Source organism: Streptomyces tendae (genome assembly GCF_008632955.1).
Classification (GTDB): Bacteria; Actinomycetota; Actinomycetes; order Streptomycetales; family Streptomycetaceae; genus Streptomyces.
In genome coordinates this window covers 800,659-857,045 of record NZ_CP043959.1, presented here as the reverse complement: position 1 = coordinate 857,045, position 56,387 = coordinate 800,659, and the positions used below count along the sequence as shown (strand labels likewise).

52 protein-coding genes and 1 riboswitch (2 of these 53 only partly in view) are annotated in these 56,387 nt (G+C 73.6%); of the genes, 17 read left to right on the top strand and 35 right to left on the bottom strand.

Annotation, left to right across the window (positions count from 1 at the left end; translation table 11 throughout):
* A protein-coding gene (locus F3L20_RS04120; RefSeq protein WP_431193182.1) for a sensor histidine kinase crosses the window boundary here: on the top strand, positions 1 to 342 show its end. The gene continues 648 nt to the left of window position 1, outside the view; 342 of the gene's 990 nt are visible here — the last part of the coding sequence; the start codon falls outside the window, past its left edge; its stop codon occupies positions 340 to 342.
* Complete coding sequence (locus F3L20_RS04115; RefSeq protein WP_150152291.1) at positions 339 to 1,031, top strand: response regulator transcription factor; 693 nt, start codon at positions 339 to 341, stop codon at positions 1,029 to 1,031. The genes F3L20_RS04120 and F3L20_RS04115 overlap by 4 nt, the downstream gene beginning before the upstream one ends.
* Here the strand turns inward: F3L20_RS04115 and F3L20_RS04110 are convergent.
* Positions 974 to 2,197 (bottom strand): FAD-dependent monooxygenase, encoded by a 1,224-nt coding sequence (locus F3L20_RS04110; RefSeq protein WP_150152289.1) that lies wholly within the window; start codon positions 2,195 to 2,197, stop codon positions 974 to 976. The genes F3L20_RS04115 and F3L20_RS04110 overlap by 58 nt on opposite strands.
* Positions 2,194 to 3,636, bottom strand: coding sequence for an MFS transporter (locus F3L20_RS04105; RefSeq protein WP_150152287.1), 1,443 nt, complete (start codon positions 3,634 to 3,636; stop codon positions 2,194 to 2,196). The genes F3L20_RS04110 and F3L20_RS04105 overlap by 4 nt, the downstream gene beginning before the upstream one ends.
* Before the next feature lie 236 nt (positions 3,637 to 3,872).
* On the opposite strand from F3L20_RS04105, the gene F3L20_RS04100 reads away from it, so the two are divergent.
* Genes F3L20_RS04100 through F3L20_RS04090 form a run of 3 tightly spaced genes read left to right on the top strand, consistent with a single transcriptional unit; the run spans position 3,873 to position 5,664 of the window.
* On the top strand, positions 3,873 to 4,280 hold the full coding sequence (locus tag F3L20_RS04100; protein ID WP_150152285.1) for a hypothetical protein: 408 nt from the start codon (positions 3,873 to 3,875) through the stop codon (positions 4,278 to 4,280).
* The gene (locus tag F3L20_RS04095) at positions 4,277 to 4,780 is read left to right on the top strand and encodes a thiol-disulfide oxidoreductase DCC family protein (protein ID WP_150152283.1); all 504 of its coding nucleotides are present in this window, start codon (positions 4,277 to 4,279) and stop codon (positions 4,778 to 4,780) included. The genes F3L20_RS04100 and F3L20_RS04095 overlap by 4 nt, the downstream gene beginning before the upstream one ends.
* A gap of 53 nt (positions 4,781 to 4,833) precedes the next feature.
* Positions 4,834 to 5,664 carry a TetR/AcrR family transcriptional regulator gene (locus F3L20_RS04090; RefSeq protein ID WP_150152281.1) on the top strand — a complete coding sequence of 277 codons (831 nt, stop codon included), beginning with the start codon at positions 4,834 to 4,836 and terminating at the stop codon, positions 5,662 to 5,664.
* On the opposite strand, the gene F3L20_RS04085 is transcribed toward F3L20_RS04090, so the two are convergent.
* Positions 5,657 to 8,077: an MMPL family transporter gene (locus F3L20_RS04085; RefSeq protein WP_150157212.1), complete on the bottom strand. Its 2,421-nt coding sequence runs from the start codon at positions 8,075 to 8,077 to the stop codon at positions 5,657 to 5,659. The two genes, F3L20_RS04090 and F3L20_RS04085, sit on opposite strands and share 8 nt — an antisense overlap.
* 163 nt (positions 8,078 to 8,240) lie before the next feature.
* Here F3L20_RS04085 and F3L20_RS04080 point away from each other — a divergent pair, with 163 nt between their 5' ends.
* Positions 8,241 to 8,930 (top strand): response regulator transcription factor, encoded by a 690-nt coding sequence (locus tag F3L20_RS04080; protein WP_145830043.1) that lies wholly within the window; start codon positions 8,241 to 8,243, stop codon positions 8,928 to 8,930.
* A complete protein-coding gene (locus F3L20_RS04075; protein ID WP_206338858.1) occupies positions 8,927 to 10,426 on the top strand; it encodes a sensor histidine kinase in 1,500 nt (499 codons plus the stop codon). The genes F3L20_RS04080 and F3L20_RS04075 overlap by 4 nt, the downstream gene beginning before the upstream one ends.
* A 9-nt stretch (positions 10,427 to 10,435) precedes the next feature.
* Here F3L20_RS04075 and F3L20_RS04070 read toward each other — a convergent pair whose 3' ends face one another.
* Positions 10,436 to 11,809: a metallophosphoesterase gene (locus F3L20_RS04070; protein WP_150152279.1), complete on the bottom strand. Its 1,374-nt coding sequence runs from the start codon at positions 11,807 to 11,809 to the stop codon at positions 10,436 to 10,438.
* A 32-nt stretch (positions 11,810 to 11,841) separates the two neighbouring features.
* Positions 11,842 to 12,090, bottom strand: a complete 249-nt coding sequence (locus tag F3L20_RS04065; RefSeq protein WP_024883319.1) for an SCO4848 family membrane protein — start codon at positions 12,088 to 12,090, stop codon at positions 11,842 to 11,844.
* A gap of 91 nt (positions 12,091 to 12,181) precedes the next feature.
* Here F3L20_RS04065 and F3L20_RS04060 point away from each other — a divergent pair, with 91 nt between their 5' ends.
* A complete protein-coding gene (locus tag F3L20_RS04060; RefSeq protein ID WP_346768066.1) occupies positions 12,182 to 13,456 on the top strand; it encodes a D-alanyl-D-alanine carboxypeptidase family protein in 1,275 nt (424 codons plus the stop codon).
* On the opposite strand, the gene F3L20_RS04055 is transcribed toward F3L20_RS04060, so the two are convergent.
* From F3L20_RS04055 to F3L20_RS04040, 4 genes are read right to left on the bottom strand one after another with little or no spacing between them, the layout of a single operon-like run.
* On the bottom strand, positions 13,404 to 14,321 hold the full coding sequence (locus F3L20_RS04055) for a YihY/virulence factor BrkB family protein (protein WP_150152275.1): 918 nt from the start codon (positions 14,319 to 14,321) through the stop codon (positions 13,404 to 13,406). The genes F3L20_RS04060 and F3L20_RS04055 overlap by 53 nt on opposite strands.
* Positions 14,309 to 14,746 (bottom strand): GtrA family protein, encoded by a 438-nt coding sequence (locus tag F3L20_RS04050; RefSeq protein ID WP_167534458.1) that lies wholly within the window; start codon positions 14,744 to 14,746, stop codon positions 14,309 to 14,311. Before F3L20_RS04050 ends, F3L20_RS04055 begins: the two co-directional genes overlap by 13 nt.
* Positions 14,743 to 15,678, bottom strand: a complete 936-nt coding sequence (locus tag F3L20_RS04045; protein ID WP_150152273.1) for a decaprenyl-phosphate phosphoribosyltransferase — start codon at positions 15,676 to 15,678, stop codon at positions 14,743 to 14,745. The genes F3L20_RS04050 and F3L20_RS04045 overlap by 4 nt, the downstream gene beginning before the upstream one ends.
* A complete protein-coding gene (locus tag F3L20_RS04040; protein ID WP_150152271.1) occupies positions 15,675 to 16,208 on the bottom strand; it encodes a phosphatase PAP2 family protein in 534 nt (177 codons plus the stop codon). The genes F3L20_RS04045 and F3L20_RS04040 overlap by 4 nt, the downstream gene beginning before the upstream one ends.
* A 132-nt stretch (positions 16,209 to 16,340) precedes the next feature.
* On the opposite strand from F3L20_RS04040, the gene F3L20_RS04035 reads away from it, so the two are divergent.
* Both F3L20_RS04035 and F3L20_RS04030 read left to right on the top strand, forming a co-directional pair.
* Positions 16,341 to 17,684, top strand: a complete 1,344-nt coding sequence (locus F3L20_RS04035; protein WP_150152269.1) for an FAD-binding oxidoreductase — start codon at positions 16,341 to 16,343, stop codon at positions 17,682 to 17,684.
* A gap of 38 nt (positions 17,685 to 17,722) precedes the next feature.
* A complete protein-coding gene (locus F3L20_RS04030) occupies positions 17,723 to 18,478 on the top strand; it encodes a decaprenylphospho-beta-D-erythro-pentofuranosid-2-ulose 2-reductase (RefSeq protein ID WP_150152267.1) in 756 nt (251 codons plus the stop codon).
* A 40-nt stretch (positions 18,479 to 18,518) separates the two neighbouring features.
* Here F3L20_RS04030 and F3L20_RS04025 read toward each other — a convergent pair whose 3' ends face one another.
* Positions 18,519 to 19,097, bottom strand: coding sequence for a 2'-5' RNA ligase family protein (locus tag F3L20_RS04025; RefSeq protein WP_150152265.1), 579 nt, complete (start codon positions 19,095 to 19,097; stop codon positions 18,519 to 18,521).
* Between the two features lie 189 nt (positions 19,098 to 19,286).
* Complete coding sequence (gene trpS, locus F3L20_RS04020) at positions 19,287 to 20,300, bottom strand: tryptophan--tRNA ligase (protein WP_145830034.1); 1,014 nt, start codon at positions 20,298 to 20,300, stop codon at positions 19,287 to 19,289.
* A gap of 131 nt (positions 20,301 to 20,431) precedes the next feature.
* Here trpS and F3L20_RS04015 point away from each other — a divergent pair, with 131 nt between their 5' ends.
* From F3L20_RS04015 to F3L20_RS04005, 3 genes are all read left to right on the top strand, one after another.
* The gene (locus F3L20_RS04015) at positions 20,432 to 20,998 is read left to right on the top strand and encodes an RNA polymerase sigma factor (protein ID WP_150152263.1); all 567 of its coding nucleotides are present in this window, start codon (positions 20,432 to 20,434) and stop codon (positions 20,996 to 20,998) included.
* The gene (locus F3L20_RS04010) at positions 20,995 to 21,810 is read left to right on the top strand and encodes a hypothetical protein (RefSeq protein WP_150152261.1); all 816 of its coding nucleotides are present in this window, start codon (positions 20,995 to 20,997) and stop codon (positions 21,808 to 21,810) included. The genes F3L20_RS04015 and F3L20_RS04010 overlap by 4 nt, the downstream gene beginning before the upstream one ends.
* Before the next feature lie 271 nt (positions 21,811 to 22,081).
* Positions 22,082 to 22,810, top strand: a complete 729-nt coding sequence (locus tag F3L20_RS04005) for a hypothetical protein (protein WP_240810831.1) — start codon at positions 22,082 to 22,084, stop codon at positions 22,808 to 22,810.
* A gap of 21 nt (positions 22,811 to 22,831) precedes the next feature.
* Here the strand turns inward: F3L20_RS04005 and F3L20_RS04000 are convergent, their stop codons facing one another.
* The 4 genes from F3L20_RS04000 to F3L20_RS03985 all read right to left on the bottom strand — a co-directional run bounded on the left by F3L20_RS04000 (position 22,832) and on the right by F3L20_RS03985 (position 27,603).
* Positions 22,832 to 24,283, bottom strand: coding sequence for a glycine hydroxymethyltransferase (locus tag F3L20_RS04000; protein ID WP_150152259.1), 1,452 nt, complete (start codon positions 24,281 to 24,283; stop codon positions 22,832 to 22,834).
* A gap of 35 nt (positions 24,284 to 24,318) precedes the next feature.
* Positions 24,319 to 24,405: riboswitch (ZMP/ZTP riboswitch) on the bottom strand.
* A gap of 101 nt (positions 24,406 to 24,506) precedes the next feature.
* Positions 24,507 to 25,691, bottom strand: a complete 1,185-nt coding sequence (locus F3L20_RS03995) for a glutathionylspermidine synthase family protein (RefSeq protein ID WP_150152257.1) — start codon at positions 25,689 to 25,691, stop codon at positions 24,507 to 24,509.
* 6 nt (positions 25,692 to 25,697) lie between these two features.
* Positions 25,698 to 26,030, bottom strand: coding sequence for a hypothetical protein (locus tag F3L20_RS03990; RefSeq protein WP_150152255.1), 333 nt, complete (start codon positions 26,028 to 26,030; stop codon positions 25,698 to 25,700).
* A gap of 187 nt (positions 26,031 to 26,217) precedes the next feature.
* Positions 26,218 to 27,603 carry a PLP-dependent aminotransferase family protein gene (locus F3L20_RS03985; RefSeq protein WP_150152253.1) on the bottom strand — a complete coding sequence of 462 codons (1,386 nt, stop codon included), beginning with the start codon at positions 27,601 to 27,603 and terminating at the stop codon, positions 26,218 to 26,220.
* 47 nt (positions 27,604 to 27,650) lie between these two features.
* Between F3L20_RS03985 and F3L20_RS03980 the strand changes: the two genes are divergently transcribed.
* Positions 27,651 to 28,157: a carboxymuconolactone decarboxylase family protein gene (locus tag F3L20_RS03980; RefSeq protein ID WP_150152251.1), complete on the top strand. Its 507-nt coding sequence runs from the start codon at positions 27,651 to 27,653 to the stop codon at positions 28,155 to 28,157.
* A gap of 4 nt (positions 28,158 to 28,161) precedes the next feature.
* On the opposite strand, the gene F3L20_RS03975 is transcribed toward F3L20_RS03980, so the two are convergent.
* The 12 genes from F3L20_RS03975 to F3L20_RS03920 all read right to left on the bottom strand — a co-directional run bounded on the left by F3L20_RS03975 (position 28,162) and on the right by F3L20_RS03920 (position 43,226).
* A complete protein-coding gene (locus F3L20_RS03975; RefSeq protein ID WP_150152249.1) occupies positions 28,162 to 29,118 on the bottom strand; it encodes an ABC transporter substrate-binding protein in 957 nt (318 codons plus the stop codon).
* Between the two features lies 1 nt (position 29,119).
* Positions 29,120 to 31,069 carry an ABC transporter permease gene (locus F3L20_RS03970; RefSeq protein ID WP_150152247.1) on the bottom strand — a complete coding sequence of 650 codons (1,950 nt, stop codon included), beginning with the start codon at positions 31,067 to 31,069 and terminating at the stop codon, positions 29,120 to 29,122.
* The gene (locus tag F3L20_RS03965) at positions 31,069 to 32,259 is read right to left on the bottom strand and encodes a quaternary amine ABC transporter ATP-binding protein (protein WP_276615859.1); all 1,191 of its coding nucleotides are present in this window, start codon (positions 32,257 to 32,259) and stop codon (positions 31,069 to 31,071) included. The genes F3L20_RS03970 and F3L20_RS03965 overlap by 1 nt, the downstream gene beginning before the upstream one ends.
* Entirely contained in the window at positions 32,256 to 33,788 is a 1,533-nt protein-coding gene (locus F3L20_RS03960) for a GMC family oxidoreductase (protein ID WP_150152245.1), read from the bottom strand. The genes F3L20_RS03965 and F3L20_RS03960 overlap by 4 nt, the downstream gene beginning before the upstream one ends.
* A gap of 164 nt (positions 33,789 to 33,952) precedes the next feature.
* The gene (locus F3L20_RS03955) at positions 33,953 to 35,473 is read right to left on the bottom strand and encodes an aldehyde dehydrogenase family protein (RefSeq protein WP_150152243.1); all 1,521 of its coding nucleotides are present in this window, start codon (positions 35,471 to 35,473) and stop codon (positions 33,953 to 33,955) included.
* A gap of 245 nt (positions 35,474 to 35,718) precedes the next feature.
* Positions 35,719 to 36,681, bottom strand: a complete 963-nt coding sequence (locus F3L20_RS03950) for a hypothetical protein (RefSeq protein ID WP_150152241.1) — start codon at positions 36,679 to 36,681, stop codon at positions 35,719 to 35,721.
* A 10-nt stretch (positions 36,682 to 36,691) separates the two neighbouring features.
* On the bottom strand, positions 36,692 to 37,045 hold the full coding sequence (locus F3L20_RS03945) for a hypothetical protein (RefSeq protein WP_150152239.1): 354 nt from the start codon (positions 37,043 to 37,045) through the stop codon (positions 36,692 to 36,694).
* Positions 37,046 to 37,047: 2 nt separating this feature from the next.
* Positions 37,048 to 38,730: a hypothetical protein gene (locus tag F3L20_RS03940; protein ID WP_167534457.1), complete on the bottom strand. Its 1,683-nt coding sequence runs from the start codon at positions 38,728 to 38,730 to the stop codon at positions 37,048 to 37,050.
* A 180-nt stretch (positions 38,731 to 38,910) separates the two neighbouring features.
* Positions 38,911 to 39,900, bottom strand: coding sequence for a malate dehydrogenase (locus F3L20_RS03935; RefSeq protein WP_150152237.1), 990 nt, complete (start codon positions 39,898 to 39,900; stop codon positions 38,911 to 38,913).
* Between the two features lie 455 nt (positions 39,901 to 40,355).
* The gene (locus F3L20_RS03930) at positions 40,356 to 41,468 is read right to left on the bottom strand and encodes a helix-turn-helix domain-containing protein (protein WP_150152235.1); all 1,113 of its coding nucleotides are present in this window, start codon (positions 41,466 to 41,468) and stop codon (positions 40,356 to 40,358) included.
* Positions 41,469 to 41,875: 407 nt separating this feature from the next.
* Positions 41,876 to 42,382 (bottom strand): DUF3017 domain-containing protein, encoded by a 507-nt coding sequence (locus F3L20_RS03925; protein ID WP_150152233.1) that lies wholly within the window; start codon positions 42,380 to 42,382, stop codon positions 41,876 to 41,878.
* Positions 42,372 to 43,226 (bottom strand): bifunctional methylenetetrahydrofolate dehydrogenase/methenyltetrahydrofolate cyclohydrolase, encoded by an 855-nt coding sequence (locus tag F3L20_RS03920; RefSeq protein WP_150152231.1) that lies wholly within the window; start codon positions 43,224 to 43,226, stop codon positions 42,372 to 42,374. The genes F3L20_RS03925 and F3L20_RS03920 overlap by 11 nt, the downstream gene beginning before the upstream one ends.
* 294 nt (positions 43,227 to 43,520) lie before the next feature.
* Between F3L20_RS03920 and F3L20_RS03915 the strand changes: the two genes are divergently transcribed.
* Positions 43,521 to 44,096, top strand: a complete 576-nt coding sequence (locus F3L20_RS03915) for a proline-rich domain-containing protein (protein WP_150152229.1) — start codon at positions 43,521 to 43,523, stop codon at positions 44,094 to 44,096.
* A gap of 264 nt (positions 44,097 to 44,360) precedes the next feature.
* Here F3L20_RS03915 and purH read toward each other — a convergent pair whose 3' ends face one another.
* Together purH and purN are read right to left on the bottom strand one after the other, a co-directional pair.
* Complete coding sequence (gene purH, locus F3L20_RS03910; protein WP_150152227.1) at positions 44,361 to 45,947, bottom strand: bifunctional phosphoribosylaminoimidazolecarboxamide formyltransferase/IMP cyclohydrolase; 1,587 nt, start codon at positions 45,945 to 45,947, stop codon at positions 44,361 to 44,363.
* Positions 45,944 to 46,582, bottom strand: coding sequence for a phosphoribosylglycinamide formyltransferase (gene purN / locus F3L20_RS03905; RefSeq protein WP_150152225.1), 639 nt, complete (start codon positions 46,580 to 46,582; stop codon positions 45,944 to 45,946). Before purN ends, purH begins: the two co-directional genes overlap by 4 nt.
* Before the next feature lie 387 nt (positions 46,583 to 46,969).
* On the opposite strand from purN, the gene F3L20_RS03900 reads away from it, so the two are divergent.
* Positions 46,970 to 47,764, top strand: a complete 795-nt coding sequence (locus F3L20_RS03900) for a hypothetical protein (protein ID WP_150152223.1) — start codon at positions 46,970 to 46,972, stop codon at positions 47,762 to 47,764.
* 39 nt (positions 47,765 to 47,803) lie between these two features.
* On the opposite strand, the gene F3L20_RS03895 is transcribed toward F3L20_RS03900, so the two are convergent.
* Complete coding sequence (locus tag F3L20_RS03895) at positions 47,804 to 49,543, bottom strand: cell division protein PerM (RefSeq protein ID WP_150152221.1); 1,740 nt, start codon at positions 49,541 to 49,543, stop codon at positions 47,804 to 47,806.
* Between the two features lie 96 nt (positions 49,544 to 49,639).
* On the opposite strand from F3L20_RS03895, the gene F3L20_RS03890 reads away from it, so the two are divergent.
* Positions 49,640 to 50,899 (top strand): helix-turn-helix domain-containing protein, encoded by a 1,260-nt coding sequence (locus F3L20_RS03890; RefSeq protein ID WP_150152219.1) that lies wholly within the window; start codon positions 49,640 to 49,642, stop codon positions 50,897 to 50,899.
* 91 nt (positions 50,900 to 50,990) lie between these two features.
* On the opposite strand, the gene sucD is transcribed toward F3L20_RS03890, so the two are convergent.
* The 5 genes from sucD to F3L20_RS03865 all read right to left on the bottom strand — a co-directional run.
* On the bottom strand, positions 50,991 to 51,875 hold the full coding sequence (gene sucD, locus F3L20_RS03885) for a succinate--CoA ligase subunit alpha (protein WP_145830011.1): 885 nt from the start codon (positions 51,873 to 51,875) through the stop codon (positions 50,991 to 50,993).
* Between the two features lie 27 nt (positions 51,876 to 51,902).
* Positions 51,903 to 53,084, bottom strand: a complete 1,182-nt coding sequence (gene sucC / locus F3L20_RS03880; RefSeq protein ID WP_145830010.1) for an ADP-forming succinate--CoA ligase subunit beta — start codon at positions 53,082 to 53,084, stop codon at positions 51,903 to 51,905.
* Between the two features lie 562 nt (positions 53,085 to 53,646).
* Positions 53,647 to 54,309, bottom strand: a complete 663-nt coding sequence (locus F3L20_RS03875) for a hypothetical protein (protein WP_150152217.1) — start codon at positions 54,307 to 54,309, stop codon at positions 53,647 to 53,649.
* Positions 54,310 to 55,150: 841 nt separating this feature from the next.
* Positions 55,151 to 56,365, bottom strand: coding sequence for a VWA domain-containing protein (locus F3L20_RS03870; protein ID WP_150152215.1), 1,215 nt, complete (start codon positions 56,363 to 56,365; stop codon positions 55,151 to 55,153).
* On the bottom strand, positions 56,362 to 56,387 hold the end of the coding sequence (locus tag F3L20_RS03865) for a DUF5682 family protein (RefSeq protein ID WP_150152213.1). The gene runs 2,341 nt beyond the window's last position; only the last 26 of its 2,367 coding nucleotides appear in the window; its start codon lies off the right edge, out of view; its stop codon occupies positions 56,362 to 56,364. The genes F3L20_RS03870 and F3L20_RS03865 overlap by 4 nt, the downstream gene beginning before the upstream one ends.

Here is a 56,387-nt window from a genome sequence, read left to right as displayed (position 1 = left end):
ATCGTGCAGGAGGCGCTGACCAACGTGACCAAGCACGCGGCGGGCCGTGGCGCCCGGGTGGGGCTCGACTGGGGCGGCGGGCGGCTGACCGTCACCGTGTCCGACGACGGAGGCGCCCCGGGCGGGCCGCCCGCCCTGTCGGACCGGCCGCCCGGGTACGGGCTGATCGGCATGCGGGAGCGCGCCACCGCGGTGGGCGGGGAGCTGACGGCGGGCCCGCGCCCGGAAGGGGGCTTCCTGGTGACCGCCCGGCTGCCCCTGCCGTCCGTGCGTGAGGGCGCGGCCGACGGTGAGGGGACGGGGCGGATGCCCGAAGCCACGGACGAGGGACGGACCGCATGACGCTGAGGGTGCTGCTCGCCGACGACCAGGCGCTGCTGCGCGACGCGTTCCGGCTGCTGCTGGAGAGCACCGACGACATCACCGTGGTGGGCGAGGCCGGCGACGGCCGGGAGGCGGTGCGGCTGACCCGCGAACTGCGCCCGGACGTCGTGGTGATGGACATCCGCATGCCGGAGGCGGACGGCCTCGCCGCCACCACGGAGATCTGCGCCGACCCTGACCTGCGGACCACCCGCGTGCTGATCCTCACCACGTACGAGACGGACGAGAACGTGGCGCGGGCGCTGCGCGCGGGCGCCGCCGGCTTCGTGGGGAAGGGCATCGGCGCCCAGGACCTGGCGGACGCGGTGCGGACGGTCGCCGAGGGCGAGACGCTGCTGTCCCCGGCCGCCACCCGTTCCCTGGTCGCCCGCTTCCTGGCCGCGCCTGCCGGCACCCCTCCGCAGGACGCCGGCCGGCTGGACGTGCTCACCCCGCGCGAACGCGAAATGGTGGCGCTGGTGGCGACCGGCCTGTCCAACCAGGAGATCGCCGAGCGGATGGTCCTCAGCCCCTTCACCGTGCGCGCCCATGTGCAGCGCGCGATGACGAAGCTGGAGGCCCGCGACCGCGCGCAGCTCGTCGTCATCGCCTACCGGACCGGCCTGGCGCGGGTCACCCCGGAGGACGAGGCCGGACGCCTCTCGTAGTCCGGCAGGGTCAGGGCGGTGTGGGCCCGGCGGGGCCGCGCGGAGGGCAGCGCGTCGAGGGTGCGCAGCCGCGCGTCGCGCTGTTCCAGGGCGCGGGCCGTGATGGGGAAGAGCGTGGCGCCGCCCTCGTCGACCAGCGCCTGGTTGGCCGTCACGTAGGGGCGCATACGGTCCTCGTAGGCGGCGAAGGCCGCCGTGTGGTCGCGGTGGGCGGCCAGGGCGTGGGCGAGCACGTAGGCGCCTGACAGCCCGAGGCTGGTGCCCTGGCCGGTGAGGAAGGACGGGGCGTACGCGGCGTCGCCGACGAGGGCGGCGCGGCCGTGGGTCCAGCGGGGCATGCGGATCTGTCCGGCCGTGTCGAAGAACAGGTCGTCGGTGTCGCGCACGGCCGCCACCATGCGCGGGATCTCCCAGCCCTCCCCCGCGAACACCTCTGCCACCAGGGCGCGCCGGGCGTCCGGGTCGCGGAGGGCGTCGCGCGGGGGTTCCGGACGGTGGAACGTGAGAAAGCCGTGCACCTCGGGGCCGTCGCCGGTGGCGTAGAGGGCGGCGGCCTTGCCCGGGGTGTTCCACAGCACCAGTTCACGGTGCAGGTGCCCGGGGTTCGGCAGGGTGAAGAGGGCGAAGCAGTACCCGAGGTAGCGGTGGAAGCGGTCCTCGGGGCCGAACAGGGCGGCCCGGGTGGCCGAGTGGGTCCCGTCCGCGCCGATCACCAGGTCGTACGTGCCCTGCCGCCCGCTGCGGAAGGTGACGTCCACGCCGCGCTCGGCCGGGTCGAAGCGGGAGACGGAGTCGCCGAAGAGGAACTCCACGTCGTCGCGGACCAGTTCGTACAGGGCGTCGGCGAGGTCGCCGCGCCGTATCTCCAGGTCGCGGGGCTCGCCCTCGTCGGCGGTGGACCGGAGCGAGGCGACGGTGCGGCCGGCGGCGTCGAGGAAGGTGGCGCGCCGGGGGCCGATGTGCGCCTCGCGCAGCCGCGGCCACAGGCCCGTACGCCGGATCACTTCGGTCGCCGTGCCGCGGATGTCGACGGGGTAGCCGCCGCCGCGCAGGGCGTCGGCCTTCTCCACCACGGTGACCGCGAACCCCGCCCGGTGGAGCCAGTACGCGAGGGCGGGTCCGGAGACGCTGGCTCCGGAGATCAGGACGGTGCGCGGGCCGGTCATGAACGGGTTCCTTCCTTCACGGGGGTGTGAGCGGGCTCGACGGGGTGCGGGGGACGGGAGGCGCGCGTGGCGCGGACGAGGAGCAGGCCGAGCGCCGCCGTGACGCCGGTGACGGCGAAGCCGGTGGTGAAGGCCGCCTCGGCGGGCAGCCCCGTGTCGGCGTCGGTCCCGGCGGCGAGCAACGCGCCCGCGATCTGGGCGCCCACGACGACGCCGATCACCCTGGTGACCACGAGCAGGCTGGTCGCGATGCCGGTGTCCCCGGGGTCGACCGCGGTGGCGGTGCCGGCCAGCAGCGCGGTGGTGGCGATGCCCGCGGCGAACGCGGTCAGCGTCTTGGCGAGGGCGAGCTGCCAGGCGGAGTCGTGCTGGGCCGCCAGCGCGAACATGACGGCGGCGGTGGCCAGGGCGGCCACGGCGACCACGGCACGGGCGCCGAACCGGCGGGCGGCGACCCCGCCGACCGCGTCGCTCATGGCCCCGGCGATCGCGCCGGGCAGGAGGTAGAGGCCGATGTCCGTGGTGTCGGCGTCGAAGCCGTAGCCTTCGCCCGACACGGCGAGGAGCTGCGGCAGCAGCAGGGTGACCATGCCGAGGGTGACGGTGACGAGCAGGGTGAGCAGGCACGCCTGCCACATCGCGGGCCGGGCGAGCATGCGCAGGTCGACCATCGGGGAGACCGCCCGGCGCTCGACGCGCACCCAGGCAGTGGCGAGCACGGCCACCAGTACGAGCAACGCGCCCGCGGCGAGGGGCGGAAGACCGCCGCCGGTCAGCAGGACGAGGCCGAGCATGAAGGCGAGCAGGGTGGCGCTCAGCAGGACCACGCCGGGCCAGTCGATCCGCTCGTCACGCCGGACCGGTTCGTCGGACGGCATCAGCCGCGCCACGAGGACGGCCGCCACGACGACCACGAGGGTGGGCAGCACGAACATCCAGTGCCAGGACAGGTGCTCCGCGATCAGCCCGGCGCCGAGCATGCCGGCCATGCCGCCGCCGGTGAACAGGGCGACGACCACGCCGATCGCCGCCTGGGTGCGCCCGGCCGGCAGATGGACGCGGACCAGGATGAAGGACAGCGGCAGCACGCCGACCATGGCGCCCTGGAGGATCTGGCCGAGCAGCAGCATCGGCAGTCCGGGGGCCAGCCCGGCGAGCAGTCCGCCGGCCGCGACGACGGCCATCAGCCGCATCAGCACGCGTTTGCCGCCGTAGCGGTCGCCGAGTTTGCCGGCGACGGGGGTGAGGACCGCGCCGGTGACGAGCAGGGTGTTGGCGACCAGCGCGCCCTCGGACGGGCCGAGCCCCAGCTCGCGCTGCAGCAGCGGGAGCGCGGGCTCCACCACGGACTGCAGGGCGCCGAGGGCGAGCGCCAGCACCCCGAGGGCGGCGATCGCGGGCCGCCGTAAACGCGGCGGTGGGGTCGAGGTGTCGGACATGGACGTCCCGTTCTGTGGGGGCCGTTCGGACACCTCCCACGGTTCCGTCCAAAGGCCCCGCGGGCATCGTCGTCCGCCACCGTCCTCCTCCGGTGCGTACGCACCAGACGCCTCCGCTGCCTGGTGCCGCGGCACGACGCCGGCCGACGCCCCCCACAGCGGAGTTGAACATGTTCAAAAGATGGCGCTACAGTCACTCCGTCAGCGTTTTGAACGCGTTCAAGAAGGGGTGGGGCATGGACCGCACCGTCATCGCCTACGTCATCTACCTGGCCGTCAGCATCGGGCTGACCGTCTGGGTGGCCCGCACGCTCAGCAGGAACGGGCGGGTCTTCCTCGCCGACGTGCTGCACGGCAACGAGAAGCTCGCCGACGCCGTCAACCACCTCCTCGTCGTGGGCTTCTACCTGGTGAACCTCGGCTTCGTCGCCCTGTACCTGAGCGACGACGGCACGATCGCCGACACCCGCGGCATCTTCGAGGCGCTGTCCGCCAAGCTCGGCGTGGTGCTGCTGGTGCTGGGCGTGATGCACCTGGGCAACGTGTACGTGCTCAGCCGGATCCGGCGGCGCGGCGTGATGGAGCGGGAGCAGCTGCCGCCGGTGCCGCCGCAGGGCTGGACCGCCCCGGCGGCCGGGGCGTGAGCGGCGTGCCGGCCGCGCACGGGGACCGGGACGCGCGCCGCGTCCCGGTCCGCGGGCTCACCGTGCTGTACGACGCGGGATGCCCGCTGTGCTGCTTCGTCCGGGACTGGCTGGTCCGCCGGCCGCAGCTGGTCCCGCTGGAGCTGGTCCCCGCCGGATCGACGGCCGCACGGGACCGCTTCCCCCGCCTCGACCACTCCACCACCCGGGCCGAGATCACGGTCGTCGGGGACGCGGGGCAGGTGTACCGGGGGGCCTCCGCGTGGATCGTCACCCTGTGGGCGCTGCGCGACCACCGGCGCCTCGCACACCGGCTGAGCACCCCCGCCGGGCTGCGGCTCGCCAAGGGCGCGGTGCTGGCCGCCGCCCGGTGGCGCGGAGCGACGGCCTCGGCGGGTGCACGGACGTACCACCGGGGCGACGGGTGGGCGTACGACCCGCGCGACGGCTGGCACCACACCCCGGCCGGCTGCGACGCCGGCACCTGCGCCGCCCCGTAGGCCGTGCACACGGACGTCTACGACGCAGGTCGCTGGCGTTAGGCTCTGTTCCCGTGCCCGCGAAGAACGACGGCCCCGGCCCCGGTGCCCCCCTCACCAAGTCCGAGCAGACCCGCGCCCTGATCCTCGAGACGGCCATGCGGCTGTTCCAGGAGCGCGGGTACGACAAGACGACCATGCGGGCCATCGCCCAGGAGGCCGGGGTCTCCGTCGGCAACGCGTACTACTACTTCGCGGGCAAGGAACACCTGATCCAGGGGTTCTACGACCGGATCGCCGGCGAGCACCAGGCCGCGGTGCGGGAGATCCTGGCCCGGGAGACCGACCTGGAGGCCCGCCTCGCCGGGGTGCTGAAGGCGTGGCTGGACATCGCCACGCCGTACCACGAGTTCGCGGTGCAGTTCTTCAAGAACGCCGCCGACCCGGACAGCCCGCTCAGCCCCTTCTCGCCGGAGTCGGAGCACGCGCGCCAGGAGGCGATCAGCGTGCACCGGGCGGTGCTGGCCGGCACGAAGACCAAGGTCCCCGAGGAACTGCGGGACATCCTGCCCGAGTTGATGTGGCTGTCCCAGATGGGGCTGTGCCTGTACTGGATCTTCGACCGCACCGAGGGCCGTGAGCGCAGCTACCGGCTCGCCGAGCGGGGCGCCCGGCTCACCGCGCGGGGCGTGGCCCTGGCCCGGTTCCGGGTGCTGCGCCCGCTGGTGCGGGACGTGCACGAGCTGTTCACGGAGTTCCTGCCCGGGATGACCAGGGCGCTCCCCGACCCCGCCGGCCGCGAGAACACCGGCCGGCGGGGTGCGCGGGGCAAGGACGAGGAGGACGGGGACGGGGGGACCCAGGGGGCACCCGCCTCCGACGGGCGCCCCGACGACGTCAGTTGACGACGTCCACCCCGCCGGGCGTGAGCTCCACGTCGTGCACGTACGGCCCGTCCGCCACGGTCACGTGCGCCGCCCGCGAGCCGTACGGGGAGGCCGTGACCGCGAGCAGATAGGTACCGGGCGCCGGCACGGCCACGATGTACGCCCCGTCGGCCAGGGACACCACCCGGTCCAGCTGCCGGCCGCCGGGGGTGAGCAGCGTGACGGCCGCGCCCCGCACCGGCTCGCCCTCGGCGGTGCGGACGAAGCCGTGGACCACCGAGGCGGCCCCTTCGGGGGTGCCCTCCACCGGCGCCACGGCGGGCGCGTCCCCGTCCTCCTTCGGTTCGACCGCCAGGTGCGGCAGCCGCTTCTCCAGCCCGGCCGGCAGCCACCAGTTGGCACGGCCCAGCAGGTGCATCACGGCCGGGACCAGCGCGGTGCGCAGCACGAACGCGTCCAGCGCGACCGCGGCGGCCAGTCCCACGCCCGCCATGGCGGCGCCGTAGTCGCCGCTGAGCACGAAGGCGAGGAAGACGCAGACCATGATGAGGGCGGCGGAGTTGATGACCCGGCTGGTCTCCGCGAGGCCGACCCGCACCGCGCGGGCGTTGTCCCGGGTGTGCACCCACTCCTCGTGCATGCGGCTCACCAGGAACACCTGGTAGTCCATGGAGAGCCCGAACAGCAGCGAGAGCATGATGATCGGCAGGAAGGCCGCGATCGGGCCCTCCTTGCCGAGGCCCAGCACGTCGAGTCCGACGCCCCACTGGAACACCACCACCAGCACGCCGAAGGAGGCCGCCGCCGCGAGCAGGTTCATCACGGCGGCCGTCAGCGGCACCACCAGGGAGCGGAACGCCAGCAGCAGGAGCAGGAAGCCGAGGCCGATGATCGTGCCGACGAACAGCGGCAGCCGGTCGCCCGTCACCGCGGCGAAGTCCTTCGACACCGCCGTCACACCGCCGACGTGGGCCTCGACGCCCGCGGCGGGGATGACGTCCTCGCGCAGCGTGTCGATCAGCCGGTCGGTCTCCACGTCCTGCGGGGAGGTGTCGGGGACGACCTGGATGACGGTGACCCCGCCGGCGGGCGGGGCGGCCGCCACCTGGGCGACGCCCTCGGTGTCCTCGACGGCCCGCACCAGACCGGCCGGGGCCTCGCCGTCCACGACCACCTGGAGCGGTCCGTTGAATCCGGGCCCGAAGCCCTCGGCGAGCAGGTCGTAGGCCTGCCGGGTGGTCGTCGAGGCGTCGTCGTTGCCCTGGTCCACGGTGCCCAGGCGCAGCGACAGCAGCGGCACGGCCAGCGCCGCCATCAGGACGACCGCCAGCGCGGCCACGGCCCGCGGCCGGCGCTGCACGGTGGCCGACCAGCGGGCGGCGAGTCCGCCCACCCCCTCGCCGTGCGGGCCCGCGGCCTCCAGCCGGCGGCGCTGACGGCGGCTGAGCACCCGGTGCCCGAGCAGGCCGAGCAGCGCGGGCAGCAGCGTGACGGCGGCGAGCACGCTGAGGACGACCGTCAGCGAGGTGCCGATGACCACGCCGTCCAGGAAGCGCAGGTTCGTCACCAGCATCCCGGCGAGCGCGATGCACACCGTGCCGCCCGCGAACAGCACCGCCCGGCCGGAGGTGTTGAGCGCGGTGACCGCCGCCTCCTCCGGGTCCATGCCGCGCAGGATGCCGCGCCGGTGCCGGGTGACGATGAACAGGGCGTAGTCGATGCCGACGCCCAGGCCGATCAACGTGGCCAGCAGGGACGCCAGTTCGGGGACGTCGGTGACATGGCTGATCAGCTGGGTGCCGAACATGCCGGTGCCGACGCCGAACACGGCGACGACCAGGGGCAGCAGCATCGCGAACAGCGAGCCGAACGCGACGAACAGCACCACGGCGGCCGCGAGGATGCCGACCAGCTCGGCCGTGCCCGTCGGCGGTTCCTGGACCCGGGTGATGGCCTGGCCGCCCAGCTCCACCTGGAGCCCGTCGCCCGCCGCCTCCTGGGCCGTGTCGACGACGTCCTGCACCAGTGCCTTCGGCACCGCGTCCGCCTGCTCGGCGAACGTCACCTGCGCGTACGCGATCCGTCCGTCCTCGCTGATCTGCGCCGCGCCCTGCTCCCCGTAGGGCCCGGCGACCGCGCCGACGCCCTCCATGCGCCCGATCTCCGCGAGCGCCGCCTCCATCCGGGAGCGCACCGCCTCGTCGCGCACGGTGCCGTCGTCCACCTTCCACACCACGGTGTCGGTGTCCCCGGCGCGCTCCGGGAACGCCTTGCGCATCAGGTCGTACGCCTGCTTGGAGTCCGTGTTCGGCAGCGAGAAGACCTCGGCGTAGTTCGTGCCCGCACCGCTCGCCGTCACCCCCAGTCCGAACAGCGCCCCCACCCACAGCAGGAGGACCACCAGCCGATGCCGATAGCACCAGCGTGCCAATACCGCCACGTGTCCGCTCCTTCGTCGCTCGGTCGGTCCCCCGGGTCCTGGCAGCAGAATCGGCGGCGGGACCCGCCCGGGGACACGGCTCGCCCGGGACTCTCAAGGAACTCCAAAGCGACAACCGGTACTTCGGCGGACGGTCACGCCGATACTGGGGAACATGACGACAGCCCCCGGCACCGTGCTCGTCGTGGAGGACGAGGAGAGCATCGCGGACGTCCTCGCGATCGCCCTGCGCTACCACCGCTTCGAGGTCATGACCGCGGGATCGGTCCGTGAGGCGCTCGCGCTGACCGAGCACACGCGGCCCGACTGCGCGCTGCTCGACGTGATGCTGCCGGACGGCGACGGCCGCGCCCTGGGCCGCGAACTGCGCGGGCGCCGGCCGGAGACGGCCCTGGTGTTCCTCACCGCGCGGGACGCGCCCGCCGAGGTCGTCGGGGCGCTCGGCTTCGGCGACGACTACATCACCAAGCCGTTCAACATCGACGAGGTGGTCGCCCGGATCACGGCCGTGCTGCGCCGTACCCGCCCCGCCGACGTGCTGCCGCAGCGGGCTCCGCTGCGCCACGGCGACCTGGAGCTGGACGAGACGACGTACTCCGTGCGCCGCGCCGGCCGCAGCGTCGAGCTGACCCCCACCGAGTACGCCCTGCTGCGCTTCCTGGTGCGCAACGCGGGCCGGATCGTGCCCAAGGAGCAGCTGCTGCGGCACGTCTGGCAGTACGAGCACGTCCCGCAGGAGTCGACCGTCGTGGAGACCTACATCAGCTATCTGCGGCGCAAGCTGGACACCCTCGGGCCGCCGGTCATCACCACCCGGCGCGGCGTCGGGTACGGGCTGACGTGACACGCCGGACACGCCTGCCGCGCCCGGGCCGCCCCCGGGTGCGGTCGCTGCGCGCGCAGCTCACGCTGGCGAACGTGGTGCTGCTGGCGCTGGGCATCGTCGCCGCGACCGCGGTGAGCGTGCTCGGCATGCGCTACTACCTGCTCGACCAGATCGACACGGAGCTGGTCCGCACCCGCGACTCGCTCGGCGGCTCGGAGCTGACGCTGCGGCAGATCGACTCGCTGAGCGCGCTGAGCTTCTTCCGTGACCGGGTGGAACCGGAGTGGAACCAGGACGAGGACGACCCCGACTCGGTCTTCGCCGCCGTGGACCGCGAGGGCGAGCCGGTCCCCGTGTTCGGCTTCGCACCGTCCCGGGCACAGCGCGACCTGGCGGACGCCGTGGGCCACCCGGACGCGCTGATCGGGGACCCGGAGCCGCGGGACGTCACCGTGCGCGGCAGCACCTACCGCGTCACCGCCACCCGCCTCGCCGACGGCACCGGCGTCCTCATCGCCGGCTCCACCGAGCCGCTGCACGAGGGCGTGGCCAAGGCGGTCAGGTTCGACCTGGCCATCGGGACCCTGCTGCTGCTGGTGCTGGCGTGTCTGACCATGTTCGGGGTGCGGCGCCGGATGCGGCCGCTGGAGGACATGGTGGAGACCTCGTCGGCGATCGCCGAGGGCGACCTGACCCGGCGGGTGCCGTCCAGCTGCGATCCGACGCTGGAGGTGGAGCAGCTGCGGCTGGCGCTCAACTCGATGCTCCAGCAGGTGGAGTCGGCGTACCGGACCCGGGAGCGCAGCGCGGCGCAGCTGCGGCGGTTCGTGGCCGACGCCTCGCACGAGCTGCGCACCCCGCTGGCCGCGATCCGCGGCTACCTCCAGCTGTACGAGCGGGGGATGCTGCGCGACCCCACGGAGCGCAAGCGGGCCTGGGACCGGATGATGACCGAGTCCGACCGGATGGCGCGGCTGGTCGACGAGCTGCTGGTGCTGGCCCGTCTCGACCAGCGTCCCGAACTGCGGCTGCGGAACGTGGACGTGTGCCGGCTGGTGCGGGACGCGGCGCAGGACCTGCGGGTGCAGCAGCCGGACCGTCCGGTGCGGGTAAACGCGGACGGCGCGGTGCTGGTGCACGCCGACGAGGCCGGGCTGCGGCAGGTGCTGGGCAACCTGGTGGGCAACGTGCGCACGCACACCCCGGCGGACGTGCCGGTGCGGCTGGGCGTGGCCCGCTCGGACGGCGCGGTGCGGCTGTGGGTGGCGGACGAGGGACCCGGACTCGCGCCGGACGACGCGGCGCGGGTCTTCGACCGGTTCTTCCGCGCGGGCGGGGGCGCGGGCAGCGGCCTGGGCATGGCGATCGTGCAGGGGGTCGTACGGGCGCACGGCGGCGAGGTGACCGTGGACACGGCGAGGGGCGAGGGCCTGACCGTCACGGTGACGTTGCCGGCCACCACCCCGCAGGCCGTCCCGACCCCCCGCGCGGAGGAGACCGCCCCCACCGGGTGAGCCCGGGGGTCAGGTCTGGCGGGAGGCCAGTTCGATCACCGTGATGTCCGAGGGGGCGCCCACCCGGGTGGGCGGGCCCCAGGCCCCGGCGCCCCGGCTGACGTAGAGCTGGGTGTCGCCGTAGCGGTCGAGGCCGGCCACGGTCGGGTTCGCGGTGCGCGCGATCAGGTTGCCGGGCCAGAGCTGGCCGCCGTGCGTGTGCCCGGAGAGCTGGAGGTCGACGCCGTGGTCCACGGCGTCGTGGATCTGCACCGGCTGGTGGGCCAGCAGCACGCACGCCCGCGCGCGGTCCCGGTCGCCGAGCGCCCGCGCGAAGTCGGGGCCCTGGCCCTCGTCCTCACCGGCCACGTCGTTGACGCCCGCGAGGTCGAAGTGCGGCAGCTCGGTGCGCGCGTTCTCCAGCGGGTTCAGGCCGAGCCGCCGGACCTCCTCGACCCACTGACCGGCGCCGGAGAAGTACTCGTGGTTGCCGGTGACGAAGTACGACCCGTGACGTGCCGTCAGCTGGGCGAGCGGGGCCGCCGCCGGACCGAGGTCCTTCACGCTGCCGTCCACCAGGTCACCGACCACGGCGATCAGGTCGGGCTGGGTCGAGTTGATCGTGTCGACGACCCTTTGCGCGAAGCCCCGCCCGAGCACCGGGCCCAGGTGGATGTCGCTGACCACGGCGATGCGGTAACCGTGCGCCGCGCGGGGCAGCTTGGCCAGTGGCACGGTGACCCGCTTCACCTTCGGCCCGCGCAGCACGCCGTAGGTCCCGTACCCGACGGTGCCGGCCGCCGCCGCGGCGGCGGCCCCGCCGACGACGCGGGAGACGAACAGCCTGCGGGAGGGGGCCGCGGGGGCGCCGGTTCCCGCCGTACCGGCGACCGTCGAGCCGCCTTCCGCCGGGTCGGCCGCCACCGACCCGCCCGTCGTGGAACCGGCCTGAGCCGACCCGGCCGCGGCGCTCTTCGCCGGCGCGCTGTCCGCGAGGACGCTCCGCGCCGGGGCGTCCGCCGCCGCGCCGCTCTCCGCCGGATCCGGCGCCGCCGTGGCGCCCCGGGCCGGGCCGCCCGCCGCCCGCCGCTCCAGGACCCTGCGCAGCACCGGGCGGACGAGCTCGCCGACGAGCAGGGCCAGCAGCAGGTACAGGCTGAGGGCGAGCCACAGGTAGCCCGGCCAGGCCAGCACCCGCTGGAGGGCGAACGGCGCGTCGGTGCGCGAGGCGACCATGCCGCCGATGAACAGCAGCCACCCGCCGGCGATCACCGCCGCGCCCACACGGCGCACGGCGCCGGGGCCCGCGGTGGTGTCCCGGAACAGACGGCGCCACACGTACCAGTTGCCCGTCACCAGGACGGCGACGACCAGCAGCACGACGAGTACGAAGACGATGGCCACGAGGCGGACTTCCCCTGCTTCCCGTTACGGCGTCACGTGGTCCGTGACGTCCGGCTCAATGCGCGCACACCGCGCAACCCGATGCCCCCTACGACCGTCCCCAGTACGAAAGAGACGACGGCGAGCGTCAGGTGAACGAAGAAGTAGGCCGTGGGGTGCCCGTCGTCGAACGCGAGTCCACTGCTGTCCTTGACCAGGTTCTTGACGAAAGTGATCCAGATGACCCAGCTCCACACCCCGAAGGCGAGCAGGAACCAGGAGACGGGGCGGCTGAGCTTCATGCGTCCAGTATCGCCGCGCCGTGTCCGGTTCCCTTCGCGGGGTGGGGGCCGGGCCGGGACGCCGACCCGGATGGCATGTACCTTGCGGACCGTGCCCGCTTCCGAGAAGACCGTCCGGCGCTCCCTGCTGGTCGCCTCCGCCGTCCTGCTGTCCACCGCGCTGACCGCGCCGGCCGCCCTGGCCGCCCCCAAGCCGTCCACGACACCGTCGGCCACTCCCCCGGCGAACATGTCGGTCGTGGGAGGCGAACGGCTGGCGAAGCCGGGGACCCAGGTGAACCTGGCCGCCGGGGTGCCGGTGCTGCCCAAGGAGCTGTCCGCCCGGTCCTGGATCGTCGCGGACGCCGAGAGCGGCGACGTGCTCGCCGCCCACAACGCCCACTGGCGGCTGGCCCCCGCCAGCACCCTGAAGATGCTGTTCGCCGACACCCTGCTGCCGAAGTGGCCGGGGACGACCACGCACCGCGTGCTGACCTCGGACATGGCCGGTGTCGGACCGGGCTCCAGCATGGTCGGGGTCAAGGAGAACGAGACCTACACGGTCCACGACCTGTGGCTGGGCGTCTTCCTGCGCTCCGGGAACGACGCGGTGCACGTGCTGACGGCGATGAACGGCGGCGTGGAGAAGACCGTCGCGGAGATGAACGCGCACGCCAAGGAGCTCCAGGCCCTCGACACCACCGCCGTCAGCCCGGACGGCTACGACGCCCCGGGCCAGGTGTCTTCCGCGTACGACCTGACCCTGATCGCCCGCTCCGGGCTGCAGAAGAAGGACTTCCGGGAGTACTGCTCGACGGTGCGGGCGCAGTTCCCCGGGGAGACGAAGAAGAACAAGAAGGGCAAGCGGGTCCGCGGGTCCTTCGAGATCCAGAACACCAACCGGCTGCTCAGCGGTGACTACGACGTGCCCGTCTACCAGGGCATAGCCGGGGTGAAGAACGGCAACACCACCAACGCCGGCGCGACCTTCACCGGTGTCGCCGAGCGCGGCGGCAAGGTGCTGCTGGTCACCGTGATGAACCCGCAGAAGAAGGAGTCCAACGAGGTCTACAAGGAGACCGCGCGGCTCTTCGACTGGGGCTTCGCCGCCGCCGGCAAGGTCGAGCCGGTCGGTGAGCTGGTGCCGCCGCGCGGCGCCGCGCAGGCCGGTGCCGCGCCCGGCCCGTCCGCGTCGCCCGGTGAGGCGGGCGGCACCGGCGCCGGTGCCAAGCCGGTGGCGAGCGCCGACGCGGTCGGCGGCGCCGACGGCATGGGCGTGGCGCTGGGCATCGCCGGAGGGGTGCTGGTGCTGCTCGCGGGCGGCGCGTTCCTGGTCAACCGGCGCTGGCCGCTGCCGGACCTGGTGCGCCGTCGTCCCCGTCCGTGACCCTCGGGGGCTCGTCCTCCTTGCCGGGCGTGGCCGTCCAGGCGGCGCAGAACAGCACCAGTTTGGTGGTGAGGTTGATCCACAGCAGCAGGGCCACCGGGACGCCGAACGCGCCGTACATGCTCTTCGCGGCCACGCCCTGCAGATAGCCGCTGAGCAGCAGCTTCAGCAGCTCGATGCCGATGGCGCCGGTGAGCGCGGCGACGATCAGCCGGCGCCGGGACGGCTCGACGCCGGGCAGCAGGGTGAGGACGTAGAGCAGGAGCAGGAAGTCGGTGGCGACGGCCACGGTGAACGCCACGGCCTGCAGGACGACGCCGCCCCAGCCGCCCTTCTCCAGTCCGGCGGCGTCGCTGATCCGGCCGACCAGCGCGGAGGCGACCGCGGAGGCGGCCAGGGTGACCAGGACCGCCCCGCCGAGCCCGACGAGGATGCCCGCGTCCTTGCTCTTGCGCAGGACCGGGTTCTCCTCGTCGTCCGGCAGCTCCCACACCGCGCGCAGGCACTCGCGCATGGCGCCCGCCCAACTGATGCCGGTGAACACCAGCACGGCGCCGGCGATCAGCCCGACGGTGCCCGCGTTGTCCACCAGCTCCCCGACGTCCAACTGGTCGGAGATGCCGGGCACCTGGTCGGTGATGGTGTCCTGGAGGGTGTCCTGCCGCTCCTTGCCGAGCGTGGCCGCGCCGATCGCCGCGGCGACGGTGAGGAGCGGGAACAGCGCGACGAAACTGCGGAACGTCATCGCGGCGGCCAGCCGCGTCCAGTGCACCCGGTCCAGCCGCTCGAACGACCGCCACGCGTGCGTGAGCGACAGCCGGGTCACCCACGGCCCTACCACCGGAAGCTTCTTCAGCCAGTCCACGAACCGACTCTGCCCGCGTCACGGAAGACCAATGTCCTGGTGCCCCAGAAACGGACGACGGTGGCCAGGGCCATGCCGACCACCGCGCCGGACACGGTGTCCGCGCGCTGCGAGGTGAGGCCCAGCCCGTAGTGGCTGACGGCCAGGCACAGCAGTTGTACGGCGGCGCCGGCCAGGTTGACGGCGAAGAACAGGGCGAAGGGGCGGGCGCCTCGCACCCGGGTGCCCCGGTAGGTGCCGTGGGCGTTGCCCGCGTAGGCGACCGCGCAGCCGGCGACGAAGGAGAGCGCCTTCGCGGTGAGCGGGCCGAGTCCGCCGGGGCCGCGCAGGTAGGTGAAGAGGGCGAGGTCGACGGCGTAGGCGAGCAGGCCGGCGGTCGCGAAGCCGAGGAGTTCCCGGCGGTGCCGGCGCAGGCGCTCCCTCACCAGTCGACCACCGCCAGGGCGTACATCGCCGCCCACGCCACGCCGATGAGGGCGAGGGCGCGGTCGCCGAGCACCACGTCCTCCGGTTCGCCGGCCGTGCCCCGGTCGGCGAAGACGGCGTAGCGCAGGACGGCGAGGACGAAGGCCACCACGGACAGCTGGCGCCAGGGCAGCACGCTGGTGTGCGGCACCCCGCCCTCCTCCAGCGCCCACAGGCAGTAGCCGAGCACGGCGACCCCGGCGGCGAGCTGCCAGACGAAGCGCAGGTAGCCGGTGGTGTACTCGGTGAGCAGCGCGCGTGTGGCGCCCCCGTTGCCCGCCAGTTGCACGGCCTCGGAGTAGCGCTTGGCGGCGACCATGAACAGGGCGCCGAAGCCGGTGGTGATCAGGAACCAGCGGGACAGCGGGATGCCGAGGGCGAGCCCGCCGGCCACCGCGCGCATCACGAACCCGGCGGTGACGACGGCAAGATCGACGACCAGCACGTGCTTCAGGGCGACGCAGTACGCCAGTTGCATGACGAGGTAGGCGGTCAGCAGCGCGGCCAGCTCCGGCGGGCACAGCAGCGCGGCGGCGGCGGGCGCGAGCACGCCGAGGGTGATCCCGGCGGCGTAGGCGACGGGCACCGGGACCTGTCCGGCGGCGACCGGGCGGCGGCACTTCACGGGGTGGGCGCGGTCGGCCTCGGCGTCGCGCGCGTCGTTGACGAGGTAGACGGCGGCGGCGCAGGCGGTGAACAGGACGAACACCAGGGCGAGCCGGGACAGGGCGTGGCGGGTGAAGAGGTCGCCCGCGGCGGCCGGGGCGGCGGCCACCAGGATGTTCTTGACCCACTGCTTGGGCCGCGCGGTGCGCAGCAGGCCGGTGAGGATCCCGCCCCGGACGGACGGCTCCGCCTGCCCGCGCTCCGAGCGCTCGCGCAGCAACGTCACGCCGCGCCCCCCTTCATCCAGCGGGCGCCGAGCCGCGCGGTGAGGGCGCCGAGGGCGGCGCCGGCCGCCACGTCCGACGGGTAGTGGACGCCGGCCACCAGACGGGACACGCACACCGCGGCGGCCAGCGGGGGCACCGCGCGGGCGCCCAGCGCGCCGAAGGCGACGGCGGCGGCCGCCGCGGAGGTGGCGTGCGAGCTGGGGAAGGAGTGCCGGCCGACGGTGCCGACCAGCGGCTCTACGTGCGCGGGCCGGGGTCGGCGCACGACCCGCTTCACGAGCGAACTGGCCGCGTGCGCGCCCGCGGTGAGCGCGGTGCCGCGCAGCCAGGCGCCGCGCCGCGGACGGTCCACGACGGCGCCCGCGAGGCCCGCCGCGACCCATACGGCCCCGTGCTCCCCCGCCCAGGACAGGGCGCGCGCTGCACCGGCCACGCGGGGGTCCGCGCCGCACGCTCTGAGCGCGGAGACGATCCGGTGGTCCACCCCGTGGAGACCGCGGGGCGGGAAGAGGTCGTGGTGGTCGTCCATGTGGCTCACTGTTCACCCCCGGCGCACCGGAATTCCATCGCTTCGGGACGACATCCCATTAATCACCCGTTTCGGGGACGGGATTGACGTTTCAAAACCAACGGCTCACACAGGGGCGATACGGTCGCCGTCATGCCTGCCGACACCGTTTCCGTCACGGGGTGGGGCCGCACCGCTCCGTCCGCCGCCCGGCTGATCCGCCCGCGGACGTTCGAGGAGGCCGCCCTGGCCGTCCGGGGCTGCGGGGCGCGCGGCGGCATCGCCCGGGGCCTGGGGCGGGCGTACGGGGACGCCGCGCAGAACGCGGGCGGCGAGGTCTTCGACATGACCGGCCTGGACCGGATCCACGCGATCGACGCCGACGGCGGCACCGTGCTGTGCGACGCGGGTGTGTCCCTGCACCGGCTGATGGAGGTGCTGCTGCCGCTCGGCTGGTTCGTGCCGGTGACGCCCGGCACCCGGTACGTGACGGTCGGCGGGGCGATCGGCGCCGACATCCACGGCAAGAACCACCATGTCTCCGGGTCGTTCTCGCGCCACGTGGAGTCCTTCGAACTGCTCACCGCCGACGGGCGGGTCCGCACCGTCGTCCCGGGCACGCCGCTGTTCGAGGCGACCGCGGGCGGCATGGGGCTGACCGGGGTGATCCTCACCGCGACGGTCCGGCTGCAGCCCGTCGAGACCTCCTGGATGTCCGTCGACACCGAACGCGCGTCCGACCTGGACGATCTGATGGCCCGGCTGGCCGACACCGACCACCGCTACCGCTACTCGGTCGCCTGGATCGACCTGCTGGCGCGCGGCCGGGCCGTGCTGACGCGCGGCGACCACGCCCCGCTGGACGCGCTGCCGCGCGGCGGCCGTGCGCGCCGGGAACCGCTGTCCTTCCGCACCTCCCGCCTCCCGGCCGCCCCCTCGTTCGTGCCGGAGGGCCTGCTCAGCCGGACGACCGTGGGGCTGTTCAACGAGCTGTGGTACCGCAGGGCGCCCCGCGCGCGGACCGGCGAACTGCAGCGCATCCCCGCCTTCTTCCACCCCCTGGACGGCGTGCCGCACTGGAACCGGATCTACGGGCGGGGCGGCTTCGTGCAGTACCAGTTCGTCGTCGGGCACGGGCGGGAGGACACCCTACGCCGGATCGTTCGCCGGATCTCCGAGCGCCGCTGCCCGTCGTTCCTCGCCGTCCTCAAACGCTTCGGGGACGCCGACCCGGGCTGGCTGTCGTTCCCGGTACCGGGCTGGACGCTGGCCCTGGACATCCCGGCGTCCCTGCCGGGCCTCGGCGGCTTCCTCGACGAGCTCGACGAGGAGGTCGCCGCCGCGGACGGCCGCGTCTACCTCGCCAAGGACTCCCGGCTGCGCCCCGAACTGCTCGCCGCCATGTACCCCCGGCTGGACGACTTCCGCTCCCTGCGCGCCGAGCTGGACCCGCGCGGCGTGTTCACCTCGGACCTGTCCCGCCGGCTCCGCCTGTGACCCCCCTTTTCCCCGACCCGGCCCCCTGAGGAGCTGTCGTGAAGGACGCCTTCGGCCTCCCCCAGTCCCTGCTCGTGCTCGGCGGTACGTCCGAGATCGCGCTCGCCGTCGCCCGGCGCCTGATCGCCCGCCGCACCCGCACGGTGTGGCTGGCCGGCCGCCCCTCCCCCGGCCTGGACGCGGCGGCCGACCAGCTGCGCGGCCTCGGCGCCGAGGTCCGTACGGTCGCCTTCGACGCGCTCGACCCCGCCACCCACGAGGAGGCGCTCGGCAAGGTGTTCGCCGAGGACGACGTCGACATGGTGCTGCTCGCCTTCGGCACCCTGGGCGACCAGGCGCGCGACGAGCGGGACCCGGCGGCCGCGGTGCGGGTCGCGCAGACCAACTACACCGGCGCGGTCTCCGCGGGTCTGGTGTGCGCGGGCGCCCTCCAGGCGCAGGGGCACGGCTCGCTGGTGGTGCTGTCGTCCGTCGCGGGCGAGCGGGCCCGCCGCGCCAACTTCATCTACGGCTCCAGCAAGGCCGGCCTGGACGCCTTCGCGCAGGGCCTGGGCGACGCGCTGTACGGCACGGGCGTGCAGGTGATGGTGGTGCGGCCCGGGTTCGTGCGCACCCGGATGACGGCGGGGCTGCCCGAGGCGCCGCTGGCCACCACCCCGGAGGCGGTGGCGTCGGCCGTCGAGCTGGGGCTGCGGCGCCGCTCGGAGACGGTGTGGGTGCCGGGCACGCTGCGCCTGGTGATGTCGGCGCTGCGGCATCTGCCACGCGGGGTGTTCCGCCGGCTGCCGGTGTGAGGCCTCGGGTCTGCCGAACGAGAGACCTTGGGCGTCGGGCTCAGCAGGCGGAGACGGAGCCCCGGTCGACGTGGCCGGCCTGCGGGGGCACCACGACGGTCCCGAAGGGGAACTCGCGCAGCTTCCGCCACACCGCGTCGGCGCCCTGCTCGTAGAGGGCGAAGCCGGTACAGGGCCACGCGGCCTCGTAGCCGGCGAGGTCCTCGTAGGCGCGGTCCATGGCCGCCTCGTCGATGCCGTGGGCCACGGTGACGTGCGGGTGGTAGGGGAACTGCAGGTCACGGGCGACGGGCCCGGAGGGGTCCCGTACCTGCTGCTGGAGCTTGGTGCATGCCTCGGCGCCCTCGACGACCCGGACGTACACCACCGGCGACAGCGGCCGGAAGGTGCCCGTGCCCGACAGCCTCATCGGGAACGGGCGGCCCACTGCGGCGACGTCGGCCAGGTGGGCCTCGACGGCTGGCAGGGTGCCGGCCGCGATCTCCGTCGGCGGCAGCAGGGTGACGTGCGTGGGGATGCCGTAGGCGGCGGCGTCGCCGAAGCCCGCGCGCAGCTGCTGAAGCCGGCTGCCGTGAGGCTCCGGGACCGCGATCGACACACCGATCGTTACGGTCCCCACGTCGTCTCCTGTCGTTGTGGTGGTGAAGCGCGGTGGTGGGACTGCGGTGCGCGCCCGGTGACCGCCTGAGCGGTCACCCGCTTATCGACTGTACGACCACGACCCGCGTGCGGGCAGGCGCAGTCGGAGTGATGTGCAGCGCTGTGCGGTGGTACGGACGGGGCCCCTGGTCCCGTTCACCACGCCGGTTCAGTGCTTGGCGGGCAGGAAGCCGACCCGCTCGTACGCCCGGGAGAGGGTCTCCGCGGCCACGGCACGCGCCTTCTCGGCCCCCTTGGCAAGGATCGAGTCGAGCGTCTCGGGGTCGTCCAGGTACTGCTGGGTGCGCTCCTTGAACGGCGTCACGAAGTCGACCATGACCTCGGCGAGGTCCGTCTTGAGCGCGCCGTAGCCCTTGCCGGCGTACTTCTCCTCCAACTCGGGGATGCCCGTGCCGGTGAGGACGGAGTAGATGGTGAGCAGATTGCTGACGCCGGGCTTCTCCACCACGTCGTAGCGGATCACCGTGTCGGTGTCGGTGACCGCGCTCTTCACCTTCTTGGCGGTGGCCTTCGGCTCGTCGAGCAGGTTGATCAGACCCTTCGGCGTGGACGCCGACTTGCTCATCTTGACCGCCGGGTCCTGCAGGTCGTAGATCTTCGCCGTCTCCTTGAGGATGTACGGCTTCGGCAGCGTGAACGTGTCGCCGAACCGGCCGTTGAAGCGTGTGGCGAGGTCACGGGTGAGCTCGATGTGCTGGCGCTGGTCCTCGCCCACCGGCACCTCGTGCGCCTGATAGAGGAGGATGTCCGCGACCTGGAGGATCGGGTACGTGAACAGCCCGACGGAGGCGCGCTCGGCGCCCTGCTTCGCGGACTTGTCCTTGAACTGCGTCATGCGGGAGGCCTCGCCGAAGCCGGTGAGGCAGTTCATCACCCACGCGAGCTGGGCGTGCTCCGGCACATGGCTCTGCACGAAGAGGGTGCAGCGGTCCGGGTCGAGTCCGGCGGCCAGCAGCTGGGCCGTGGCCAGACGCGTGTTGGCCCGCAGCTCCTCCGGGTCCTGCGGGACCGTGATCGCGTGCAGGTCGACGACCATGTAGAAGGCGTCGTGCGACTCCTGGAGCGCCACCCACTGGCGGACGGCACCGAGGTAGTTGCCGAGGTGGAAAGAACCGGCGGTGGGCTGGATTCCGGAGAGCACACGGGGTCGATCAGTCGCCATGCCCACCATTCTCTCAGGTTCCGGGAGGCGGTCCGGAACGGACCGGGAACAGGTGGGAACCGATCCGTTCCGCGCGGTGTAACAAGAGTGTGAGGACGCGGGAGGGGGGCCGCATCGTCGATGAGGCCGCGGTGATCGCTCGCGTGCGCGCCGGACAGCCGGAGGCGTACGCGGAGCTGGTGCGGGCCCATACGTCCATCGCGCTCAGGGCGGCCGCCGCGCTCGGGGCGGGGGCGGACGCGGAGGACGTGGTGCAGCAGGCCTTCGTCAAGGCGTACTGCGCGCTGGGGCGGTTCCGGGACGGGGCGGCCTTCCGGCCGTGGCTGTTGTCGATCGTGGCCAATGAGACGAGGAACACAGTGCGCGCGGCGGCACGCAGGACGACCCTGGCCGGCCGGGAGGCGGCCCTCGTCGGGGCGGACCCGGTGATACCGGAGTCGGCCGACCCGGCCGCGGCCACGCTGGAGACCGAGCGCCGCGCCGCGCTGCTGGCCGCGCTGGAGCAGCTGAGCGAGGAGCACCGGCTGGTCGTCACCTACCGCTACCTGCTGGAGATGGACGAGCGGGAGACCGCCGAGGCCCTGGGCTGGCCCCGGGGCACGGTGAAGTCGCGCCTGAACCGCGCCCTGCGCAGGCTGCGGCGGCTGCTGCCGGACGTCCGGCCCGGAGAGACCCGGGAAGGGGGTGCGCCGGCGTGAGCGGAGGGCAGGAGGAGGAGCTGCGGCGGCTGCGCGAGGAGCTGCGCGCCTACGGCCGCTCCCTGGACGGCCCGGAGGGGGCGGCGGGCGGCGGGACGATGGCCGAGCGGGTGCTCGCCCGGATACTCGCCGAGCAGATGCCCGTCCCGGCGGCCGTCCCCCGGTCCCGGCTGAGGGCGGTGCGGCGCTGGGCGCGGACGCGCCGGCGCTCTCTGCTGGCATCGCTGTGCGGACTGCTGACGGTGCTGGCGCTGACCCCTCCGGTGCGCGCGGCGGTGACCGACTGGTTCGGCTTCCACGGGGTGGAGGTACGGCACGACCCGTCGGCGGTGCCCTCGCCGGGCGGCCGGGTGCCGGGCTGCGCCGCTCCGGTGCCGCTGGAGGAGGCGTCACGGCGGGCCGGCTTCACCCCCGTGGTCCCGGAGATGCTGGGCCCGCCGAACGCGGTCTCCGTGGGCGCGCTGCCGCACGGGCGGTCCCTGGTCAGCCTGTGCTGGAGGGACGACGACGGCCGGACGATCCGTCTGGACCAGTTCCCGGGCCGCCTGGACTTCTCGTTCACGAAGACGGTGCGGGAACAGCCTCAGTGGCTGGACGTGGGGGGTCAGGCGCTGTGGTTCCCACGGCCTCACGTCCTGACGTTCTGGATGATCGACGCGGAGGGGCGCCGCTTCACGCGGGAGGAACGTACGGCGGGGCCGACCCTCCTGTGGAGCCCCACGGGCACGGTGACGCTCCGCCTCGAGGGCGTGCGCTCCCGCGAGCGCGCACTGGAGATCGCGACGTCCGTCACCGGCCCGTCCGACAGGTGATCGCCTTCTCCGCCATGTCCGGGGGCTGCGCCCGGCCCTCGCTGCTCGAACGCCGGCGGGGCTGTGCACAGCCCCGCCGGCGTTTGAGGACGAGGCCCGCCAGGGCCGACGAGGGGGTCTGGGGCGCAGCCCCAGGGACGGGACGGGAAGGGGCGGCGGGGGCGGGAAACCCGACCGGGAACCCGCCCGGCCCGACCGGTGTACCAGAAGTGACAGGCGGCCCGCACGGGCGAGCCGCACGGCGTCCGCCCGACCGAGTGGGGGGTCAGGAATGCGCGACTGGACACAACGCCTTCGACAACTGACAGCAGCGGCGGCAGCCGCACTGACCGCACCGGCCCTCCTGCTGTGCGCCGCCACCCCGGCCGCCGCAGGAGGCCCGACCAGCGTGCTGGTGGTCTCACCGACCAGCGGCGAGACCGCCTCCCTGTACCACAGCGACAGGGAGTACACCCAGCTGGAGCGCCTGCTCGCACCGGCGGACACGGGCACACGCGCCAGGCCCCCGGAAGCCGCCCTCGCCTCGGGCCGGCAGGTCAACGTGACCTGGATGGTGCATGACGTGACGCCCTGGCGGGTGCACCAGATCCACCTGCCGGACGGCGCCCGGAACGTATGGGTGCACACGTCGACCCACGTCACCGACGGCGACGACGGCGTCTGGCACGGCGTCAAGGACCCCTACGACCTGCGGAAGTTCCTGTACGGACTGGGCGTGACGGGCCCGGCCACCGGCCACCGCACACCCGCGGTGGACCCGGTCCCGCCGGACGACGGGCAGGCCGCCCCGGACGGCGCGGGCGGCACGGCACCCGTGGTCTCCGCGGCCCGACAGACGGCGGGCGACGGCACCGGCTGGTGGTGGGCGATACCGGGCCTCGCGGCAGGAGCGGTCCTGGCCCTGCTCCTGCGCCCCCACGCACTCCGGGGAGCGGCCGCCGTACGCGGGCGGCGGGACGGGGACGGCCCAGGACCCCGGCAACAGCTGCTGGACCACTGACACCGGGGCCGCGGCCCGCCTTCAGCCGAGGTCGATCTCCGGGTACAGCGGGAAGCCGGCCACGAGGTCGGTGGCCCGACGCGAGATCTCGTCGGCGACCTTCTCGTCGAGGACGTGGGACGCCTTCGACGGCGCACCGGACTTCGTGGTGCCGGGCTCGGTCGTCGTGAGGACGCGGTCGATGAGACCGGCGACCTCGTCCATCTCCGCCGTGCCGAGACCACGCGTGGTCAGCGCCGGAGTGCCGACGCGGATGCCGGAGGTGTACCAGGCGCCGTTGGGATCGGCGGGAATGGCGTTGCGGTTGGTGACGATGCCCGAGTCGAGCAGGGCCGCCTCGGCCTGCCGGCCGGTGAGGCCGTAGGAGGAGGCGACGTCGATCAGGTTGAGGTGGTTGTCGGTGCCGCCGGTGACCAGGGTGGCGCCGCGGCGCATCAGGCCCTCGGCGAGCGCGCGGGAGTTGTCCACGATGCGCTGGGCGTAGTCCTGGAAGGCGGGCTGCCGGGCCTCGGCGAGGGCGACGGCCTTCGCGGCCATGACGTGCGGCAGCGGACCGCCGAGGACCATCGGGCAGCCGCGGTCGACCTGGTCCTTGAGCGAGTCGTCGCACAGCACCATGCCGCCGCGGGGGCCGCGCAGCGACTTGTGGGTGGTGGTGGTGACGATCTGGGCGTGCGGCACCGGGTCGAATTCCCCGGTGAGGACCTTGCCGGCGACCAGGCCCGCGAAGTGCGCCATGTCGACCATGAGCGTGGCGCCCACCTCGTCGGCGATCTCCCGCATGATCCGGAAGTTCACCAGGCGGGGGTAGGCGGAGTAGCCGGCGACGATGATCAGCGGCTTGAACTCGCGGGCGGAGGCACGCAGTGCGTCGTAGTCGATCAGACCGGTGGCCGCGTCGGTGCCGTAGGAGCGCTGGTCGAACATCTTGCCGGAGATGTTGGGCCGGAAGCCGTGGGTGAGGTGGCCGCCGGCGTCCAGGGACATGCCGAGCATGCGCTGGTTGCCGAAGGCGCGGCGCAGTTCGGCCCAGTCCTCCTCGGAGAGGTCGTTGACCTGGCGGACGCCGGCCTTCTCCAGGGCGGGCAGCTCGACGCGCTGGGCGAGGACGGACCAGAAGGCGACCAGGTTGGCGTCGATGCCGGAGTGCGGCTGGACGTAGGCGTGGCGTGCACCGAACAGCTCCTTGGCGTGCTCGGCGGCGAGCGACTCCACGGTGTCCACGTTGCGGCAGCCGGCGTAGAAGCGGCGGCCGACGGTGCCCTCGGCGTACTTGTCGCTGAACCAGTTGCCCATCGCCAGGAGGGTGGCCGGGGAGGCGTAGTTCTCGGAGGCGATCAGCTTGAGCATCTCGCGCTGGTCGGCGACCTCCTGCCCGATCGCGTCGGCGACGCGCGGCTCGACGGCGCGGATCACGTCGAGGGCGGAGCGGAAGGCGGTGGACTCGGGGGTGAGCGGCTGCTCGGCAGACATGGGGACCTCCGGACGTTGCGTTCAGCGTTCACGGTACGGATGGCCCAGGCGCACGGCACGTTGCTCTCGGGCCGCTCCCCGATGGTTGGTCCCATCCCAGCGCGCCAGTCACGGCCCGCGGGCCAGGTTACCGGGTGGGTTCCGGCGGCGCGGCCGGTGTCCGCGATGCGGGAGCACCCGCCGAGCCGCCGTGCCGCCGTGCCGACGGGCCGACGGGCCGCGCCTACAGGATCACGTGCGGCAGGAAGCGGGCGTACTCGTCCGTCACCAGACCGGAGGACTCGCGGATGCCGAGGCCCGCCGCCTCGTGGTCCACCACCCAGGTGCCGAGGACGACGCGGTTGCCGTCGAAGTCGGGCAGCGGGGCCAGTTCCTGGTAGCAGCAGGGCTCGTCGCGGACCACGGGTGCCGTGCCGGGCCCGTGGATCGTCACGCCCGCGCCCTCCCGGCCGAGCAGCGGCTTCGCGACCCAGCCCGCGGTGTCCGCGAGCTCGCGCGGGCCATCCAGGTAGGCGGGCAGGAGGTTCGGGTGGCCGGGGTTCAGCTCCCAGAGGATCGCCAGCAGCGCCTTGTTGCTGAGCAGCATCTTCCAGGCGGGCTCGATCCAGAGGGTGGAGCCGCTGCCGCCGCCGTTGTCGAGGGTGTCGATCACATGCCCGGCGAAGCGGTCGGTGGTCAGCCACTCCCACGGGTACAGCTTGAAGATGCTGCGGATGAACCGCAGCCGCTTGTCGACGAAGCGTCCGGAGAGGCGGTCCCAGCCGATCTCCTCCACGGAGAGCCAGTCGGTCTCCAGGCCGGCCTGTTCGGCCGTCTCCTTGAGGTAGGCGACGGTCATCAGGTCCTCGCCGCACTCGTCGCCCGCGGAGTGCGCGAAGTACAGAGGGCTGCCCGGCGGGAGGAGGGCGGCCTGCTTCTTCCAGGCGTCGACGAGCCGTTCGTGCAGGGAGTTCCACTGGTCGGCGCCCGGGAAGCGCTCCTCCATCCAGAACCACTGGGGGGAGGCGGCCTCCACCAGGGAGGTGGGGGTGTCGGCGTTGTACTCCAGCAGCTTCGCCGGGCCGGTGCCGTCGTAGCGGAGGTCGAAGCGGCCGTAGAGGGACGGCAGTTCGGACCGCCGGTGCCAGGACTCGGTGACCGCGTGCACGATGCGGGGATCGGTGATGCCGAGGTCGGCGAAGCGCCCCGCGGTGACGATGTGCCCGGCCGCCGCCAGGCTCAGCGCGTGCAGTTCCTCGACGACCTCCTCCAGGGCCTCGACCTCGTCCAGGCCGAAGACGTAGTAGGCGCTCTCGTCCCAGTAGGGGCGCAGGGAGTCGTCGGGGTAGCGGGTCAGGGGATAGATGAGCCCCTGCTCCTCCACGGTCCGCTGCCAGCCGGGGCGGGGCTCGGTGGTACGCCGTTCCACCGCGGCTCAGCCCCCGCCGCTGCCGGAGCAGCCGAAGCCGCCGCGGTCGACGGCCTCGCTGCGGCTGAAGGTGCCGCGGTCGGCGTAGCCGTTGCTGACGTCGCCGTCGTAGTACCAGTCGGCGTTCGTGGCACGGGACCGGCTCTTGCCCGCGGAGCCGGAGGAGGACGAGCAGTTCTTGTCGGCGACGACCTTGTAGCCGTCGGCGAAGTCGTAGCTGTTGCGGTCCACGCACCGCCGGTCCGGGTCCGACCCGCAGGCCGACAGTGCCGCCGCGAGCACTCCCATGCCGCCCAGCACCACCGTGCTGGACCGCAGCCGTCGCCGTGTCTGCGCCATGCCCTTCGCTCCCCCTCGTGTCGCGCCGGCCCGTCCCCGTGTGGTCGCCGGCTCGCGGCGGACAGCCTAGAGACCGTGCGGGCCGCGCGCACGGGAGCCCCTCCTCCCGCCCGCCTGCCCGCTGACTGTTTGTCACCTCTTGGGCGTGATTGGCCGTCGGCGGTCACGGAACCACCACGGACACGGGTCACGGCAGGGCGCGGAGCAGGGCCTCCAGGGTGCCCGTCCAGGCGTGGTCGGGCGGGGTCGCGTAGCCGACCACCAGGGCGTCCCCGGCGGGGTCGGTCGCGTCGGGATGCCGGAAGCGTTCCAGGCCCTTGACGGCGAGCCCTTGCCAGGTGGCCGCCTGTTCGACCGACCGCTCGGTGCCGGGCGGCAGCCGCAGGACCGCGTGCAGGCCGGCCGCGACTCCGGTGACGCGGACGTGCGGCGCCCGTTCGGCGAGGGCCCGGACCAGGGCGTCGCGGCGCCGGCGGTAGCGCAGGCGGGCGGCGCGGACCTGCCGGTCGTAGGCGCCGGAGGTGAGGAACTCGGCGAGGGTGAGCTGGTCCACGACGCCGACGGAGCGGCCGCCGCCGTGGGTGAGGACGTCCGGCAGCAGCCAGGGCGGCACCACCATCCAGCCGAGCCGCAGGCCGGGGGCGAGGGACTTGCTGGCGGTGCCGAGATACACCACCCGGCCGGGATCCAGGTCCTGGAGGGCGCCGACGGGCTGGCGGTCGTAGCGGAACTCGCCGTCGTAGTCGTCCTCCAGGATCAGGCCGCCGGTGCGGCGCGCCCACTCGACCACGGCGGCCCGGCGCTCGGGGCGCAGCGCCCCGCCGAGCGGGAACTGGTGCGCCGGGCTGAGCAGCACCGCGTCGGCGTCGCCGGGGTCCTGGGCGCGGGTGCCGAGGGCGTCCCGGGCGAGCGGGACGGTCTCCAGGCCGGCGCGGGCGGCGAGGTCCCAGTGGACGTCCAGGCCGTAGGACTCCACGGCGAGGGTGCGGGCGCCGCGGGCCCGCAGCACCTCGCTCAGGAGTTGCAGGCCGTGCGCGAACCCGGAGCAGACCACCATGTGCTCGGGGTCGGCGCGCACGCCCCGGACCCGGGCGAGGTAGCCGGCGAGGGCCTCGCGCAGTTCCGGACGGCCTCGCGGGTCGCCGTAGCCGAAGGCGTCGTGCGGGGCGGCGGCGAGGGCGCGGCGGGTGGCCCTGACCCATTCGGTGCGGGGGAAGGAGGCGAGCTCGGGGACGCCGGGGGTCAGGCTGTACGGGAGCCGGCCGGGGGTGCGGCGGGGCGCGGGAGCCGGGGTGCGCGGGCCGGCGACGGGGCGCGCGGCGACCCGGGTGCCGGAGCCCTGGCGGGCGGTGAGCCAGCCCTCGGCGACCAGGTCGGCGTAGGCGTCGGCGACGGTGTTGCGGGCGATGCCCAGGTCGGCGGCGAGGGAGCGGGAGGACGGCAGCCGGGTGTCCGGGGCGAGCCGGCCGCTGCGGACCGCTTCGCGCAGGGCGTCGGTCAGGCCGCGCCGCAGTCCGGGCCCGGCCGGGTCGAGGTGCAGGTCGATGCCGAAAGTGGCCCAGCGTTCCGCCATGGAACTGGACCATACTCCTGGGCTTCCTCGCTCCTAGGGTCGACGGCATGACGAACACCGACACAACCAGGACGGCTCCGTACGCCGCCGAGGAGCCCGCCCGTCTGGAGTGGCCGAAGCACGCCCCCGAGGTCTACAAGGCGATGGTCCGGCTGGACGTCGCGGCCCGGAAGGGACTGGACCCGAAGCTGGCCGAGCTGGTCAAGGTCCGCGCCTCGCAGCTCAACCACTGCGCGTTCTGCCTGGACATGCACACCAAGGACGCCCTCGCGGCCGGGGAGAGCGTCGAGCGGATCATCCAGCTCGCCGCGTGGGAGGAGTCGCGGCACTTCTACACGGAGAAGGAGCTGGCCGCGATCGAGCTGACCGACGCGGTCACGGTCCTCACGGACGGCTTCGTGCCCGACGAGGTGTACCAGCGGGCCGCCAAGCAGTTCGACGAGGCGGAGCTGTCCCAGCTGATCGCCGCCATCGCGGTGATCAACGCCTGGAACCGGTTCGGCGTGACCTGCCGGATGACTCCGGGCCACTACCAGCCGGGACAGCACCACTAGACGATCAGGGCAGCCACTTCTCCCACACGGAGCGGTGGCTGTCCACCCACCTCTCCGCCGCCTCCTGCGGCGACAGCTTCTGCTCGGCGATCATCAGAGAGACCTCGTTCTGGTCCTCGGTCGTCCACCGGAAGTTCCTGAGCAGCTCGGCCGCTTCCCCGCCGCTGCGCGCGAAGTCCGCGTTGAGGTACTTCTGCAGCGGGGTGTGCGGATAGGCGCAGGCGACCTCGTCCGGTTCCGCGTCGCAGCCCTCCTCGTACGGCGGCAGCTTCACCTCCGTCATCGGCACCTGCTCGGACAGCCACTGCGGGGTGTACCAGTAGGTGAGGAAGGGCTTCTTCTCCTTGGCGAACTGCTGGATCTGGGTGATCTGCGCAGCCTCGGAGCCGGCGAACACCACCCGGTAGTCCAGCTTCAGGTTCTTCACCAGCGCCTTGTCGTTGGTGACGTAGGACGGCGAGCCGTCCAGCAGCTGGCCCCTGCCGCCGCTCTCCGGGGTGCGGAACTCATCGGCGTACTTGTTCAGGTTCTTCCAGTCGGTGACGTCCGGGTGCTCCTTCGCGAAGTACGTCGGCACGAACCAGCCGATATGCCCGGTGACGCCTAGGTCGCCGCCGGCCACGATGGTCTTCTTGTCCTCGACGTAGCGCTGCTCCTGGTCCGGGTGGCCCCAGTCCTCCAGGATCGCGTCGACCCTGCCCTGGCTGAGGGCGTCCCAGGCGGGCACCTCGTCGACCTGGACGGTGTCGACGCGGTAGCCGAGCTCGTGCTCCAGCAGGTACTGGGCGACGGCCACGTTGGCCTGGGCGCCGACCCAGGACTGCACCGACAGGGTGACCGTCCTGGCCCCTCGCGCGTTGGCGAACGGCGAGGCCTGCTTGGTCATGTCGGCGGCGCCGCACCCGGTCAGCAGCAGAAGCGCGGAGCCCGCCGCCACCGCGGGGATCGTACGGAATCGCATGTCACGCTCCCTTCTTCGCGCGGCGTTCGGTGGGCTGGGTCACCCGGTCGAGCATCAGGCCCAGGCAGACGATCGCGGCGCCGGCCACCAGACCGGTCGCCAGGTCGCCCTGGGCGAGACCGAAGACGACGTCGTAGCCGAGCGCGCCACCGCCGACCAGGCCGCCGATGATGACCACGGCGAGAACCAGGACCACGCCCTGGTTGACGGCGAGCAGCAGGGCCGGGCGGGCCAGCGGGAGCTGCACCTGACGCAGTTGCTGGGCGCCGGTCGCGCCGAGCGAGCGCGCGGACTCCAGGGCGGCCGGGTCCACCTGGCGCAGGCCCTGGGCGGTGATGCGGACGACGGCCGGCAGCGCGTAGACGACCGCCGCGGCGACGGCCGGGGCGCGGCCCACCCCGAACAGGGCGACCACCGGGATCAGGTACACGAACTGCGGCATGGTCTGGAAGACGTCCAGCACCGGGCGCAGCAGTTGTTCGACGCGGTCGCTGCGGGCGGTGGCCACCCCCGCGGCGAAGCCGATGACGAGGGTCACGGCGACGGCGGCGAGGACCTGCGACAGGGTGTCCAGCGACGGCTGCCACACGCCGAGCACCCCGATGGCGGCCATGGCGAGCACGGCGGTGAGCGTGGTGCGCCAGGTGCCGATCAGCCAGGCCAGGGCGGCCACGATCAGCAGCACGCCCCACCAGGGCAGCCACTGCAGCCCGTCGCGGAGCGGGTCGAGCACCCAGGTGGTGAAGCGGCCGGCCCAGTCGGCGGTGCCGCCGACCACGGGCACGCCCGAGTACAGGTGCGCGGTCATCCAGTCGACGGCCCGGTTGACGGGTTCGGCGAGGCCGACGACCCAGCTCTCGGGCCACTCCAGCCGGCCCGCGAAGCGTCCGGCGACCGCGACGACGCCCGCGCCGGCCAGGGCGTACGCCCCGAGCACGCGGGCGTTCGGGGCGGGCGCGTCGCCGAGGCGGGCGCCCGCCGCGCCGGTGACCCGGTCGAGGACGACGGCCAGCAGCACGATCGGGATGCCGGCGGCGAGCGCGGCCCCCACGTCGACGGAGGCCAGCGCCTGGTAGACGCGGTCGCCGAGACCGCCCGCGCCGATCACGGAGGCGATCACGGCCATGGACAGCGCCATCATGATCGTCTGGTTGAGGCCGAGCAGCAGTTCCTTGCGGGCCAGCGGGATGCGGGCGGTCAGCAGGCGCTGGCGGGCGGTCGTCCCGAGCGACTCGACCGCCTCCAGCACCTCCTTGTCCGCGCCGCGCAGCCCGAGCGCGGTGAGCCGGGCCATCGGCGGGGCGGCGTAGACGACCGTGGCCAGGACGGCCGCCGGGACGCCGATGCCGAAGACCAGCACCACGGGGAGCAGGTAGGCGAAGGCCGGCAGGACCTGCATGGTGTCGAGGACCGGGCGCAGGCCCCGGTGCGTGCGGTCGGACAGGCCGGCGGCCAGCCCGAGCAGCGCCCCGACCAGGACGGACACGGCGACCGCGACCACCATGAGGGCGAGCGTCTGCATGGTCGGCACCCACATGCCGAGCAGCCCGCAGGCGAGGAACGCGGCGGCGGTCCCGAGCGCCTGCCGGACTCCCGCCACGCGCCAGGCGGTCAGCGCGGCCACCGCGGTCACTCCCGCCCAGCCGACGGCGAGGAGGGCGAGATAGACGGCCCGTACGGCGATGACGACGACGTTGCTGACGTGTCCGAGGAAGTGGAGGAAGAGGGGGTGGGAGTCCCGGTTGTCGACGATCCAGTCACTGGCCCTGCCGAGCGGCCCGGAGAGGTCGACAGTGAGGGCGTCCGGCCAGGCCCCGCTCCCCCAGCGGCCCGCCGCGAGGGGGACCAGCACGGCCGCGACGACGGCGAGCGCGGCGAGCTTGCGGACGGCGGGGCGGCGGAGCACGCCCGGCGGTGCGGTGTTCGGCGTGGCCGCGGTGAGCGTCGCCATCACACGGGCTCCCCACCGGCGGCGGCAGCGGGCGGCGCGGCCGGCTCACCCCGCCGAGGGGGCACGTCACGGGGGTCCGGGGCCTCCGCGGCGGCCGGTACCTCGCGGGAGGTGCGGCCGGGCAGGGCCACGTCGCCGGCCACCACGTTCAGCAGGGCCTCCGCGTCGACCACGCCGACGCACCGGCCGGCGTCCAGGACGCGGGCGGAGGTGCCGGCCCGGGACACCGCCTCGATGGCTTCGGAGACCGTCGCGTCGGGGCGGACCGCGGGGCCGGTGTCCGCCTCGGTCGCGGAGGAGGCGGGGCGCATGGCCGTACGGACGGTCAGCACCTGCTCGCGGGGGACGTCCCGGACGAAGGCGCGCACGTAGTCGTCGGCGGGCGAGCCCACGATCTCCTCGGGCGTGCCGAGCTGGACCACGCGCCCGTCGCGCATCAGGGCGATGCGGTCACCCAGCTTGAGGGCCTCCTGGAGGTCGTGGGTGATGAAGACCATCGTGCGGCCCTCCTCGCGGTGCAGCCGCACGACCTCCTCCTGCATGTCGCGCCGGATCAGCGGGTCGAGCGCGCTGAACGGCTCGTCGAACAGCAGCACCTCGGGGTCGACGGCGAGGGCGCGGGCCAGCCCCACCCGCTGCCGCTGGCCGCCGGAGAGCTGGGCGGGTCTGCGCTGCTCCATGCCCTCCAGGCCGACCTTGGCGACGACCTCGGCGGCCTTCGCGCGCCGCTCGGACCGGCCCATGCCCTGGATCTCCAGGCCGTAGGCGACGTTGTCGAGGACGGTCCGGTGCGGCAGCAGGCCGAAGTGCTGGAAGACCATGGCGGCGCGGTGCCGGCGCAGCGCGCGCAGCCTGGCCTTGTCCATGGCGCGGACGTCCTCGCCGTCGATGACGATGCGGCCCGCGGTCGGCTCGATCAGCCGGGTGAGGCAGCGGACCAGCGTGGACTTGCCCGATCCGGACAGGCCCATGACGACGAAGACCTCGCCCTTGCGGACGTCGAAGGAGACGTCGCGGACGGCGGCCGTGCAGCCGGTGCGGGCGCGCAGCCCGGCCGGGTCGAGGGCGGCGAGCTCCGGGTCGCCGGGGACCCGGCCGGCCTTGGGGCCGAACACCTTCCACAGCCCGTCGACGGAGAACACGGGGGCGGCGGCGTCGGACGCGGGGGCGAAGGAGGCGGTCGCGGTCATCGGGCGTCACCACCGATCAGCTCGACGGCGCGCTCGCCGACCATCAGCACACCGATCATCGGGTTGACGGCGGTCATGGTCGGGAAGACGGACGCGTCCGCGATCCGGATGCCCTGCAGGCCCCTGATCCGCAGCTCGGGGTCGACCACGGCCAGGTCGTCGTCGGCGGCGCCCATCCTGCAGGTGCCCGCCGGGTGGTAGACGGTGTGCGCGACCTTGCGGGCGTACTCGCCGAGCTCCTCGTCGCCGGTGACGTCCGGGCCCGGGGCCACCTCGCGCTTGAGCCAGTGGGCGAGCGGCTCGGTCTTCGCGATCTCGCGGGCGATGCGGATGCCGTCCACCAGGGTGCGGCCGTCGTAGTCGTCCTCGTCGGTGAAGTAGCGGAAGTCCAGGGCGGGCTTGACCTCGGGGTCGGCGCTGGTGAGGTACAGCCGTCCGCGGCTCTTCGGCTTGGGGATGTTCGGGGTCATGGAGACGCCGGACTCCGGCCGCTCGTAGCCCAGTCGCTCCGGGTTGTCGGTGAACGGGATCTGGTAGAAGTGGAACATCAGGTCGGGGCTCGCGTGTTCGGGGTCGCGGCGCACGAACAGCCCGGCGTCGGAGTCCATCGCGGAGTTCTCCGGGATGGGTCCGTCCGTCTCCCAGACGATCACCGACTCGGGGTGGTCGAGGAGGTTCTCGCCGACACCGGGCAGATGGTGCGCCACGGGTATGCCGAGCGCCTCCAGGTCGGCCCGGGGCCCGATGCCGGAGTGCAGCAGCAGGCGCGGCGAGTCGACGGCGCCCGCGCACAGCACCACCTCGTTGCGGGCGCGCACCAGCACCTCCTCGCCGTCCTTCGTGCGCACGTGCACTCCCTCGGCGCGGCTGCCGTTCAGCTCCAGCCGGTACGCCCAGGTCTCCAGCCAGAGCGTCAGGTTGGGCCGCTCGTCCATCACCGGGTGCAGATACGCCACCGACGCCGAGGAGCGCTTGTTGTTCTCGGGGTGGTAGGCCAGGTCGAAGAAGCCGACGCCCTCGGTGAACGGCTTCTTGTTGAAGCTCTCGATGCGGGGCACCTCGAGCGCCGTCCGCGCGGCGTCGACGAAGTCCCGGGCGATGGCGTTCCGGTCCTTCTCGTCGACCGGGACGATGTTGTTCTTCAGGCGCGCGTAGTACGCCTCCATCTGCACGGCGCCCCAACCCTTGGCGCCGGCCTGCTCCCACTCGTCCCAGTCGGACGGCAGCGGCTTGAAGGCGATCAGGGTGTTGTGCGAGGAGCAGCCGCCGAGGACGCGGGCGCGGCTGTGCCGGATGTGCGAGTTGCCGCGTGGCTGCTCGGTGGTGGGGTAGTCGTAGTCGAGTTCGCCGCCGAGCAGGCCCATCCAGCGGCGCAGCGTCAGTACGTCGTCGCGGCCGACGTCGCTGGGGCCGCCCTCGATGACGGCGACGGTGACGTCCGGGTTCTCGGTGAGGCGGGAGGCGATGACGGAACCAGCGGTTCCGCCGCCTATGACCACGTAGTCGTAGACAGGTGGGTTCAGGGTCACGGGCTACTCCAAGGGCTCGGACTGAAGGGACGCCCGGGGAGGGGCGCCCTTGAAGGGGCGCGGGCTGCGTGGGCATGCGGCTCCGCCGCGTGGGCGCGATCAGCCCGCACGGCACCGCGGTCGCCACGCGACGTGCGCGTTCCACGGCACCGCGAGCCGCGGCGTCAGCCGCGGAACCAGCGCACCGGCGCCGGTGCCAGGTTCTGGTAGACGTGCTTGGTCTCGCGGTACTCGGCGAGCCCGGCCGGGCCGAGTTCGCGGCCCGTGCCGCTCCTGCCGAAGCCGCCCCACTCGGCCTGCGGGAGATAGGGGTGGAAGTCGTTGATCCACACGGTGCCGTGCCGCAGCCGTCCGGCCACCCGCCGCGCCCGGCCGGGGTCGGCGGTCCACACGCCGCCGGCCAGCCCGTACTCGGTGTCGTTGGCGAGGGCGACGGCCTCGTCCTCGGTGCCGAAGGTCTCGACGGTGAGGACCGGCCCGAAGACCTCCTCGCGCACCACGCGCATCGCGCGGTGGCAGCGGTCGAGGACGGTCGGCTCGTAGAAGTAGCCGGAGGCGGGGCGTTCCGGGGACGGCTCGGGGCGCTTGCCGCCGCAGCGCAGCACCGCGCCCTCCTTGAGGGCGGACTCGACGTAGTTCTCGACCTTGTCGCGCTGCTGCGCGGAGACCAGCGGGCCGCACTCGACGCCGTCCTCGGTGCCCCGGCCTAGCCGGATCCGCTCGGCGCGGCGGGCGAGTTCGGTGACGAAACGGTCCCGCACGGACTCCTCGACGATGAGCCGCGCACCGGCCGAGCACACCTGCCCGCTGTGGATGAAGGCCGCGTTGAGGGCCTGGTCGACGGCGGTGTCGAAGCCCTCCTCGGTGGCGCAGGCGTCGGCGAAGACCACGTTGGGGTTCTTGCCGCCGAGTTCCAGGGCCACCTTCTTCACGGACGGGGCGGCGGCCTGGGCGACCTTGATGCCGCTGACCAGGCCGCCGGTGAAGGAGACGAGGTCGACGTCCGGGTGCTCGGCCAGCCGGGCGCCGACGGTGTGGCCGGGACCGGTGACGATGTTGGCGACGCCCGCGGGCAGTCCCGCCTCGGCCAGCAGGCCGATGAGGGCGACGGTGGTCAGCGGGGTGATCTCGCTGGGCTTGACGACGAAGGTGTTGCCCGCCGCGAGGGCCGGCGCGATCTTCCAACTCGCTTGCAGGAGCGGGTAGTTCCACGGGGTGATCAGCGCGCAGACTCCGACCGGCTCGTGCACCACGACGCTGTGCACGTCGGGTGAGCCGGCGTCGACCACCCGGCCGGGCGCCTCGGCGGCGACCAGGTCGGCGAAGTAACGGAAGGCGTCGGCCACGCAGTCGATGTCGACGCGCCCCTCCTCGGCGGTCTTGCCCGCGTCCCGGCTCTCCAGCAGGCCCAGTTCCTCCCGGTCCCGTGCAAGGAGTAGGGCCACGCGGCGCAGCAGCGCGGCCCGCTCGGCGACGGGGGTGCGCGGCCACGGGCCCTCGTCGAACGCGCGGCGTGCGGCGGCCACCGCGAGGTCGGTGTCCTTCTCGTCCCCCTCGGCGACCAGGGCGAACGGCCGGGCGTCCGCCGGGTCGAGGATCTCCCGGGTGGCCCCGGAGACGGCGGCCCGCCACTCGCCTCCCGCGTGGATGGTGTCGCGCGCTCGAAGTTCTGTGCTGTCCGCCATGATCGGTTACTGCCTTCCGTTCCTGTTCAGCACCCGGGGGTCACAGGGGTGCTACCCGGGACCGGGTGCTCCTGCCCAAGGGGCCCGGATGCATGCGAGATCCGTGGCCGGAAGTGCGCCCCGTCACGGGCGGAGTGGAACAGGTGGGGCGGAACGGGAGGAAGGGTGCGGGGAAGGGCGGTCGTGCGGAACACGGCGGTCATGGGGCGCGGGCCGGACGCGGGACGACCGGAGGGCGCGCCGGATCACTCCGGGGAGCAGGTCGTGGACGGCGGGCAGAAGTGCGCGAGGGCCGTCAGCACCAGGTCCAGTTCGGGATCGATGCCGTCGGTGGCCGCCCCGTACGCGGCGATCGCGTACACCTTGCCGTCACCGGGTGCGCGGAAGCGCACGTCCTGGATGTGCCAGCTGCCCACCTCGGGTTCGCCGCGCAGGGAGTGGGCCCGGTACTCCAGCCGCATCCCGGACGTCTCCCCCGTCTCGACGGGCAGCAGGGCGACCTTCTCGAAGCCCTCCGCCTTCGGTGTCCCGTCCGACAGGAACACCTCGAAGGACTCCTCCGGCGAGGGCTCCGCGATCTCGTACACCTGGAGCCGGCGGAACCCGTCGGGGGCGCGGTAGTTGACGACGTCCATGCCGTGCTGGGACGTCACGCTCTCTCGCTCCCAGCCGGTCGGGCGGGCGATGGTGAAGCCCTCGGGGTCCTCGTGGAGTTCGTAGCCCTCGGGGAGTTCCGGCGTCCCGCCGGACGGGGAGGACGAGGGGTCGGACGACGGTTCCACGCCGCTGGTGCCCACGTCCGTCGGACCGGGCGCCTCCTCGTCGGCCGGTGGCGGTGCCTGCGTGCCGGCCGCGCCGCCGGCCCGGTCGCCCGGACGGCCGTCCGTGCCGTCGTCCCCGAGGACCGACGTCAGGATCAGAGCCACGGCGACACCGGCCGCGGCGGCCCCGCCCAGCACGCCCCACACCAGCCGGCGGCCGGCGAACGGCCGGGCGGCGGGCCGCGGCGGCTCCGGCAGGGACCAGTTCTCGGCAGGAAGCGGGGGCAGTACGCCCGTCGGCGCGTCCGGGTCCGGCACACCGCCCGGGCCCACGTCGGGGCGGGCGGAGGAACTCCGGACGGGCGGGGGCGGCGGCGTGGCCGGGGCGGTGGTGCCGTCCTCCCAGCGTTGGGTGTCCTCGTTCCAGTACCGCTGTCCCCCGGTCATGGCGTCCCTCTCACATTCCCAGCAGCCCGGCGACGGTCCCGGCCGACGCGAACAGGGTCAGGATGCTCTGGGCGTCCGCGAGACCCTCGCGCAGCCGCCGCACACGGCCCTCGCCGGCCGTACCGGTCCGGGTGATCTCCTCCTCGGTCTCGGCGAGGGTCGCGTCCAGGCGTGCGGCCTGCTCGTTCTCCCTCAGCCGGGCGAGGTCGCCGCGCAGTTCACGCACGGCCGCCAGGAGCTGCTCTGCGGTCTCGTCCCGCGCCGGCGCGGCGGTGTTCCGGGTCTCCGCGCGGGCGTTCGCGCCGAACGCGAAGGCGGAGTTGTCGGCGCGGCCGATGCTGACGTTGGGCTCGTCGGATGCCATCGCTAGTCGGATCCCTTCTGCGGCGCGGAGCCGCCCCTCGTCTCGGCGCGCGCGTGGTCGCCGAAGGCGAACGAGGAGTTGTCGGCGCGCCCGATGTGCACCGCGCCGTTGCTGATGTTGACGATCTTCTGGACGAACTCGCCGGTCTCGTAGCCCGCTTCACCCAGGGCCAGCCGCACCCCGCGGCTGACGCGGTCCTGGACGCTGCGCAGGTACCGGGCGACGTCCATCTCCTGGAAGGTGGACCCGCGGCCGACCGCGGCCAGTTCCCGCACCGACAGGGCGGGCCCGTCGGGCAGCGCCTGCGCGTGGCCGCCGGTCAGCAGCCGCCACGCGTAGGGCACGCCCCGGCCGAGGGTGAGCAGCGCGTCGCCGACGGAGCGGGGCACCCGGACGGCCGCGCCGGCGATCCGGCCCGTCCGGTTGTCGTGGAACCCCTGCCAGGTGCGGTCGGCGTCCTTGAAGTCCGCGCGGACCGGGGCGAGCACGTGCGGGGCGACCTCCAGCATCAGCATCCGGCCCTGCGTGTGGAGGCGGACGAAGACGGTGACGACCAGCTCCTCCTCCCAGCCGCCGACGCGGATGCGCAGGAAGTGCCGTCGCTTCTCGCCGCCCTCCTCCACGGCCCGGGTCCGGTGCTGCTCGAACTCCGCCGCTCCGTACGGCGCCTCGTCGCGGCGGAGCAGTCCCTCGACGGGCAGGAACACGCACTCGTCGATCTCCAGGCGGCGCAGCCGGTCCCGGACACCGGGGCCCGCGTACTCGGAGGGCACCCGCAGCTGCTCCAGCAGGGGCCGGATCCGGTCGAGGATCGCCCGGTTGCTGAGCGGCTGCTGCTCCTTCTCCTCGTCCGGCCGCAGTTCGACGGCGAGCACCCAGGTGTCGTGCGCCCTGCCCGCCCCGCAGAACGGCCGCGCCTCCTGGTACATGACGAGCGGCGCGTGCTGTTCCAGCCGGATGCGGTGCGTCAGCCGCCGGAACCGCTGCCCGGGGGCCTGCTCGGCGAGGTCGCCGGTGGCGTCGGGGAAGCGGGCCGGGGAGAGTTCCACGGTGAGGACGCGGGCGAACTGGTCGCGCCGGCCGGCCACGCACAGGCCGATGAGGACGAGCACGCCGATCCCGAACCAGGCCTGCCACGGGCGGACGCCTGCCGTGATGCTCTCGGCGACCGAACCCAGGACATCGCCGCCGCCGGAGTCGTAGGAGGACGCGTACCCGGAGTCGCCGTCCTCCCCGCCGCCGAACGCGGCGGCGCCCAGGGTGAACAGGAACCACACGGTCGCGGCGCGGCCGCACCAGCGGAACACGGACGCGGCGGTCCCGCGCACCAGGGACGCGAAGGCGAGCAGCAGGCCGGGGATCAGGAAGTAGGCGAGCAGGCCCCCGCTGACCAGCGTGCCCACCACCCACAGGCCGAGGATCGCCGCCGCCCACTGCGTCTCCAGACGCCGGGCGCGCAGCGCGTGGGCGAGGACCCGGGCGGCGTCGAAGCCGAGCGAGGGTGCCACGACCCGCTGCTCGTTGAGGTAGAGCTCGTCGATGACACGGTTGCGGTAGACGGGGTCCAGGTAGGTCCCCACGCACAGCAGCCTCGACGCCTCGCTGGCGTACGGGGGCACGGGCGGCAGGCCGGCCGTCGTCCCGTCCGTGTGCTGTGGCTGCTGCGGCACGTAGGCAGTGCTCACGCGGATCCCCCGATACGCGAATGGCGACACCGCCACGAGGAGTGACGGGCCATCAGCATAGGGGAAGGGCGTGCCCGGGCGAACCGGTTTGACAGGGGTGGCGGTTGGGGCCGCAGCGGCGCGGGGCCCCGTACCGGGCGAACCGGTACGGGGCCCCGCGAAGGGTGGGGGAGACGGGGATCAGATGAGGCCGAGGCCGCGGACCGCCTCGCGCTCCTCCTCGAGCTCCTTGACGGAGGCGTCGATTCGGGTCCGGGAGAACTCGTTGATCTCCAGCCCCTGGACGATCTCGTAGGCGCCGTCCTTCACGGTGACCGGGAAGGAGGAGATGAGGCCCTCGGGCACCCCGTAGGAACCGTCGGACGGGATGCCCATGGAGACCCAGTCACCCTCCGGGGTGCCGTTGACCCAGGAGTGGACGTGGTCGATGGCGGCGTTGGCGGCGGAGGCGGCCGACGAGGCGCCACGGGCCTCGATGATGGCGGCGCCGCGCTTGGCGACGGTCGGGATGAACTCCTCGGCCAGCCACTTCTCGTCGTTGACGACCTCGGCGGCGTTCTTGCCGGCCACCGTGGCGTGGAAGATGTCGGGGTACTGGGTGGCGGAGTGGTTGCCCCAGATGGTGAGCCGCTTGATGTCGGCGACCGTCGAGCCCGTCTTCTTCGCGAGCTGGGTCAGCGCGCGGTTGTGGTCCAGGCGGGTCATCGCGGTGAAGCGCTCGGCCGGGACGTCCGGGGCGGCGGCCTGGGCGATCAGGGCGTTGGTGTTGGCCGGGTTGCCGACGACCAGGACGCGGATGTCGTCCGCGGCGTGGTCGTTGATGGCCTTGCCCTGGGGCTTGAAGATGCCGCCGTTGGCCTCGAGGAGGTCACCGCGCTCCATGCCCTTGGTACGAGGGCGGGCGCCGACGAGCAGACCGACGTTGGCGCCGTCGAAGGCCACGTTCGGGTCGTCCGTGATGTCGATGCCCTGAAGGAGGGGGAACGCGCAGTCGTCGAGCTCCATGGCGGTGCCCTCGGCGGCCTTGAGCGCCGGGGTGATCTCCAGCAGGCGCAGCTTGACCGGCACGTCCGCGCCGAGCAGCTGGCCGGAGGCGATGCGGAAGAGCAGGGCGTAACCGATCTGGCCGGCCGCGCCGGTGACGGTGACGTTCACGGGAGTGCGGGTCATGGCGTTCTCCGTATGACAGCTGGCGGTGGGGCGGTCCCTGCCCCCTGGTGCGGGATCCCGCTCCGGCTCGTGACCGGCATCCGCCACGATGATCGATCACCGGTTCGAATGATCGATCTCTTGGCGTCAAGAGAGATCCAGCGGTCAGGCTATCGCGCATCCGAGGGCGCGCACGGCCGGGCTCCCTGTGGCCCGTCCCACAGAGTCACCGTCCGGGCACCGGGTAACCGGCAACGGCGAAGAGACGGGGGGAGAGAGGGGCGGCCGCTCCGTCCGGGAGAGGTGGGGACGGGGCGGCCGCCGTCCGGGACCGACCGTGCCGGAATCCCGTGGGGGTACTTTTCGCGTGCCCGCCCTCCGACGCACCATTCGCATCACCACGGATCCCTCACATGTAAGGACCCTTACGGCCCACGCAGATGAGGGATCCGGCCACCGTGCCCGGGCGGCGCCCGCTACCCGGTGCAGCCCTTCTCACCGGTCGCGGCCAGCACCGCGCAGGCCTTGGCCTCGGTGGCACTGCCGGCCGGCACCATCGGGGTGTACGTGACGGTGTCACCGGCCGCGTCGACGGAGTCGGTCTGCCGGAAGGCGCCCGCCGCGATCTCGACCGCGTCGCCCTGCGTGGCCTGGGTGATGCGCCCCCACGCGGCACCGCAGACCTTGCTGTAGCGGACCTCGACGGTGGTGGCGCCGACGGTCGCCGTGCTCGCCGTGGTGACCAGGTCGCCGCTGCACCCCATGACCTCGGCGTCCTTGCCGTCACAGCTCTCGCCGCTGCACTTCACACCCGGGGGAAGCTTGGCCTCCTTGGTGACGGTGGGCGACGGGGAGGCCTGCGCCTTCTTCCTGTCGTCCTCGGTCCCGGTGACGTACAGCGCGGCGGCGACCACCACCAGCGCGCCCAGCGCGCCGACGAGGAACGTCGCCGTACGCCGCCGGCCCGCGGGCCGGCCGGAACCGCCGTCGCGACCGGACGGGGCCACGGGCGGCGGGCCGTAACCGCCCGCCGCGGACGCCCCGGGGCCGTACGCCCCCGGATGCACGGCGTCCGGCGCGGCGACCCCCCAGGAGTTGACGCCGGGCGTGCCGGTGCCGCCGGCCGCGTCGCGCACGTCGGTGGCGGTGGGCTGCGGTGGCACGCTCGGTGACACACCGGCCGGGCCGGCGACCCCCGGACGCGCCGCGCCCCCGCGCGAGCGTCCGCCGCCGCCCGACGGCGGGCCGGCCAGCTCGCTGAGCGCGGCCCGCGCCTGCGAGATCCGGATCGCCTCCATGGTCATGTCGTGCCGCATCTCCGAGCGGCTCCATGCGCGCTCGGCGAGCTCCCACATGGTGGTGAGGTGCACCGGGTTGGTCCCGGTGACCTCGGCCAGGGCCACGATCGCACCCTTCGGCGCGAGCAGCCGCCCGTTCAGATAGCGCTCCCAGGACGTCTTGCTGTAGCCCGTGCGGTCGGCGACGGACGCGACGCTCAGACCGCTGCGGTCCACCAGCCGCCTGAGCTGACTGGTGAACTCTCTGATCTGCGGATCGAGTTCCTCCGGCAAAGCCTTCCAACGAGGCATTGCTCTCCCCCTCTTCCCCCCGGTTCGTGCTGGTGTTTCCCTCGCGCATGGTGCCCATTGCCACGTCCCGACTGGCTACCCACAGGGATGCCACCGGGCCGGGTCCCAGTTCCCGGGGTGGGGGCGCACGGGAGCAACAGGGCGCGTGCGGCGTCGCCCGCCCGGTTGCTCGCGCCCCAGTGTCCCACCGGTCGGTCCCCCGCCCGAACGGAACCCCGGAACCCACGCATGAGTCTTCGCAAGGCTGTACGGGGATTCCGGGCCACGTACCGGAACGGTCACTTCCGTGCCACAGCGGCCGGGCAGCCGTTGAACAGGCCGTTCACCGTGCAGGAGTGTGGTGCGCGGCGGCGGCCCGTCCTCTCACGGGGGTGTGGACGGGCCGCCGTCCCGGCCGGCCGCCCGGCTCAGCTGTCGACCGTGAAGTGCAGCATGTCCTGCAGGAAAGGGATCTGCAGCAGCGGATCCGGCTGCACCATCAGCGCCAGCACCACGATCACCAGACCCAGTCCGCCGTACGTGACGATGTCGGTGAAGCGGGAGCGCACGGCGAGCATCCCGACGTCGGGCACCACCCACCGCAGCACGGCCCCGGCCAGCAGCGCCGCGCCGATCAGCAGCAGCCCGACCCGGAACACGTCCAGCGCGGTCAGCAGCAGACCGAGGCCCACCGCGAGCAGCACGGCCAGGATCGGCCATTGCCGGGCGGGCGCCGGCGCGTCACCGGGGGCCGCCCGGCCGCCGCCCTCGGGGCGCGCGGTGTCCCGGGTGAACAAGGGGAACCGGCGCGTGACCCGGCGCGGTCGGCCCTCGGCGTCGGGCGCGCTGACCGGGTCGCGGACGGTGAGATTCTCGGTCTCCTCCGGTACCGCGGGGGCGTCGGAGGTGTCCGGTGCGTTCCGCTCAGCCGACACTGCGCTCCGCCGCCTCGACCACGTTGACCAGCAACTGGGCACGGGTCATCGGGCCGACGCCGCCGGGGTTCGGCGCGACCCAGCCGGCCACCTCGGCGACGCCCGGGTGGACGTCGCCCACGATCTTGCCCTCGGCGCTGCGGGAGACACCGACGTCGAGGACGGCCGCACCCGGCTTGACGTCCTCCGGCCGGATCAGATGGGCGCTGCCCGCGGCGGCCACGATGATGTCCGCGCGGCGCAGGTGCGCCGACAGGTCACGGGTGCCGGTGTGGCACTGGGTCACGGTGGCGTTCTCGCTGCGCCGGGTCAGCAGCAGCGGCATCGGGCGGCCGATGGTGACGCCGCGCCCGACGACCACGACCTCGGCGCCCTTGATCTCCACGCCGTGGCGGCGCAGCAGGGTGATGATGCCGTTGGGGGTGCAGGGCAGCGGGGCCGGCTCGTTGAGGACGAGGCGGCCGAGGTTCATCGGGTGGAGGCCGTCGGCGTCCTTCTCCGGGTCCATCAGCTCGAGGATGCGGTTCTCGTCGATGCCTTTGGGGAGCGGCAGCTGGACGATGTACCCGGTGCAGGCCGGGTCCTCGTTCAGCTCGCGGACGACCGCCTCGATCTCCTCCTGCGTGGCGGTGCCGGGCAGTTCGCGCTGGATGGAGGCGATGCCCACCTGGGCGCAGTCCCGGTGCTTGCCGGCGACGTACTTCTGGCTGCCGGGGTCGTCCCCCACGAGGATCGTGCCGAGGCCGGGCGTGACGCCCTTCTCCTTCAGCGCCGCCACGCGGGCGGTCAGATCGGACTTGATCTCGGCTGCGGTGGCCTTGCCATCGAGAATCTGGGCGGTCATGGCCCCATCCTCGCGGATGACCGGCCCCCGGTTCCAATCCGCCCGCATTCCGGTCCGCCGCGCTGGGCCGTACCGGGCCTTCGCCTCACCACCGGTACCGATCCGGGCAAGATCACGATGTTGCACTTGCACAACACCTGTGTCGTACGGCTGGACAAGGAAAGGAACGGTCAAGAACGATGAGCGCACAGTGCCGCGGGCAGAACCGGGGGGACGGACCGCATCTGTAGTACTTCCTCCGCGACGTGCCTCGCGTCGTCCCCGCACCAGCAGCGCAACGGAGGAAGAAGCGCCATGAGTTACGGCGACCCGAACAACCCCTACGGGGCTCCCCAGGGCCAGCCGCCCGGTTACGGCTACCCCCAGCAGCCCGGCCAGCCCGGCTACGGGTACCCCTCGGCCCCGCCGGCGGCCCAGCCCTACGGCGGCGGTTACGTCCCCACGCAGATGCCCGGCATCACGCGCGCGGCGCAGATCCTGCTCGGCGTGATCGCCGTCGCACACGTGATCATCGCGGCTGTGTACGGCGTGGCGCTGGCGCAGTGGGACGAGCAGATGCGCGAGGCAGGCATCACCGGTGACGCCGAGGCCGAGCGCTTCGCCGACCTGGGCAAGGGCGTCGTCGTCTTCTTCGCCGGCCTGGCCGCCGTCTTCGCGATCCTCGGCCTCGTCCTTCTGCTGCAGTACGCCAAGGGCGGCAGCTCGGTCCGCGTCTGCTCGATCGTGTACGCGTCGTTCGCGATCGTCAGCGGCCTCTTCGCACTCGCCCTCTACCTGCTCGGCCTGGTCATCTGGGTCGTGTCGATCCTGGTGATCGTGTTCTGCGCGAAGCGGGCCAGCACCGAATGGTTCCGGCGCCCGAGGTACTGATGCGCGGGCGTCCGCCCGCCGCACACGTCACGAGGCCGTGTCCCCGTTCCCGGGGGACACGGCCTCGGTGCGTTCCGGGGGCGCCCCGGACACCGCACCGCGCCTTTCACGCCACCTCCGCACCCCCGGGCCGCACCCGATCTCGGGAGGCCCGGCGGCGGGGTGCCGTCCGCGTCCTCGCGGAGCGTGCGCGCCCCTGCTGGCCGGTCGCGCAGGCGGGCCGTGTCCCCGGGGCTGCGGGGACACGGCCCGCTCTCACGCGCGTCAGTGGAAGAAGTGCCGCGTGCCCGTGAAGTACATGGTCACGCCCGCCTTCTTCGCGGCCTCGACGACCTGCTCGTCGCGGACCGAACCGCCGGGCTGGACGACGGCCTTCACGCCGGCCTCGGTGAGGATCTCCAGGCCGTCGGGGAACGGGAAGAACGCGTCCGAGGCGGCGAAGGAGCCCTGGGCCCGCTCGGCACCGGCCCGCTCGACGGCGAGCTTCGCGGAGTCGACGCGGTTGACCTGGCCCATGCCGACGCCGACGGAGGCGCCGTCCTTGGCGAGCAGGATCGCGTTGGACTTCACCGCGCGGCATGCCTTCCAGGCGAACGCCAGGTCGGCCAGCTCGGCCTCGCCCAACGCCTCACCGGTGGCCAGCGTCCAGGTGGACGGGTCGTCGCCCTCGGCCTGGAGGCGGTCGGTGACCTGGAGCAGCGCGCCGCCGTCGATCGGCTTGACCTCGACCGGGGCGGACGGCGCCTCGGGGGCGCGCAGCACGCGGATGTTCTTCTTCTTAGTGAGCGCCTCCAGGGCGCCCTCCTCGTAGTCCGGGGCCACGATGACCTCGGTGAAGATCTCGGCGACCTGTTCGGCCATCTCCTTGGAGACCGGGCGGTTCACCGCGATCACCCCGCCGAACGCCGACAGCGGGTCGCAGGCGTGCGCCTTGCGGTGCGCCTCGGCGACGTCCGCGCCGACCGCGATGCCGCACGGGTTGGCGTGCTTGATGATCGCGACGGCCGGGGCGTCGTGGTCGTACGCGGCACGGAGCGCGGCGTCCGTGTCCGTGTAGTTGTTGTACGACATCTCCTTGCCGTGCAGCTGCTCGGCCTCGGCGAGGCCGCCCCCCGCTGCGGAGCCGCTGTGGGACACGGTCGATACGTAGAGCGCGGCCGGCTGGTGCGGGTTCTCGCCGTAGCGGAGGGTGTTCTTGCGCTCCCAGGTGGCGCCGAGGAAGTCGGGGAACTGCGAGTCGTCGACGGGTGCGTACTCGGAGGCGAACCAGGAGGCGACCGCCACGTCGTAGGCGGCCGTGTGCTGGAAGGCCTCGGCGGCGAGCCGCTTGCGGGTGGTGAGGTCGAAGCCGCCGTCCTGGACCGCGGCGAGGACGTCGCCGTAGCGGGCGGGGCTGGTGACGACGGCGACCGACGGGTGGTTCTTGGCGGCGGCACGGACCATCGAGGGGCCGCCGATGTCGATCTGCTCCACGCACTCGTCGGGCGTGGCACCGGAGGCGACGGTCTCGCGGAACGGGTAGAGGTTCACGACCACGAGGTCGAACGGCTCCACACCGAGGTCCTTCAGCTGCTGCTGGTGGTCGGCGAGGCGCAGGTCGGCGAGGATGCCGGCGTGGACCTTGGGGTGCAGCGTCTTGACGCGGCCGTCCAGGCACTCGGGGAAGCCGGTGAGCTCCTCGACCTTGGTCACGGGGACGCCCGCGGCGGCGATCTTCGCGGCGGTGGACCCGGTGGAGACGAGCTCCACCCCGGCCTCGTGCAGGCCGCGCGCGAGATCTTCGAGGCCGGTCTTGTCGTAGACGCTGACGAGCGCCCGTCGAATGGCCCGCTTGTTGCTCTCGGCGGTCACTGGATAACTACCTTTCGTCCCTCGATGCGATAGCCGTTGCGGGCGAGCCGCCCCACGACCTCGACGAGCAGCTTTCGCTCGACTTCCTTGATGCGCTCGTGCAGAGCGCTCTCGTCGTCCTCGTCCCGGACCTCCACCACGCCCTGCGCGATGATCGGTCCGGTGTCGACGCCGTCGTCGACGAAGTGGACGGTGCAGCCGGTGACCTTGGCGCCGTACGCGAGCGCGTCCCGTACGCCGTGGGCTCCCGGGAAACTGGGCAGCAGGGCGGGGTGGGTGTTCACGAACCGCCCGCCGAAGCGCGCGAGGAACTCCTTCCCCACGATCTTCATGAACCCGGCGGACACCACGAGGTCGGGCTCGTACGCGGCGACCGCCTCGGCGAGCGCCGCGTCCCATTCCTCCCGAACCGGGTGGTCCTTGACCTTGCACACGAAGGTCGGCAGCCCGGCACGCTCGGCCCGGGCCAGCCCCTCGATGCCCTCGCGGTCGGCGCCGACCGCGACGACCTCGGCCCCGTAGGCCTCGGTGCCGGTGGCGGCGATCTCGTCGAGGAGCGCCTGGAGGTTGGTGCCGGATCCGGAGACCAGCACGACGAGACGCCTGGCGCGCTCGGCCACGGGCTTGGCGGCCACGGTGGGGCCCTTTCTCGGGGAGCGTCTGTACGGTCGGCGGCACAGCGCTTTGTACATTCCTACGAATGCTTCGCGCCCCGTGATACGGGGAAGCCTACGAAGCGGCCGACCGGCAGCAACGATACCGGCACTCCCGACGGGCCCCCACGGGACGGGGGCCTGGCCGGAAGGTAGCGTCTGGTGGGAGCCGGCCGGGGTACGCCGGTCCCTGGACGCCGGGGCGCACGGGAACGCCGACCGCGCACCGATCGTTCACAGGGCGACGGACCCGGGCCGCGCGGAGCTGACGGGAACGCACCAGCTCACAGCTCACTCGTAGTCGATAGGTCGTGCGAGGCGGTCACGCCGGACCACGCCGTGCTTCACAAAGGGGAAGACGCTCACTTGATGCCGGACCGCAGCCTGCGACTCCTCACGTTCCCCCAGCAGTCGGCCCAGGGAGGGGAGCGTGGCGCCGTGCTGCTGCGGGAGCGCCCCTCCTCGCCGCCCGACGCCCCCCGCGGCGACGGCGACGACCGCCGTGACGGCCAGGGCCAGGACTCCCGAGGCGGCCAGGGGGCCGGCCAGGACGACAATCCGTTCGCGCCCCCGCCGGAGGGCACGCCCGACCGCCCCTGGCAGCCCCGGCACCCCTCGGGCGGCGAGGACGGGGGCAACCGCTCCCCGTGGGGCCGCAACTGGAGCGACCGCCAGCCCGGCCGCTCCTCCGGCGGCTTCGGCGAGCGCCCGCGCGGACCGGAGGGCCAGGGCGGCGGCGGCCAGCCGGGTCCGGGCATGCGCTGGGACCCCACGGACCCGGCCCAGCGGCGCGCGCGCTACGCCCTGCTGGGCGGCATGTGGGCCTTCTTCTTCGCCCTCTTCAGCTGGACGTACCTGGCGCTGCTGCTGGGTGCGCTGGCCCTGTACTGGAGCATCAGCGCCCTGCGCGCCAAGCCCCGTGCGCAGGACCCGGACACCCCGGCGCCCGAGCGGCAGAAGGGCCGGCCGCAGACCACGGCCGCGGTGAGCGGCCTGGTCACGGCGTCGCTGGCGCTGGTTCTGGTGGCCGGGTCCTTCACGGCCCGCCTGGTCTTCAGCGACTACTACGAGTGCACCAGCGACTCCCTCACGCAGCAGGCCCGCCAGTCCTGCGGCGAGCACCTGCCGGAGTTCTGGCGAGGGCTGCTGGACGAGGAGAGCTGATCAAGAGGCCTCGAAGGCTGCCGAACCCCGTCCGTCCGCTCACGCGGGCGGGCGGGGTTCTCCGTTCGCGGGGGCCGACCGCCACTGGCGTACGTCGAGGGCCGAGGGCGGGCCGTCGTCGTCGCCGGGGAGCGGACAGGGGTCGTCGTCGTCCGGATCGAGCCCCGGCAGGTCGGAGAGCCCGCGCGGGGGCGCGGGGTCCGTCGCCGGTGTGACGGGGGGCCGCCGGTCGTGGCCGGGCGCGGGCCGCGGACGGAGGCCGGCGGTGCCGTCGCGGTCGTAGTCGTCGCGGTCGTAGTCGTGGTCGAGCAGCAGGTACGGGTCGTCCTGGGCGACCGGTGCGGCCGGCCGGGGGATCCCGGCACGCTTCCGGCTGAACCAGCGGTGGCGGGGGCGCCGGGTCCGGTGGACGGCGCGCGGGAGGACCGGACGGCGCGGCGCGGGAGCACGGCCCGGACGGCCGTCCCCGCGCCGGTACAGCCGCCGACGCCGCCAGGCCCGTACGGTCAGGGCGCTGACGGCCGCCGTCAGCGCGATCCACACCACCGTCGCCGCGCCCACCTGCCACCACACCGGCCCGAACCGGGCGAGGGCGTCCGTGCCCAGTGGTCCGCCCGCCAGCCCCGCGAGCAGTGCCAGCAGCACCCCGCACAGCCCGGCCGCGAGGGCCGCCGCGCCCGCGGTCCGGCCCGGCGTCCAGGCGGCGGCGGGCGGTCCGCCGCCTCTCGCGGCCCCGCGGCCGACGCACCGGCCCACCACCGCACCGGCCGCCAGCGGCACCGCCCCGGCCGCCCAGTGCACCGCCGTGCCCGCGCCCGGGTCGGGCACCGCGGCCAGCAGCGGGAACGGCGGCAGGAGCGGCGCCGCCCCGGAGGCGAGCGGCGTGACCGGGGTTCCGGCGCCGAGCAGGAAGCCGGGTCCGAGGGCGTAGGCCGCCGCCCACACGGCGGCGTTCGGCAGCAGGGTGAGGCAGAGCAGCCCCACCGCGAGCCACCCCGACCAGCCCTCGGTCAGCCGCCCGAACGCCGAGCGGGTCTCCCCGGCGTGCGCGCCCAGCGACACCGCCAGCAGCACCGCCCCGCCCGCGACGAGCACCGCCGCCCCGGCCGCCGCCGCCCGCGCCGCGACACCCGGGCGGCCGTCCGGCCCCAGCACCAGATGGCGTACGCCCCGGGGCAGCACCGTGCCCAGCAGCTGCTCCAGCGGCCCGCTCGGACGGCCGTACGCGGTCCACACCCCGGTCCCGGCGGCCACCACGGCGACCAGCGGCACGCACACCGCCGTCCCCGGCCACGCGGGACGCAGCGCGCCGCCGGCCGCGTAGAGGGCGGCGGGGGCGGAGACGGCGAGGTAGCCGAGGACGACACCGGTCCACGCGGTACGGCCGGGGACCAGCCGGGCATGGTCCCGGGCGCCGCCCTCGGCGGCGTCGCGGGCCGCCCGGTGCAGCAGCCACACCGGCACCACGAGAAGCAGCAGCGGGGGCACGCCCATCGGGGCCGGGCCGCCGGAGAGGGTGTCGACGCGGACCAGTTCGGTGCCGTGCGCGAGCAGCCACAGCGCCGTCGCGACGTGCAGGGCGCCACCGGGCCCGCTGTCGGGGTAGGGCGAGCTGACCCACAGCAGCATCACGAGGACGGTGCACGCCGCGAGGCCCAGCCCGGCGGCGAGGGCACCCCCGGCGAGCCCGGAGGCCAGCCCCGGCGAGCGGTGGCGCACCCGCAGGAGCAGGGAGGCCGGCAGCGAACGGCGGACGGTCGTCTGGATCACGCCCGCCATGCTCCCAACGACACGCGCTTATGCGGCGTAACGAGCGAAGCCCGGTTGTGTCGCTCAATATACGTTTATGTACTTTTCTGTACTGAGGGACGCCCAGTGACGCGGAGCCCTGCCCCTCCGCTCCCCCCGCCCAGGGAACGCCGACGCCTGCGTGAGGCGGGCTCGCTGACGCGCGCTCAGCTCGCCGAACGGGTCGGCGTACGGCCCGACACGGTGCGTGCGTGGGAATCCGGCCGCAGCGCACCGCGCGGCCGGAACCGGAAGGCGTACGCGGAACTGCTGGCCGGCCTCAAGGCGACGGCGGACGGCGGGGCGGCGACGGACGGCGGGGCGGCGGCGGACGCGGTGACGGTGACCGGGGCGTCCGCCGAGCCGGTGGGCCGTCAGGTGAGAGAGGTGGCGGCCATGGTGACGGTCCGTCCGGAGAGGACGGGGGGCGGCGGCGCGGACGGAGCGGTGGCGCCGGACCTCGAGGCGTTCGTGCTGGAGCCGTCCGGGACGGGGCCCGTGCGCGAGCGCAGGGCTCCCTCGTGGGTGCGGTCCGCCGCCGGCTGCGAGGCCTTCCCGTACCTGACGCCAGCTCAGGCCTTCGACGCGCTGTACGCGTACTGCGCCCCCGCCCTCGTCCGGCAGGCGTATCTCCTCACCGGCCGCCGCGACCTTGCCCACGAGTCCGTGGAGCGGGCCTTTCAGCGGGCGTGGGACCACTGGCCCGAGGTGGCCCGCGACCCCGACCCGGCCGGCTGGGTGCGGGCGGCGGCGCACGAGTGGGCCCTCTCGCCGTGGCACCGGTTGCGCCGCCGCTACCGGCACCCCGAGCCCCCGCCGCCGGAGGAGGACGACCGCACACTGCTGGAAGGGCTGCTGAGCCTGCCGCCGTCGTACCGCCGCACGCTCGTGCTGTACGACGGCGTCGGCCTCGGCCTGCCCGAGACGGCGGCGGAGACGGAGGCCAGTACGCGGGCGACGGCCGGGCGGCTGATGTACGCGAGGGAGACCCTCGCCGCGCGCGTGCCGGAGCTGGCCGACCCGCGGGAGCTGCACCACCGGCTGGCCGAGCTGGCGTCCACGGGGCGGCTGCGGGCGGCGGAGCCGTCGGCGGTACGTGGCGGCAGCGAGCGCCGGGCGCGCTTCTGGACCCGGACGGCGACGGCCTTCACGGTCGTGCTGATCGGCGCCACGGCATTGACGCTGCACACGGCTCCCACGCACTACGTGCCGCCCGTGCCGCCGGGCGAGACGGTCCAGGGCGTCCCGCCGCGGATGGCGCCGGGACCGCTGTCGGACGACCGGCGCGACCGTCTGCGCGAGGCCCCGCACCACGGCCCGGAGCGCCTGACGCCGCAGGCCCGCTGAGCCCGGGCCGCACCGGGACGGAACGACGGGTGGGCCCGTCCCCCCTGCGGGGAACGGGCCCACCCGTACGGTGCGCTGTCGCGCCGGCGGTTCAGCCGGCGAGGATGGCGCGCGCCAGCTTGGCGGTCTCGGTCGGCGTCTTGCCAACCTTGACGCCGGCGGCCTCAAGGGCCTCCTTCTTCGCCTGCGCGGTGCCGGAGGAGCCGGAGACGATGGCGCCGGCGTGACCCATGGTCTTGCCCTCGGGCGCGGTGAAGCCCGCGACGTAACCGACGACCGGCTTGGTCACGTTCTTCGCGATGTACTCCGCGGCACGCTCCTCGGCGTCGCCGCCGATCTCGCCGATCATGACGATCAGGTCGGTCTCGGGGTCGGCCTCGAACGCGGCGAGCGCGTCGATGTGCGTGGTGCCGATGATCGGGTCGCCACCGATGCCGACGGCGGTCGAGAAGCCGATGTCACGCAGCTCGTACATCATCTGGTACGTCAGCGTGCCGGACTTCGAGACCAGGCCGATGCGGCCCGGCTTGGTGATGTCGCCCGGGATGATGCCGACGTTGGACTGGCCCGGCGTGATGATGCCGGGGCAGTTCGGGCCGATGATCCGGGTCTTGTTGCCCTTCTTGCCGGCGTACGACCAGAAGGCGGCCGAGTCGTGCACGGCGATGCCCTCGGTGATCACGACGGCCAGCGGGATCTCGGCGTCGATGGCCTCGACGACCGCGTCCTTGGTGAACTTCTCCGGCACGAAGATGACGGAGACGTTGGCGCCGGTCTTCTCGATGGCCTCCTTGACGGTCCCGAAAACGGGTACCTCGGTGCCGTCGAAGTCCACGGTCTGACCCGCCTTGCGCGGGTTCACGCCGCCCACGACGTTCGTGCCGTCACCGAGCATGAGCTTCGTGTGCTTCATGCCCGTGGCGCCGGTCATGCCCTGGACGATGACCTTGCTGTCCTTGTTGAGCCAGATAGCCATGGTGTGTTCTGTCCTCGTCCTGAGTGCTTACTTGGCGGCGTGGGCCAGCTCGGCGGCCTTGTCGGCCGCGCCGTCCATAGTGTCGACGCGCTGCACCAGCGGGTGGTTGGCGTCGGTGAGGATCTGCCGGCCGAGCTCGGCGTTGTTGCCGTCGAGGCGGACGACGAGGGGCTTGGTGACCTCCTCGCCTCGGTCCTCCAGCAGCTTCAGGGCCTGGACGATGCCGTTGGCGACCTCGTCGCAGGCGGTGATGCCGCCGAAGACGTTGACGAAGACGGACTTGACGTCCGGGTCGCCGAGGATGATCTCGAGGCCGTTGGCCATGACCTGGGCCGAGGCGCCACCGCCGATGTCCAGGAAGTTGGCCGGCTTGACGTTGCCGTGCTTCTCACCGGCGTACGCGACGACGTCCAGGGTGCTCATGACGAGACCCGCGCCGTTGCCGATGATGCCGACCTCGCCGTCGAGCTTGACGTAGTTGAGGTTCTTCTCCTTGGCGGCGGCCTCGAGCGGGTTCGCCGCGGCCTTGTCGTGGAGCTCCTCGTACTCGGGGTGACGGAACTCGGCGTTGTCGTCGAGCGACACCTTGCCGTCCAGGGCGATGACGTCACCGGAGGCGACCTTCGCGAGCGGGTTGACCTCGACGAGGAGGGCGTCCGACTTGATGAAGGTGTCCCACAGCTTGATCAGGACGTTCGCGACCTTGTCCGCGACCTCGGCCGGGAACTTGGCGGCCTCGACGATCTCGCGGGCCTTGGCCTCGTCCACACCGTCGATGGCGTCGATCGCGATCTTGGCGACGGCGTCCGGACGGGTGGCCGCCACCTCCTCGATCTCCATGCCGCCCTCGACGGACGCGATGGAGAGGAAGGTGCGGTTGGCACGGTCGAGGAGGAAGGAGACGTAGTACTCCTCCAGGATCTCCGGGGCCGTCTCGGCGATCATCACCTTGTGGACCGTGTGGCCCTTGATGTCCATGCCGAGGATGTCGGTCGCACGGGCCACGGCCTCGTCCGCGCTCGCGGCCAGCTTCACGCCGCCGGCCTTGCCGCGGCCACCGACCTTCACCTGGGCCTTGACGACGGACTTGCCACCGAGACGCTCGGTGGCTGCGCGGGCCGCCTCAGGCGTGTCGATGACTTCACCGGCCAGCACCGGTACATCGTGCTTGGCGAAGAGGTCCCTCGCCTGGTACTCGAACAGGTCCACGCGCTTCCGTCCCTATCAGTGATCTCGCGGTTCGTTGGATGCGTGGGCGTGCCGCGAAGGGCAACGTGACGTCCGCTCTGTCACAAGGGAGGCGCACACGGTGTCCGAGCGCGCGGCATGTCCGCCTCGCAGGTTATCGCCGCACGGGTGACCTCTCTAAATCGCGAGTCACACGTGAGCGGTGATACCTGTCACATGATGTCGGCTTCTCCGGCACGGCGTGCCAGACGTGAGGGGCCTCACCGGGCTGGGGTTGGCCCGGTGAGGCCCTGCCGAACAACCCGGACGGGCGGTGAAGCCGTGATCCGGGGTTGCGGGGCGGCCGGCCTCCATTCCCCAATGGGGCCGGCCTCCCCTCCGCGAGGTCGCCGCCGGACGAGCCGACGGCTTTCGGCTCTCCGGGTCCTTCCCCGCGGAGTCCTTTGTTACCCGTGAGTCAGGAACGGGTGACAGGCGGGTGCGCGACCGGGGACATCGGGAGCGGCGGTCCACGGCGGTTTCGGCCGGGACACGGTGAATGTCCGTACGGGTGCGCGCCCGCGCAGGGGGCGGTCCGTACGGCCTAGGCGGGCGGGACCGGGACGTCCCGGGTGTGGTCCCGCGTCCCCGGGGCGTCGGCGCGCACGGTGGCGCCGGGCACGAGCCGGGGCGTGGGGCGGCGGTACGCGGGGACGGCACCGGGGTCGCCGTGCCGCGCGGTGCCCTGATCGACGGCGGAACCGCTGCCGAGGGTCCCGTCGGGGGCGCCTTCGGCGGGGGTGCGGGGCACCTGCGGCGAGCTCGCCCGGGCGGCGGGGGCGGGGTGCTGCCCGTCGGGGCGGGGGGTGGGGTGGGTGCCGAGTACTGAGGCCGAGGTTGCGGCCGCGGGGCCGTGGGTGGCGGGGGTCGCGGGAGTGTCCTGGGCACGTCCGTCGCGGATGTGCGGGGCGGACGGCGGGGCGGGGGGTGCTTGGGGTCCGGCGGCGTGGGGCGTGGGGAGCAGACGCACCGGGAGACCCGGGAGGTGCGGGGCGGGCACGGTCACCGTGCCCGCGCCCAGCTCCTCCGTCACCCCGCGCACGAGCTGCCCGACGGGGCGCAGCACCTGCCCCACGACGGGCCGCAGAATCGGCTCCGCGACGGGCCGCACGATGCGCTGCCCGGTCGGCCGCAGAACCTGGTCCACCACGGGCCGCACGACTCGCTGCCCGACCGGCCGCACGCCCTGGTCCACGACCGGCCGCACGACCTGATCCGCGACAGGTCGCAGGATCCGCTCCCGGACGGGCGGGGCAAGCCGTTCCGTAACAGGCCGGACGGCTTGCTGCCCGACGGGCCGCAAAACCCGCTGCACCATGGGACGCGGGAGCTGCTCCGTGAGCGGCGAGGTGAGCCGTTCCGTAGGCGGCCCGACGAGCCGATCCCCGACCGGCCGTACGACCTGATCCACAGCGCGACGCGGGAGCCGCTCCATGAGGGGCGAGGTGAGCCGTCCCGTAGCGGGCGGGGCGGCCCGTCGCGTCGCCGGCTTCACCACCGGCCGCGCGGCCTGTTCACGGGCGGGACCCGCCGCCCGCCCGCCGGCCGTCGGCACCACCGGCGCCTCCGCGGCGCGGCTGCCCGACCCGGCCCCGAGCCTCACGCCCGTTTCGCGCGCGGCGCCCCGCACCGCCCCCTCGGCCCGTGGCCGGGTATGCACGGCCACGTCCGTACGCTGCGCGGTCAGGGCGTCGACACGTGAACGGACGCCTTCCGCGTCGACCCGTACCGGTCCCCCGCCGGAGGGGAACCGTTGCTGCGGCGGGCCGTCCGCCGCGGCGGCCCGCTCCCCGCACAGGAGCCCGAGCAGGAACACCGCGCCCGCCACCAGCGCCAGCCGGACCGCACGCCGCCGGGCCGCCGCGCACACCGCGCGCGCAGCGGCCCCGGGCACGGCTGCTGCTGGCCAGGTCGACAGGGCGTTCCCTCTCCGGACTGCGGAACCACCGGGCATCTTCACGAGTCCTCGGTCGAACGGCCCCGATCCTTGCACGCAACGCCCGCGGTCCCGCAAGCCCTCCGTCACCGATGGGCACTCATGTCCGTTTTCACAGGCGGGAGTCGGATCCGTCCTCCGCGTCCGGTATCGGCAGCGGCCGCTTCTCGATCGCCGCCGCCATCACCTCCGGGAACAGATCGGGGGTGCAGGCGAACGCCGGTGCGCCCAGCGCGGCGAGGGAGGCCGCGTGCTCCCTGTCATACGCGGGCGCCCCTTCGTCGGACAGGGCGAGCAGTGACACGAACTGCGCGCCCGACGCCTTGATCGCCGCGACCCGCCTGAGCATCTCGTCGCGTATCCCCCCTTCGTAGAGGTCGCTGATCAGCACGACGACCGTCTCCGCGGGGCGGGTGATGCGCGACTGGCAGTACGCGAGCGCCCGGTTGATGTCCGTACCGCCGCCGAGCCGCGTGCCGAAGAGCACGTCGACGGGGTCGTCCAGCCGCTCCGTGAGGTCGACGACCTCGGTGTCGAAGACGACGAGGCGGGTGGAGACCGACCGCAGGGACGCGAGGACCGCCCCGAACACCGAGGCGTACACGACGGACGCCGCCATCGACCCGGACTGGTCGACGCAGAGCACGACCTCCTTCTCGACCGACCGCGAGGCGCGCCCGTGGCCGACGAGCCGCTCGGGCACGACCGTGCGGTGGTCGGGTAGGTAGTGCCGGAGGTTGGCCGCGACGGTGCGGTTCCAGTCGATGTCCTGGTGGCGGGGCCGGCGGACGCGGGCGCCCCGGTCGAGGGCGCCGGTGAGGGTGGCCCGGGTGCGGGTGGCGAGCCGCCGCTCCAGGTCCTCGACGACCGTGCGCACGACCGCCCGTGCCGTCTCCCTTGTCGTCTCGGGCATCGCCTTGACCAGCGACAGCAGGGTGCCGACGAGGTGCACGTCGGGCTCGACCGCCTCCAGCATCTCGGGCTCCAGCAGCAACGTGCCGAGTCCGAGCCGGTCGATGGCGTCGCGCTGCATGACCTGGACGACGGAGGAGGGGAAGTAGGTGCGGATGTCCCCGAGCCAGCGCGCCACCGAGGGCGCCGACGCCCCGAGTCCTCCCGTCCGCTCGCGGCCCGCCCGCGCCGTGTCGTCCCTGCCGTAGAGCGCGGTGAGCGCCCCGTCCATCGCGGCGTCCTGCCCGGACAGGGCGTGTCCGGTCCCGTCGGCCGTGTCCCCGCCGAGCACGAGCCGCCAGCGGCGCAGCCGCTCCCCCGCCGGTTCCGGCGTTCCCGTCATGTGCGCCTCCCGCGTCACCGGCTCCCCCGTCATCGCGGCACCCCCGCCCGCTCCG

Excerpts from the sequence above, each read along its gene's own strand:
- F3L20_RS03985 (WP_150152253.1), bottom strand. The coding sequence starts at position 27,603 with ATGGCGGAACGCTGGGCCACTTTCGGCATCGACCTGCACCTCGACCCG.
- F3L20_RS03870 (WP_150152215.1), bottom strand. The coding sequence starts at position 56,365 with ATGACGGGGGAGCCGGTGACGCGGGAGGCGCACATGACGGGAACGCCG.
- F3L20_RS03895 (WP_150152221.1), bottom strand. The coding sequence starts at position 49,543 with ATGGCGGGCGTGATCCAGACGACCGTCCGCCGTTCGCTGCCGGCCTCC.
- F3L20_RS04065 (WP_024883319.1), bottom strand. The coding sequence starts at position 12,090 with ATGAAGCTCAGCCGCCCCGTCTCCTGGTTCCTGCTCGCCTTCGGGGTG.
- F3L20_RS04115 (WP_150152291.1), top strand. The coding sequence starts at position 339 with ATGACGCTGAGGGTGCTGCTCGCCGACGACCAGGCGCTGCTGCGCGAC.
- F3L20_RS03915 (WP_150152229.1), top strand. The coding sequence starts at position 43,521 with ATGAGTTACGGCGACCCGAACAACCCCTACGGGGCTCCCCAGGGCCAG.
- F3L20_RS03920 (WP_150152231.1), bottom strand. The coding sequence starts at position 43,226 with ATGACCGCCCAGATTCTCGATGGCAAGGCCACCGCAGCCGAGATCAAG.
- F3L20_RS03970 (WP_150152247.1), bottom strand. The coding sequence starts at position 31,069 with ATGGCGACGCTCACCGCGGCCACGCCGAACACCGCACCGCCGGGCGTG.
- F3L20_RS03955 (WP_150152243.1), bottom strand. The coding sequence starts at position 35,473 with ATGGCGGACAGCACAGAACTTCGAGCGCGCGACACCATCCACGCGGGA.
- F3L20_RS03975 (WP_150152249.1), bottom strand. The coding sequence starts at position 29,118 with ATGCGATTCCGTACGATCCCCGCGGTGGCGGCGGGCTCCGCGCTTCTG.
- F3L20_RS03930 (WP_150152235.1), bottom strand. The coding sequence starts at position 41,468 with ATGCCTCGTTGGAAGGCTTTGCCGGAGGAACTCGATCCGCAGATCAGA.
- F3L20_RS03980 (WP_150152251.1), top strand. The coding sequence starts at position 27,651 with ATGACGAACACCGACACAACCAGGACGGCTCCGTACGCCGCCGAGGAG.
- F3L20_RS03990 (WP_150152255.1), bottom strand. The coding sequence starts at position 26,030 with ATGGCGCAGACACGGCGACGGCTGCGGTCCAGCACGGTGGTGCTGGGC.
- F3L20_RS04005 (WP_240810831.1), top strand. The coding sequence starts at position 22,082 with ATGCGCGACTGGACACAACGCCTTCGACAACTGACAGCAGCGGCGGCA.
- F3L20_RS04110 (WP_150152289.1), bottom strand. The coding sequence starts at position 2,197 with ATGACCGGCCCGCGCACCGTCCTGATCTCCGGAGCCAGCGTCTCCGGA.
- F3L20_RS03965 (WP_276615859.1), bottom strand. The coding sequence starts at position 32,259 with ATGACCGCGACCGCCTCCTTCGCCCCCGCGTCCGACGCCGCCGCCCCC.
- F3L20_RS03950 (WP_150152241.1), bottom strand. The coding sequence starts at position 36,681 with ATGACCGGGGGACAGCGGTACTGGAACGAGGACACCCAACGCTGGGAG.
- trpS (WP_145830034.1), bottom strand. The coding sequence starts at position 20,300 with ATGGCGACTGATCGACCCCGTGTGCTCTCCGGAATCCAGCCCACCGCC.
- F3L20_RS04080 (WP_145830043.1), top strand. The coding sequence starts at position 8,241 with ATGACGACAGCCCCCGGCACCGTGCTCGTCGTGGAGGACGAGGAGAGC.
- F3L20_RS04040 (WP_150152271.1), bottom strand. The coding sequence starts at position 16,208 with ATGGACGACCACCACGACCTCTTCCCGCCCCGCGGTCTCCACGGGGTG.
- F3L20_RS04035 (WP_150152269.1), top strand. The coding sequence starts at position 16,341 with ATGCCTGCCGACACCGTTTCCGTCACGGGGTGGGGCCGCACCGCTCCG.
- F3L20_RS03900 (WP_150152223.1), top strand. The coding sequence starts at position 46,970 with ATGCCGGACCGCAGCCTGCGACTCCTCACGTTCCCCCAGCAGTCGGCC.
- F3L20_RS03945 (WP_150152239.1), bottom strand. The coding sequence starts at position 37,045 with ATGGCATCCGACGAGCCCAACGTCAGCATCGGCCGCGCCGACAACTCC.
- F3L20_RS04000 (WP_150152259.1), bottom strand. The coding sequence starts at position 24,283 with ATGTCTGCCGAGCAGCCGCTCACCCCCGAGTCCACCGCCTTCCGCTCC.
- F3L20_RS04105 (WP_150152287.1), bottom strand. The coding sequence starts at position 3,636 with ATGTCCGACACCTCGACCCCACCGCCGCGTTTACGGCGGCCCGCGATC.
- F3L20_RS03935 (WP_150152237.1), bottom strand. The coding sequence starts at position 39,900 with ATGACCCGCACTCCCGTGAACGTCACCGTCACCGGCGCGGCCGGCCAG.
- F3L20_RS04100 (WP_150152285.1), top strand. The coding sequence starts at position 3,873 with ATGGACCGCACCGTCATCGCCTACGTCATCTACCTGGCCGTCAGCATC.
- sucD (WP_145830011.1), bottom strand. The coding sequence starts at position 51,875 with ATGGCTATCTGGCTCAACAAGGACAGCAAGGTCATCGTCCAGGGCATG.